Annotated in this window: 53 protein-coding genes, 1 tRNA gene and 1 riboswitch (1 of these 55 only partly in view); of the genes, 34 read left to right on the forward strand and 20 right to left on the reverse strand. The window is 59.0% G+C overall.

The window, feature by feature from the left end; genetic code table 11:
• A partial coding sequence (locus AD930_RS03165) for an MFS transporter (RefSeq protein ID WP_061505092.1) occupies window positions 1-824 on the forward strand: 824 nt, incomplete at its 5' end.
• Window positions 825-830: 6 nt separating this feature from the next.
• On the opposite strand, the gene AD930_RS03170 is transcribed toward AD930_RS03165, so the two are convergent.
• Window positions 831-2,723, reverse strand: coding sequence for an ABC-F family ATP-binding cassette domain-containing protein (locus tag AD930_RS03170; protein ID WP_061505093.1), 1,893 nt, complete (start codon window positions 2,721-2,723; stop codon window positions 831-833).
• A gap of 133 nt (window positions 2,724-2,856) precedes the next feature.
• On the opposite strand from AD930_RS03170, the gene ndk reads away from it, so the two are divergent.
• Window positions 2,857-3,279: a nucleoside-diphosphate kinase gene (ndk, locus tag AD930_RS03175; RefSeq protein WP_043553592.1), complete on the forward strand. Its 423-nt coding sequence runs from the start codon at window positions 2,857-2,859 to the stop codon at window positions 3,277-3,279.
• 429 nt (window positions 3,280-3,708) lie between these two features.
• Window positions 3,709-5,265: a hopanoid C-3 methylase HpnR gene (hpnR, locus tag AD930_RS03180; protein ID WP_043553593.1), complete on the forward strand. Its 1,557-nt coding sequence runs from the start codon at window positions 3,709-3,711 to the stop codon at window positions 5,263-5,265.
• Window positions 5,266-5,320: 55 nt separating this feature from the next.
• Here the strand turns inward: hpnR and AD930_RS03185 are convergent, their stop codons facing one another.
• Window positions 5,321-5,986: a hypothetical protein gene (locus AD930_RS03185; protein ID WP_061505094.1), complete on the reverse strand. Its 666-nt coding sequence runs from the start codon at window positions 5,984-5,986 to the stop codon at window positions 5,321-5,323.
• Between the two features lie 203 nt (window positions 5,987-6,189).
• On the opposite strand from AD930_RS03185, the gene AD930_RS03190 reads away from it, so the two are divergent.
• Together AD930_RS03190 and AD930_RS03195 are read left to right on the forward strand one after the other, a co-directional pair.
• A complete protein-coding gene (locus AD930_RS03190) occupies window positions 6,190-6,402 on the forward strand; it encodes a heavy-metal-associated domain-containing protein (RefSeq protein WP_043553595.1) in 213 nt (70 codons plus the stop codon).
• A gap of 183 nt (window positions 6,403-6,585) precedes the next feature.
• A complete protein-coding gene (locus AD930_RS03195) occupies window positions 6,586-6,852 on the forward strand; it encodes a hypothetical protein (protein ID WP_043553703.1) in 267 nt (88 codons plus the stop codon).
• A gap of 9 nt (window positions 6,853-6,861) precedes the next feature.
• Here the strand turns inward: AD930_RS03195 and AD930_RS03200 are convergent, their stop codons facing one another.
• Window positions 6,862-7,425, reverse strand: a complete 564-nt coding sequence (locus AD930_RS03200; RefSeq protein WP_043553596.1) for an HNH endonuclease — start codon at window positions 7,423-7,425, stop codon at window positions 6,862-6,864.
• A gap of 217 nt (window positions 7,426-7,642) precedes the next feature.
• Here AD930_RS03200 and gluQRS point away from each other — a divergent pair, with 217 nt between their 5' ends.
• From gluQRS to AD930_RS03215, 3 genes are all read left to right on the forward strand, one after another.
• On the forward strand, window positions 7,643-8,527 hold the full coding sequence (gene gluQRS / locus AD930_RS03205; RefSeq protein ID WP_061505095.1) for a tRNA glutamyl-Q(34) synthetase GluQRS: 885 nt from the start codon (window positions 7,643-7,645) through the stop codon (window positions 8,525-8,527).
• A 195-nt stretch (window positions 8,528-8,722) separates the two neighbouring features.
• The gene (locus AD930_RS03210) at window positions 8,723-9,925 is read left to right on the forward strand and encodes a pyridoxal phosphate-dependent aminotransferase (RefSeq protein WP_061505096.1); all 1,203 of its coding nucleotides are present in this window, start codon (window positions 8,723-8,725) and stop codon (window positions 9,923-9,925) included.
• 4 nt (window positions 9,926-9,929) lie between these two features.
• Complete coding sequence (locus AD930_RS03215) at window positions 9,930-11,135, forward strand: pyridoxal phosphate-dependent aminotransferase (RefSeq protein WP_061505097.1); 1,206 nt, start codon at window positions 9,930-9,932, stop codon at window positions 11,133-11,135.
• 18 nt (window positions 11,136-11,153) lie between these two features.
• On the opposite strand, the gene AD930_RS03220 is transcribed toward AD930_RS03215, so the two are convergent.
• On the reverse strand, window positions 11,154-11,711 hold the full coding sequence (locus AD930_RS03220; protein ID WP_197056292.1) for a helix-turn-helix domain-containing protein: 558 nt from the start codon (window positions 11,709-11,711) through the stop codon (window positions 11,154-11,156).
• Between the two features lie 26 nt (window positions 11,712-11,737).
• Between AD930_RS03220 and AD930_RS03225 the strand changes: the two genes are divergently transcribed.
• On the forward strand, window positions 11,738-12,652 hold the full coding sequence (locus tag AD930_RS03225) for a DMT family transporter (protein WP_061505098.1): 915 nt from the start codon (window positions 11,738-11,740) through the stop codon (window positions 12,650-12,652).
• A 4-nt stretch (window positions 12,653-12,656) separates the two neighbouring features.
• On the opposite strand, the gene AD930_RS03230 is transcribed toward AD930_RS03225, so the two are convergent.
• On the reverse strand, window positions 12,657-13,703 hold the full coding sequence (locus AD930_RS03230; RefSeq protein WP_061505099.1) for an ABC transporter substrate-binding protein: 1,047 nt from the start codon (window positions 13,701-13,703) through the stop codon (window positions 12,657-12,659).
• A gap of 121 nt (window positions 13,704-13,824) precedes the next feature.
• Between AD930_RS03230 and AD930_RS03235 the strand changes: the two genes are divergently transcribed.
• A tRNA-Asn gene (locus AD930_RS03235) sits at window positions 13,825-13,900 on the forward strand.
• 276 nt (window positions 13,901-14,176) lie between these two features.
• Here the strand turns inward: AD930_RS03235 and AD930_RS03240 are convergent.
• The 3 genes from AD930_RS03240 to AD930_RS03250 form a co-directional block, all read right to left on the reverse strand.
• The gene (locus AD930_RS03240; RefSeq protein ID WP_043553602.1) at window positions 14,177-14,527 is read right to left on the reverse strand and encodes a RidA family protein; all 351 of its coding nucleotides are present in this window, start codon (window positions 14,525-14,527) and stop codon (window positions 14,177-14,179) included.
• Between the two features lie 30 nt (window positions 14,528-14,557).
• The gene (panC, locus tag AD930_RS03245) at window positions 14,558-15,397 is read right to left on the reverse strand and encodes a pantoate--beta-alanine ligase (RefSeq protein WP_061505100.1); all 840 of its coding nucleotides are present in this window, start codon (window positions 15,395-15,397) and stop codon (window positions 14,558-14,560) included.
• 96 nt (window positions 15,398-15,493) lie between these two features.
• Entirely contained in the window at window positions 15,494-16,549 is a 1,056-nt protein-coding gene (locus tag AD930_RS03250) for an aldo/keto reductase (RefSeq protein WP_061505125.1), read from the reverse strand.
• Window positions 16,550-16,670: 121 nt separating this feature from the next.
• A riboswitch (cobalamin riboswitch) is annotated at window positions 16,671-16,914 on the forward strand.
• Window positions 16,915-17,041: 127 nt separating this feature from the next.
• Between AD930_RS03250 and cobG the strand changes: the two genes are divergently transcribed.
• The 4 genes from cobG to cobJ are packed head-to-tail and all read left to right on the forward strand — an operon-like array spanning window position 17,042 to window position 20,385.
• Entirely contained in the window at window positions 17,042-18,274 is a 1,233-nt protein-coding gene (gene cobG, locus AD930_RS03255) for a precorrin-3B synthase (protein ID WP_061505101.1), read from the forward strand.
• A 1-nt stretch (window position 18,275) separates the two neighbouring features.
• Window positions 18,276-18,905, forward strand: coding sequence for a precorrin-8X methylmutase (locus AD930_RS03260; protein ID WP_061505102.1), 630 nt, complete (start codon window positions 18,276-18,278; stop codon window positions 18,903-18,905).
• Window positions 18,905-19,630, forward strand: coding sequence for a precorrin-2 C(20)-methyltransferase (locus tag AD930_RS03265; RefSeq protein ID WP_061505103.1), 726 nt, complete (start codon window positions 18,905-18,907; stop codon window positions 19,628-19,630). Before AD930_RS03260 ends, AD930_RS03265 begins: the two co-directional genes overlap by 1 nt.
• Entirely contained in the window at window positions 19,627-20,385 is a 759-nt protein-coding gene (gene cobJ, locus AD930_RS03270; protein ID WP_061505104.1) for a precorrin-3B C(17)-methyltransferase, read from the forward strand. The genes AD930_RS03265 and cobJ overlap by 4 nt, the downstream gene beginning before the upstream one ends.
• Here the strand turns inward: cobJ and AD930_RS03275 are convergent.
• On the reverse strand, window positions 20,355-21,161 hold the full coding sequence (locus AD930_RS03275; protein ID WP_061505105.1) for a cobalt-precorrin-6A reductase: 807 nt from the start codon (window positions 21,159-21,161) through the stop codon (window positions 20,355-20,357). The two genes, cobJ and AD930_RS03275, sit on opposite strands and share 31 nt — an antisense overlap.
• A 126-nt stretch (window positions 21,162-21,287) precedes the next feature.
• Here AD930_RS03275 and AD930_RS03280 point away from each other — a divergent pair, with 126 nt between their 5' ends.
• The 3 genes from AD930_RS03280 to cobM are packed head-to-tail and all read left to right on the forward strand — an operon-like array spanning window position 21,288 to window position 23,637.
• Window positions 21,288-22,511, forward strand: a complete 1,224-nt coding sequence (locus AD930_RS03280; protein ID WP_061505106.1) for a bifunctional cobalt-precorrin-7 (C(5))-methyltransferase/cobalt-precorrin-6B (C(15))-methyltransferase — start codon at window positions 21,288-21,290, stop codon at window positions 22,509-22,511.
• Window positions 22,508-22,888, forward strand: a complete 381-nt coding sequence (locus AD930_RS03285) for a cobalamin biosynthesis protein (protein ID WP_061505107.1) — start codon at window positions 22,508-22,510, stop codon at window positions 22,886-22,888. Before AD930_RS03280 ends, AD930_RS03285 begins: the two co-directional genes overlap by 4 nt.
• On the forward strand, window positions 22,885-23,637 hold the full coding sequence (gene cobM, locus AD930_RS03290) for a precorrin-4 C(11)-methyltransferase (protein ID WP_061505108.1): 753 nt from the start codon (window positions 22,885-22,887) through the stop codon (window positions 23,635-23,637). The genes AD930_RS03285 and cobM overlap by 4 nt, the downstream gene beginning before the upstream one ends.
• Window position 23,638: 1 nt before the next feature.
• Here the strand turns inward: cobM and AD930_RS03295 are convergent, their stop codons facing one another.
• Window positions 23,639-24,733 (reverse strand): cobalt-precorrin-5B (C(1))-methyltransferase, encoded by a 1,095-nt coding sequence (locus AD930_RS03295; protein ID WP_061505126.1) that lies wholly within the window; start codon window positions 24,731-24,733, stop codon window positions 23,639-23,641.
• A 91-nt stretch (window positions 24,734-24,824) separates the two neighbouring features.
• Between AD930_RS03295 and dnaE the strand changes: the two genes are divergently transcribed.
• The 9 genes from dnaE to parC all read left to right on the forward strand — a co-directional run bounded on the left by dnaE (window position 24,825) and on the right by parC (window position 37,387).
• A complete protein-coding gene (dnaE, locus tag AD930_RS03300; protein ID WP_061505109.1) occupies window positions 24,825-28,244 on the forward strand; it encodes a DNA polymerase III subunit alpha in 3,420 nt (1,139 codons plus the stop codon).
• 13 nt (window positions 28,245-28,257) lie between these two features.
• Window positions 28,258-29,673: an anthranilate synthase component I family protein gene (locus tag AD930_RS03305; protein ID WP_061505110.1), complete on the forward strand. Its 1,416-nt coding sequence runs from the start codon at window positions 28,258-28,260 to the stop codon at window positions 29,671-29,673.
• Window positions 29,670-30,494 (forward strand): aminotransferase class IV, encoded by an 825-nt coding sequence (locus tag AD930_RS03310; protein WP_061505111.1) that lies wholly within the window; start codon window positions 29,670-29,672, stop codon window positions 30,492-30,494. The genes AD930_RS03305 and AD930_RS03310 overlap by 4 nt, the downstream gene beginning before the upstream one ends.
• Before the next feature lie 113 nt (window positions 30,495-30,607).
• On the forward strand, window positions 30,608-30,979 hold the full coding sequence (locus tag AD930_RS03315) for a hypothetical protein (RefSeq protein ID WP_052404069.1): 372 nt from the start codon (window positions 30,608-30,610) through the stop codon (window positions 30,977-30,979).
• Between the two features lie 196 nt (window positions 30,980-31,175).
• Entirely contained in the window at window positions 31,176-32,279 is a 1,104-nt protein-coding gene (locus tag AD930_RS03320) for an aromatic ring-hydroxylating dioxygenase subunit alpha (RefSeq protein WP_061505112.1), read from the forward strand.
• A 163-nt stretch (window positions 32,280-32,442) separates the two neighbouring features.
• Window positions 32,443-33,252: a 30S ribosomal protein S2 gene (rpsB, locus tag AD930_RS03325; protein WP_043553616.1), complete on the forward strand. Its 810-nt coding sequence runs from the start codon at window positions 32,443-32,445 to the stop codon at window positions 33,250-33,252.
• Between the two features lie 128 nt (window positions 33,253-33,380).
• Window positions 33,381-34,286: a translation elongation factor Ts gene (gene tsf / locus AD930_RS03330; RefSeq protein WP_043553617.1), complete on the forward strand. Its 906-nt coding sequence runs from the start codon at window positions 33,381-33,383 to the stop codon at window positions 34,284-34,286.
• Window positions 34,287-34,304: 18 nt separating this feature from the next.
• Window positions 34,305-35,105, forward strand: coding sequence for a DNA repair protein RecO (gene recO / locus AD930_RS03335; protein ID WP_061505113.1), 801 nt, complete (start codon window positions 34,305-34,307; stop codon window positions 35,103-35,105).
• A 68-nt stretch (window positions 35,106-35,173) separates the two neighbouring features.
• Window positions 35,174-37,387 carry a DNA topoisomerase IV subunit A gene (gene parC / locus AD930_RS03340; RefSeq protein WP_061505127.1) on the forward strand — a complete coding sequence of 738 codons (2,214 nt, stop codon included), beginning with the start codon at window positions 35,174-35,176 and terminating at the stop codon, window positions 37,385-37,387.
• Window positions 37,388-37,743: 356 nt separating this feature from the next.
• On the opposite strand, the gene AD930_RS03345 is transcribed toward parC, so the two are convergent.
• The 3 genes from AD930_RS03345 to AD930_RS03355 all read right to left on the reverse strand — a co-directional run bounded on the left by AD930_RS03345 (window position 37,744) and on the right by AD930_RS03355 (window position 41,259).
• Window positions 37,744-38,496, reverse strand: a complete 753-nt coding sequence (locus tag AD930_RS03345) for an arginyltransferase (protein WP_061491112.1) — start codon at window positions 38,494-38,496, stop codon at window positions 37,744-37,746.
• Between the two features lie 158 nt (window positions 38,497-38,654).
• On the reverse strand, window positions 38,655-39,659 hold the full coding sequence (hemB, locus tag AD930_RS03350; RefSeq protein ID WP_061505128.1) for a porphobilinogen synthase: 1,005 nt from the start codon (window positions 39,657-39,659) through the stop codon (window positions 38,655-38,657).
• Between the two features lie 142 nt (window positions 39,660-39,801).
• Entirely contained in the window at window positions 39,802-41,259 is a 1,458-nt protein-coding gene (locus AD930_RS03355) for an amino acid permease (RefSeq protein ID WP_061502090.1), read from the reverse strand.
• 180 nt (window positions 41,260-41,439) lie between these two features.
• Between AD930_RS03355 and glyA the strand changes: the two genes are divergently transcribed.
• A complete protein-coding gene (glyA, locus tag AD930_RS03360) occupies window positions 41,440-42,729 on the forward strand; it encodes a serine hydroxymethyltransferase (protein ID WP_061505114.1) in 1,290 nt (429 codons plus the stop codon).
• 47 nt (window positions 42,730-42,776) lie between these two features.
• Here the strand turns inward: glyA and AD930_RS03365 are convergent, their stop codons facing one another.
• The 4 genes from AD930_RS03365 to AD930_RS03380 all read right to left on the reverse strand — a co-directional run bounded on the left by AD930_RS03365 (window position 42,777) and on the right by AD930_RS03380 (window position 48,103).
• Window positions 42,777-43,817: a M14 family metallopeptidase gene (locus AD930_RS03365; RefSeq protein ID WP_061505115.1), complete on the reverse strand. Its 1,041-nt coding sequence runs from the start codon at window positions 43,815-43,817 to the stop codon at window positions 42,777-42,779.
• Between the two features lie 123 nt (window positions 43,818-43,940).
• Window positions 43,941-44,918 (reverse strand): glycosyltransferase, encoded by a 978-nt coding sequence (locus AD930_RS03370; RefSeq protein ID WP_082781674.1) that lies wholly within the window; start codon window positions 44,916-44,918, stop codon window positions 43,941-43,943.
• An 8-nt stretch (window positions 44,919-44,926) separates the two neighbouring features.
• Entirely contained in the window at window positions 44,927-46,819 is a 1,893-nt protein-coding gene (locus AD930_RS03375) for a DUF4422 domain-containing protein (protein ID WP_061505117.1), read from the reverse strand.
• A 54-nt stretch (window positions 46,820-46,873) separates the two neighbouring features.
• The gene (locus AD930_RS03380) at window positions 46,874-48,103 is read right to left on the reverse strand and encodes a DEAD/DEAH box helicase (RefSeq protein ID WP_061505118.1); all 1,230 of its coding nucleotides are present in this window, start codon (window positions 48,101-48,103) and stop codon (window positions 46,874-46,876) included.
• A 54-nt stretch (window positions 48,104-48,157) separates the two neighbouring features.
• Here AD930_RS03380 and AD930_RS03385 point away from each other — a divergent pair, with 54 nt between their 5' ends.
• The 3 genes from AD930_RS03385 to AD930_RS03395 all read left to right on the forward strand — a co-directional run bounded on the left by AD930_RS03385 (window position 48,158) and on the right by AD930_RS03395 (window position 49,956).
• Window positions 48,158-49,168, forward strand: a complete 1,011-nt coding sequence (locus AD930_RS03385) for a mitochondrial fission ELM1 family protein (protein WP_061505119.1) — start codon at window positions 48,158-48,160, stop codon at window positions 49,166-49,168.
• 85 nt (window positions 49,169-49,253) lie between these two features.
• Window positions 49,254-49,508 (forward strand): hypothetical protein, encoded by a 255-nt coding sequence (locus tag AD930_RS03390; protein ID WP_208598560.1) that lies wholly within the window; start codon window positions 49,254-49,256, stop codon window positions 49,506-49,508.
• 91 nt (window positions 49,509-49,599) lie between these two features.
• Window positions 49,600-49,956 (forward strand): zinc ribbon domain-containing protein YjdM, encoded by a 357-nt coding sequence (locus AD930_RS03395; RefSeq protein ID WP_061505130.1) that lies wholly within the window; start codon window positions 49,600-49,602, stop codon window positions 49,954-49,956.
• A 95-nt stretch (window positions 49,957-50,051) separates the two neighbouring features.
• Here AD930_RS03395 and AD930_RS03400 read toward each other — a convergent pair whose 3' ends face one another.
• Window positions 50,052-50,246, reverse strand: coding sequence for a hypothetical protein (locus AD930_RS03400; RefSeq protein WP_043553631.1), 195 nt, complete (start codon window positions 50,244-50,246; stop codon window positions 50,052-50,054).
• 36 nt (window positions 50,247-50,282) lie between these two features.
• The gene (gene serB, locus AD930_RS03405; protein ID WP_061505131.1) at window positions 50,283-51,176 is read right to left on the reverse strand and encodes a phosphoserine phosphatase SerB; all 894 of its coding nucleotides are present in this window, start codon (window positions 51,174-51,176) and stop codon (window positions 50,283-50,285) included.
• Between the two features lie 30 nt (window positions 51,177-51,206).
• Here serB and miaA point away from each other — a divergent pair, with 30 nt between their 5' ends.
• From miaA to ilvC, 4 genes are all read left to right on the forward strand, one after another.
• Window positions 51,207-52,208: a tRNA (adenosine(37)-N6)-dimethylallyltransferase MiaA gene (miaA, locus tag AD930_RS03410; protein ID WP_061505120.1), complete on the forward strand. Its 1,002-nt coding sequence runs from the start codon at window positions 51,207-51,209 to the stop codon at window positions 52,206-52,208.
• A 38-nt stretch (window positions 52,209-52,246) separates the two neighbouring features.
• Entirely contained in the window at window positions 52,247-54,061 is a 1,815-nt protein-coding gene (gene ilvB / locus AD930_RS03415) for a biosynthetic-type acetolactate synthase large subunit (protein ID WP_244150480.1), read from the forward strand.
• Window positions 54,062-54,131: 70 nt separating this feature from the next.
• Window positions 54,132-54,650, forward strand: coding sequence for an acetolactate synthase small subunit (gene ilvN, locus AD930_RS03420; RefSeq protein ID WP_043553636.1), 519 nt, complete (start codon window positions 54,132-54,134; stop codon window positions 54,648-54,650).
• Window positions 54,651-54,706: 56 nt separating this feature from the next.
• On the forward strand, window positions 54,707-55,726 hold the full coding sequence (gene ilvC, locus AD930_RS03425) for a ketol-acid reductoisomerase (RefSeq protein WP_043553718.1): 1,020 nt from the start codon (window positions 54,707-54,709) through the stop codon (window positions 55,724-55,726).
• Between the two features lie 72 nt (window positions 55,727-55,798).
• On the opposite strand, the gene AD930_RS03430 is transcribed toward ilvC, so the two are convergent.
• A protein-coding gene (locus tag AD930_RS03430; protein WP_061505122.1) for a hypothetical protein crosses the window boundary here: on the reverse strand, window positions 55,799-55,965 show its 3' end. The gene runs 1,114 nt beyond the window's last position; 167 of the gene's 1,281 nt are visible here — the last part of the coding sequence; the start codon falls outside the window, past its right edge; the stop codon is at window positions 55,799-55,801.

The raw sequence follows: 55,965 nt of genomic DNA on the forward strand, positions 1-55,965 counted from the left end.
CGGCGGGGCTGGTTGAGCGTGGCTATCGGGGGCGGGCTGTGGGGCGCGTTTTTGCGGGCATGACCATTGCCAATATCCTCGGCGCGCCCTTTGCCAGTTATGCGGGGACTTATTTTGGCTGGCGGCTGTCTTATCTGCTCATCGGGCTGATCAGCGCGATCTGCTGCGCCATGATTCACGCTTTTGTTCCGTATGATCCACCCAACCGGGCACGTTCGGCTCTGGGTGAACTCGCAGCCTTTACCCGCAAGCAGGTATGGTTTGTTATTGGCACAGTGGCTGTGGGCTGTGGCGGGATGTTCTGCGTCTACACCTATTTCTCCCTGACTTTGCAGGAGGTGACGCATGTGCCGGTCTGGGCTGTGCCGCTGTTCCAGTCCCTGTGGGGAATAGGCATGTTTGTCGGGGCGTGGGTTGGCGGCATTGTCATGGACAAGAACCTGAAATGGGCCACCATGGGCGCGTTTATCTGGAATGCCGCGGCTCTGGGCCTGTTTGCTCTGGTAGCATCCAATATTCCGCTGACAGCCCTTGCCGTCTTCATGCTCGGTGGCGGGATCGCACTTTCTCCCGCTATGCAGATGCGCCTGATGGATGTGGCCGCCGACGCCCAGACATTGGCGGCCTCCATGAATCACGCGGCCTTTAATATGGCCAACGCATTAGGCGCCTGGCTGGGCGGTCTTGTGCTGGTGGCGGGCTATGGGGACGCTGCAACCGGCTGGGCGGGGATGATCCTGTCCTGCGTCGGGCTTGTCCTGTTCCTGCTCTCTCTTTGGAGTGAGAAGCGGGACGCAGGGAAAGAGGCTGCGAGGGCAGGCTAAAAGGGATTAGTCTTCCGCAGCCGCACTTTCGATTTCGGCCTCGGCTTCCAGCCAGCGTTCTTCCAGTTCCGCCTGTTCCTTACCAATGGCGGCGAGGCGTGTGTTCAGGCGCGTGACCTCATCCGCTTTGCCGTCTGTATAGAGAGCCGGGTCGGCCAGAGTGGTTTCAATTTTCGTGCGTTCTGTCGCCAGCTTGGCCAGTTTGGCTTCTGCATCCCGGATAATCTTGCGGAGGGGAGCCTGCGCCTTGCGGGCTTCGGCGCGTTCCCGCCGGTCATCCTTGCGGCTGGCCTGTGCGGAGGTGTCTTGCTTGGTGCTGCGGTTGGACGCACGGTTCTGCTCAATCAGCCAGCGGCGATAATCCGCCATATCGCCGTCAAACGGCGTCACCTTACCGTCGGCCACCAGCCACAACCGGTCGGCTACCATCTCCACCAGATGCGGGTCATGGCTGATGAGCAGAACGGCACCTTCAAACTCTGAGAGGGCGCGGACCAGCGCATCACGCGCGTCCAGATCCAGATGGTTGGTTGGTTCATCCAGAATCAGCAGTTGCGGGGCATCACGCGTGGCAAGGGCCAGCAGCAGGCGAGCCTTTTCACCCCCGGAGAGGTCTTTGACTGGCGTTTCCGCTCGGTCCGCATCCAGACCAAACCGCGCCAGTTGCGCCCGCACCACAGGGGGGAGGGCTTTAGGGAGCGCGCGTTCCATGTGGTCGATCGGGGTTTGGTGCAGCACCAGCTCTTCCGCCTGATGCTGAGCAAAATAGCCGATTTTCAACCGCGAGTTGCGTTCGACCGAGCCGGACATGGGTTCCAGACGCCCGGCAATCAGCTTGGCGAGGGTGGATTTCCCGTTCCCGTTCGCGCCCAGCAGGGCAATCCGGTCTTCCATATCCAGCCGGAAGGACAGGTTGGAGAGAATGGGCGTGGTGCCATACCCAATGGTGACGCGATTGGCCGTGAACATGGGCGGGGCCAGTTGTTCCGGCTCCGGGAAGGCGAAGCGGGTCGGGGCGTCTTCCACCACGCTTTCAATTACCGGCAGTTTTTCCAGCGCCTTCACGCGGGCCTGCGCCTGCCGGGCTTTGGTGGCTTTGGCGCGGAAACGGTCCACAAAGGACTGCATATGGGCGCGCTGGGCAGCGATTCGCTCGGCAGCACGCGCTTGCTGCAGTGCCTGCTCGGTGCGGATTCGGACAAAATTTTCATAGCCGCCGGGCGTCAGGCTGAGCTTGCCCTTATCCAGATGGGCAATGGCATCCACGCACGAATCCAGTAGCCCGCGGTCATGACTGACAATCAGGGCCGCACCGGAAAAACGGGTTAGCCAGCCTTCCAGCCAGAGGGTTGCTTCCAGATCCAGATGGTTGGTCGGTTCATCCAGCAGGAGTAGGTCGGGCTCTAAAAACAGGGCCGTGGCGAGGGAGACACGCATCCGCCAGCCGCCCGAAAAGTCCGACACCGGGCGGCGCTGGGCCTCTGCACTAAATCCAAGCCCCGCCAGCACGGAGCCTGCCCGGGCTGGGGCGCTATCGGCCTGAATGGCGCGCAGACGCTCATGAATTTCCGCAATGCGCACCGCATCTGTGGCGGTGTCGGCCTCGGTCAAAAGGGCGGTGCGCTCAGTATCGCCTGCCAGAACTGTGTCCAGCAGTGAGGCGCCGTCGGCGGGAGCTTCCTGTTTCACACGCGCCATGCGGGCGCGGGAGGAGAGGCGGATCTCCCCGCCATCGGGCGCAAGATCCCCCGCAATGGCGGCCAGCAGGGTGGACTTTCCGGCCCCGTTCCGCCCCACAAGCCCGACCTTGCGGCCGGGTTCTATGGAGAGGTCTGCGTGGTCCAGAAGGGTGCGGCCAGCAATGCGGAGAGTAAGATCGGAAATGACAAGAAGGCTCAACGGGGGTCTCGTTCTGGCTGGAATCTTATTTTGATCTGGTGAAGTACCTACCAGCCTGCGCGAATATGCTCTAGAGGAGCAGGCTGAAAGGCCGCGTTATTGTGCGGCCCGATTATGAATGAGGAGACCGCACATGGCGACAGAACGTACTCTTTCCATCATCAAACCCGACGCCACCCGTCGTAACCTGACCGGCAAGATCAATGCCGTGTTTGAAGACGCTGGCCTGAAGATTGTGGCGCAGAAGCGCGTGCAGCTGACCCCGGCTCAGGCCGGTGCGTTCTACGCTGTGCACAAAGAACGCCCGTTCTACAACGATCTGGTGTCCTTCATGATCTCCGGCCCGGTCGTTCTGCAGGTTCTGGAAGGCGAAAACGCCGTTGCCAAGAACCGCGACGTCATGGGTGCAACGGACCCGAAGAAAGCTGAAGCACACACCATCCGTGCTCAGTTTGCTGAAAGCATTGAAGCCAACTCCGTGCACGGTTCCGACAGTGCCGAGAACGCTGCCAATGAAATCCGCTTCTTCTTCGCGGAAACCGAAATCCTTCCCTGAGAAGGTCTTTCATGTAAGGAGCGCGCTTTTTGCCTGAGGGCATAAGCGCGCTGGCATGAGACACTCTGGCCCGGACCGGAACCCACAGCGCGTTACAGCGTTCTGGGGGCTGGACGGGCCAGATGTGTATGGGGCCTGTGCAAACCATGACATCTGCGTAAAGCACATAAAAGTTATGAGCAGACCGGATAGCCCGAAAAGGCAGGTTATGCGGAAACTGCAATGATAAGAAAATAACTCTATAACAATGAGTTATGGATTATTTTTCCCTTGAAAGTATGCCGAAAGACATCTGCTCCCTGCATGGGTGGTGGGTTGTGAGCACCAAGGTTGTAGCCGGCTGATCCTTTATGATCGGACACTCAAAAATTCTGACAAACCGGTAGAGGCCATGCCTTTTTGTGGCCGCCCGTATAGGAAAGGAATGTCATGAAAGTCCTGGCGGTTCATCCCAGCGCCCTCATGTATACCAAGGTTTTTCTCCGGCTGGAGCCGCTCGGGCTGGAGCTGGTGGCAGGCGCTGCGCGAGATGCCGGGCATGATGTGCAGATTATTGATCTGCAGGTTGAAACCCATAAGGATTACTGGGAGCTTCTCGAAAGCTTTAAGCCCGATGTTGTCTGCTTCTCCGGCAACTATCTGGCCAATGTACCGGAAATTATCGACCTCTGCCGCGCCACACGGGTGCGCTACCCCGATATTTTCCAGTTTATTGGCGGCCATTCCGTCTCCTTTATTGCGCGGGATGTGCTGGCTCTGTCCGAAGGGGCGGTGAACTGCATTCTCAAAGGCGAAGGCGATGCGTCTATCGGCCTGCTGCTGCGTGCGCTGGAAGATGGGAAAGATCTGCTGACCGTCCCCGGTGTTGTCACCATGACGGGTGAAGGTCCGTCACCCGTGTTTGTGGAATCGCTCAATGATATCCGCCCGGCGCGTGACCTGCTGCGGCACCGCAACAAGTATTTTATTGGCACGCTCGACCCGGCAGCTTCCATCGAATTCGCCCGTGGCTGCCCGTGGGATTGCACCTTCTGCTCGGCATGGACGTTCTATGGCCGCTCCTACCGCACCGCCAGCCCGACCGTAATTGCGGACGAGTTGGAGGAGATCAAGGAGCCCGGGATCTTCATTGTGGATGATGTGGCCTTTGTGCATGAAGAGCACGGCATGGCCATTGCCAATGAAATCAAGAAGCGTGGCATCAAGAAAGAATACTATCTGGAAACGCGGGCTGATGTGCTGCTGCGCAACAAGGAAGTGTTCAAGGTCTGGAGTGAAATTGGCCTCTCCTACATCTTCATCGGCATGGAAGCGGTGGATGAGGAAGGGCTGAAGCAGTTCCGTAAGCGTGTCTCGCTGGACAAGAACTTTGAAGCGCTGGATTACGCGCGCTCTCTGGGCCTGATTGTCGCCATTAATATTATTGCCGACCCCGACTGGGATCGCGGCCGGTTTGAGGCTGTGAGGCAGTGGTGTCTGGAAATTCCGGAAATCGTCAATATTTCCGTCACGACGCCGTATCCGGGCACGGAAATCTGGCACAAGGAAGCGCGCCGCCTGACGACGCGCGATTATCGCCTGTTTGATATTCAGCATGCAGTGCTGCCCACCAAACTGCCGCTGCCGGAATTTTATGAAGAACTGGTGAAAACCCAGCAGGTGCTCAACACCAAGCATATGGGTTGGGAAGCGCTGAAGGATACCGCCGGGATTGCAGGCCGCCTGTTGATGAAGGGGCAGACGAACTTCGTGAAAATGCTGTGGAAGTTCAATTCTGTCTTCAACCCCAAACTTCAGCTGGCCGACCATATGCGCAAGGCCCGCTATCTGATGCCCATTCAGCCTGACGTGGTGGATTCTGTGGACCGGAAAGATCTGTATGTGCATGGTCCGGGCGGCCGTAAGACGCGTGCGCTGGATGATGCAACAGAGCAGTTTGTTGATAAGACCCGCATGACTGAGGATGCTTGCGCCGCAGATAGCTGATATCTAAAGCCTGAACCTGCTTTGTGGGTTCAGGCTTTTTTTATGGGGCGGAAGTTTAGGACGCGTCTGGCATGGCCGGCGGCGGGAAGCAGAAGGCTCCGGCTGTGTAGCTTTCAATCACCGCGCTGATGGGCGTGCCATCCTGCCGGGACAGCACGGCATGATGCCGGAACAGGACAGGCGGAAAAGCCAAAGGCTGGCCTGAGCCTGCGGGCAGGGGGCTAAGTTCCCACCCCAACGGCAGCGGAGACCACACGCGCTCGGCCTGCACAAGGCGGCGCGTAAAGGCCAGAGGGGCTGTGACGCGCCCGAAGGGGGTCTCTGTGGTATCCAGCTCTCTGTTCATCTCATCCGTCAGGCGGCTGGGGAGATACCAGTTTTCTGCATCCGAGAGGGTGAGATTTCCACACATCAGCCGGACATGTCTGTAACGCAGGGTGTCTGGCGCGGCCTCTGCGGGCAGGCGGAGGGCCTCACGAAGAGCAGCCGGGCAAGGGCGCGGGGGTGTTTGCTGGCAGATGGCCCGCACTGTGGGGGTGGGAGACAGATGATGCCGGATGCTCCAGTCTTCCAGCGTCCGGGTGGCGCTGGCAGCACTGAGGAGCGAAGCGTCCAGTTCGTTCAGTAAGGCTGTCAGCATCAGGCGATGCACAGGTGTATCCCGCCAGAACGGTTCCGGCTGAGGGGGTAACGCGGCAGAAAGAGAGGGCATATCCGGCATGGGGTGCATCTTACTCTGCGCAGGATGCTCTGCCGAGGGGGCGGCAGCAAAAGACCGCTTCTGAGTTCATATCCCGCCAGAACGCGACGAGCCGTGTTTTGCCAGAGTAGGGCTTTTGGCACGGGTGGGGGATGGGCTAGAATGCACTCTGTTCTGGCGGAACGCGGCCAGAAGGGCAGATTTCAACAAGGGATAGCGCGACAATGGCAACCACAGAAACAAGCTTTATGGTGGAAGGCATGACTAGTGATGGCTGTGTGTCCGCTATAAAACGGGCTCTGGCTGCTGTGGATGGGGTGCAAAGCACGGACGTTAATCTTGCCACGGGCGAGGTAAAAATTGTGTATGATCCCGCACGGGCTGGTACGTCCTCCTTGCAGAACGCTATTCTTGGGGCGGGTTTCGACGTCGGGTAAAGCAAAATCGGCTCTGTCATGCGGTCCGCACGGGGGCGATTTGCCAAGCCGTATACTAGGCGCACAACGCAAGGCATGGCAGGGTAGGCAGCCCTATCCGGCGTTTGGATGCCGGCGCAGAGTGGCGAGGAAAAGGTCAGCGTGGTTGTGAGACGGAACAAGAAGACAATCGGCTTTGGAATTATGCTCACCGGCCTGACGCTGCTGGGCGGATGTTCTTCTGAAATAGGCCGTAAGCCTTTGCTGGATACGGATGTGTCCTGCCTGAGAAATCAGATGAAAGGGCCGATGTTCCTCAGTTTCCCGCTGGCGGCCAATACGTGCCAGCGCATGAGCAACCATAACTTCATTCTGGGTGAAAAAGACGCGCACCCGCTGCCGCTGAATCTGAAAGATGCGCCGGACCTGCAAAAGCAGGCGGATGAATACGGTTACAGCTACACCAAATAAGGGCGCCGCTTAGCTGTCCAGCTCTGTGTCCCAATACAAATAATCACGCCAGCTTTCATGCAGGTAATTGGGCGGGAAAGCCCGGCCATTATCCTGCAACTGCCATGAGGTGGGGCGCACCGGGCGCTGCCGGGGCAGCATGTTGATGCTGTGGGGCAGGTGCGGGCCTTTGCGCAGGTTACAGATGCCGCAGGCCGTTACGACATTTTCCCACGTGGTGCGGCCGCCTTTGCAACGCGGAATGACGTGGTCAAACGTCAGGTCCTGCGTGGGGTGCTTGTCCCCGCAATACTGGCAGGAAAAATTGTCACGCAGGAAAACATTAAAACGGGTGAAGGCCGGTTTGCGGGCAGAGGGCACATAGTCCTTCAGCGCAATCACGCTGGGGAGGCGGAAGGTCTGGTGGGGGGAATGCACTTCTGCATCATACTCACTCAGCACTGAAACCCGGTCGAGGCACACAGCTTTGATGGTATCCTGCCAGGACCATAAGGAGAGTGGAAAGTAGGAGAGCGGACGAAAATCCGCATTCAACACCAGAGCAGGGAAATTTATCGTACTGCCGTCAGCCAAGACGCGCCTCCTTGGTGCAGGTGAGGGCGCAACTTCCAAAAGCTGGCGTAAAAACTCGTAACAGAACGCCGTCAGAAGTGCGTCGTCGAGATTAGTGCTGCGGTGAGTATTGCAGATAGATTGGTTTCCCGCAAGAAATGGCCTAAGTATTTAACAAAACAGTATTATTATCATTTTGTGAGAGTTTTATGCGTGCTGTTTTCCTCAGGTGTGCCTCATGACGGAGTCCTCATGGGTGACCCGTTTTGCTCCCAGCCCCACCGGCTTTTTGCACCTTGGGCATGTGGCGTCTGCTCTGGCTGGCTGGACTCATAAAGGCCCGCAGGGCATCTGGCTGGTGCGGATGGAGGATATTGATCCGCAACGCTGCCGGGAGAGTTACGCTATCGCCTTGGTGGAAGATCTGGAGTGGCTCGGTTTACGGTCCGCCCGGCCTGTTTTGCGCCAGTCCGCCAATATGGCCGCCTATCGTGCAACGCTGGAGCATCTTGACCAGATGGGCGTGCTGTATCCGTGTTTCTGCACCCGGTCTGATATTGCACGGGAGTCTGCGGGCATGATGTCCGCCCCGCACGCTGCCCCCGATGGCAGCCTGCGCTACCCCGGCACCTGCCGCCATCTGTCGCCGGAGGCACGGGCCGCTGCTCTGGCGGAGGGAAAGCCGCATGTGTTGCGGCTGGATATGGCGCGGGCGCTGGAGTTGGTCAGGACGCAGGCCCCCACCGCCTGGCCGCTGACTTATACAGACCTTGAGCGTGGCACTGTTAGCTGCCAGCCGGAGCTGTTTGGGGATGTGGTGCTGGCGAGACGGGACGTGCCCGCCTCGTATCATCTGTGTGTCACGCATGATGATGCCGCACAGGGCGTCACGTTGGTGACGCGCGGGGAGGATCTGCGGCCAGCGACGGATCTGCATCGCTTGATACAGGCGCTTATGGGGTGGCCCGCACCGGCCTATCTGTTTCATCCGTTGTTGTGCGATGCGGAGGGGCGGCGTCTTTCCAAGCGGGAGGGGGCAAAAGCAGTTCGCACCATGCGGGAGGCTGGGATGACTCCGGAAGATGTGCGGCGGGCTGCTGGCTATCCCGGCGTTTTTGGGTGAGCAGTCTGAGATTTTAGTCAGTCATTTTTAAATGATTTTTCATAAAATTTGACGACAGACGCGGTTTCGCCGGTTCCGCCGGAGGCAGAAGCGCATTAGTGTATCGGCCCTTGCCGGTTTTTTATCTCCATCAGGCTCTGTTCCGGCAGCACAAGGCGGGGCCGATGGCATAATGTGTCAGGAAGTGTTGGGATTATGAGCATTGTTGCTGACCGTCTGAACAGGATCAGCCCGAGCCAGACGATTGTTATTTCGACCAAAGCGCGTGAGCTTAAGGCGCAGGGGCGAAATATCATTAGCCTTTCGGCCGGTGAGCCGGATTTCCGCACGCCTGACAATATTGCCCGCGCCGCCATGAAGGCGATTGAAGACGGCCAGACCCGCTACACCGATGTGGCGGGCACGCCCGTGCTGCGCAAAGCCGTGGCGGAACGCTTCCGGCTGGATAGCGGTCTGGATTACACGCCGGAAGAAATCATTGTCTCCACCGGCGGTAAGCAGGTGATTTACAATGCCATGATGGCGTCGCTCAATCCGGGCGATGAAGCCATTATCCCCGCTCCGTGCTGGGTGTCTTATCCGGATATCGTGACGCTGGCCGAAGGCGTGCCGGTCATTGTGCCGTGCCGCCGGGAAAATGGGTTCAAGCTGACAGCCGAAGAGCTGGAAGCTGCCATTACACCGCGTACCAAATGGGTTTTTCTGAACTCTCCCTGCAACCCCACAGGCGCTGCTTATTCTGCGGAAGATCTGCGCCCGCTGTGTGACGTGCTGCTGCGCCATCCGCATGTGTGGATCTTTACGGATGATATTTACGCCAAACTCACCTATGACGGCTTCCGTCCGGCTACGTTTGTGGAAGTGGAGCCGCTGCTGCGCTCCCGGACCGTGACCATGAATGGTGTTTCCAAAGCCTATGCCATGACAGGCTGGCGCATTGGCTTCTCCGGTGCGCCGGTGGAACTGACCAAAGCGATGAACAAGCTTCAGGGCCAGTCCACTTCCAATACCTGCTCCATCGCGCAGGCAGCGGCTGTTGAAGCGCTGACCGGCCCGCAGGACTTTATTGGCGAGATGGTCAAAACCTATCAGGCGCGGCGCGATCTGGTTGTCGATATGCTGAACGAGGCCGAGGGCCTTGAGTGTGACAAGCCGGAAGGCGCGTTTTACGTGTTCCCGTCCGTCAAAAAATGCCTCGGCAAAACCTCCCCCGGTGGCCGCAAGCTGGAAACGGATGAGGACTTTGTCACGGCCCTTCTGGAAGAAGAAGGTGTTGCCGCTGTGCATGGCTCGGCCTTCATGTATCCGGATTACATGCGGATTTCCTACGCCACGGATACGGAAAGCCTGCGTGAAGCCTGCACCCGTATTCAGCGCTTCTGCAAAGGGTTGATTTAAGACTATGGCACGCTCTTTCGCCCGTCGGCTGGAGGGGCTGCCTGCTCCTGCCACCATTGAAATGGCACGTCGTGCCCGTGCGCTGCGGGCGGAAGGCAAGCCGGTTATCTCTCTGGCGCTGGGGGAGCCTGATTTCCCCACGCCCCCGGCTGTGGTGGAAGCTGCCCATGCGGCGGCTCTGGCAGGGCAGACCAAATATCCGCCGGTTGACGGCACACCTGCCCTGAAAGCCGCTATTGCCCGCAAATTTGTGCGGGAAAACGGGCTGGAGTACGCGCCGGATGAGATCATGGTCTCCAATGGCGGCAAGCAGGTGATTTTCAACGCCTTTATGGCGACGCTGAACCCCGGTGATGAAGTGGTTGTGCCTGCGCCCTATTGGGTCAGCTATCCGCTAATTGCCCGCATGTTTGGCGGCGTGCCGGTGACGGTGCTGTGCCGTGAGGAGGATGGCTTCAAGCTGAAAGCCGAGGCTCTTGCCGCGGCCCTCACGCCTAAGTCCCGCTGGCTTGTGCTGAACTTCCCCAATAATCCCACCGGGGCGGTGATGACGGCGCAGGAGCTTGAGGCGATTGCCGAAATCGTCCGTCAGTATCCTGATCTTTGGGTTCTGTCAGACGAGATTTACGAACATCTGGTGTTCGACGGCGTGCGTTCAGCCTCACTGGCGGCTGTGGCACCCGACCTGAAGGACCGCATCATTACGCTGAACGGTGTGTCCAAAGCCTATGCCATGACAGGCTGGCGCGTGGGCTTTGCTGGTGGGCCAAAAGACCTGATTGCCGCCATGCGGGGTGTGCAGGGCAATGCCACGTCCGGCATTTGCACCATTGCGCAGGCTGCTGCGGCTGCTGCGTTGGACGGTCCGGCGGATCTGGTGCAGGAAATGGCCACAACTTACGGTCGCCGTAGGCAGATGGTGGTGGATGCCCTGCGTCGCATTCCCGGTCTGACCTGTGCCATGCCGGAGGGCGCATTTTATGCGTATCCGGGTGTGGCAGGGTGTCTTGGGCGGACCAGCGCGGGCGGTGCCCGGCTGGAAACTGACCATGATTTCGCGCTGGCGTTGCTGGAAGAAGAGTATGTTGCGGCTGTGCCGGGGAGTGCCTTTGGGCAGTCGCCCTATCTGCGCCTGTCCTGTGCCACAAGCGATGCCGATTTGATGGAAGCCTGCCAGCGTTTGGAGCGCTTTGTCAGCAATCTGCGCTGAACAGGTTCGGTAGTTTCTTCAGGAAGAAACCGTGCGCAGGAAGCGCACGGCTTTCTTGCCCGCGTTCAAGTAGGTATAATTCTGAGCGCTGTTGTAAATTGTAAAATCGTTAGCATTCACCAGCTGAGTCTCTGTATCGAACTCGATAGTTAGTGTGCCTTCCAGCACAAAAATCATTTCATGCCAGCCTTCCGGGTCGGGTTCCGCCACGTAGCGCTCCCCCGGCGCGAGCGACCACAGCCAGAGCTGCGTATCCTGCCGGGCGGGAGCAGCTCCAAGCAAGGTCGCTTTGCTGGCGGGTGTTTTGCCGCGCCACATCACTTCCTCAATACGGCGTAATTCGCGGTCCGGGTTGCTGACTAGCTTGAGAAAGGTTGTGTCCAGCGCTTCTGCCAGACGGTCCAGACTGCCCAGACTGATATTGGCGGTCCCGGCTTCCAGACTCACAATCATGCGGCGGCTGATGCCGGATGCATTGGCCAGAGCTTCCTGACTGAGGCCCGCATCTTTGCGCAGGCGACGCAGATTTGTCCCCACATATTTTAAAACATCAGATCGTGGGGGTTGATTGTGCATTATAGTGCCCATATACGCTGCTAACTATGATCAAGACTCCACCCGCCTCTGGCTCTCACGTCAAGTTCCTGTCGAAACAGGAGATCATACTTGTCCTGATCACCATGCTGTGGGGGGCAACGTTCCTGATCATCCACCATACCATGGAACATACTGGCCCGCTGTTTTTTGTGGGCGTACGGTTTCTGACGGCTGGCCTGATGTCTTTGCTGCTGTTCCGCAAATCTCTGGCCGGGATGACACGGTATGAGCTGAAGGCCGGGTGTATCATCGGGGTTGGCGTCTTTCTGGGCTACACGTTCCAGACGCTGGGCCTGAAAACCATTTCCAGCAGTCAGTCCGCCTTTATCACCGCTTTGTACGTGCCGATGGTGCCGTTTTTGCAGTGGGCTGTGCTGAAACGCAGACCGCATATGATGAGCTGGGTCGGCGTTCTGATCGCCTTCATCGGTCTGATCTGCCTCACCGGGCCGGATGCCGCTAGTGGCCTGAGCTTTAGCCCCGGTGAGGTTGCGACGCTACTCGGTGCTGTCTCCATAGCGGGTGAAATCATTCTGATCAGCCGCTACGCGCTGCGCGTGGATAGCCGCCGCGTCACCATTGTGCAGTTGCTGGTGGCGGGAATTCTGGCGCTCGCCTTTATGCCGGTGGCCGGGGAACATATCCCGGCTTTCTCATGGGTGTGGGTGGCGTCCGGCGTGGGGCTGGGGGTGATGAGTGCGGTCATCCAGTTCGCCATGAACTGGGCGCAGAAAACCATTTCCGCCACGCGGGCGACGGTTATTTACGCAGGGGAGCCGGTTTGGGCCGGGCTTGTAGGGCGTCTTGCCGGGGAGCGTCTGCCGCCGCTGGCCATAGCGGGGGCAGGGCTGATTGTGCTGGGTGTTCTGGCGAGTGAAATCCGGCTACCGCGCCGCAAAAAAGACCCTGAGCTGACCTGATAAATCAGCCATTTAGCACATTGCGGGTCGAGCGCCGGGCAATGGCAGAGGCGGCTTCTGTATCAGGGAGCTGCCCGATGAGCTGTAATTCATCACAATACTGGGCCATCTGGTCGCGCAGCGCATGGCCCGTCACGGGGCTGATGGCAGGCTGATGATGCAACATGGCACGCATGGCGTCGGTGCTGAAATCTGAGGAGTCATCGGCCACCAGTATGGCGGCTTCATCCCGGTGCTGGTTGGCCCATTTTGCTGCATCACGCAGAGCCAGAGTTAAAGCGGTTGCTGCATCCGGGTCCGTATCCAGTGCGGTTTTTGAGGCCCCGAGGATCAGGCTGGTGCGGTCTGCATAATGGCCTGTATTGCTGCCAACCAGCTCAGAAAACAGGTCGGCATGGCTGTTCAGCAGTTGCCAGGCCAGCGGGTCATGCGCCACGACGGCATCAATGGTGTGGGCGCGGGCGGAATCAACCATCTGGTCTGCTGGCATATCGGTCCAGGTAATGCCGCCCATGGCGTTAATGCCCTTGCGGCGCATCATGATGGCAAAGAAAAATTTATCCGCAGCATTTTTATCCGGCATGGCGACCGTGCGGCCCACAAGCTGGTCCAGCCGGGTAATGTTTGCCCCCCGCCGCACCAGCAGCCGGAACGTGCCGGGCTGAATGCCTAATATGAGGCTGGCTGGCAGACCGCCATACAAACGTGGGAGCCAGGTTAAAGCCGGAGCAACGGCATAGTCTCCCGTGCCTGCGGCCAGCGCATCCAGCGCTTCATTCCCGTTTTGCGGGCTGAAGACGCTCTCGACATCCAGACTGTAGCGGGCAAAAAAACCTTTTTGATACGCCACCGCCAGCACCGGGGCGGTATCCGAGTGCGGCCAGATGAGCCTCAGCTTGCGATACTGGCCATCCGGTTGCTTGCGGGGTGGCCGGTTATGCGCGTGGTGTTCAAACGCTCCCACGGCTCCCGCAATGGCCAGCCCGGCGAGGCTGGTCAGAACAATTCGGCGGCGGAAGGCCGGGTCGGAGGAAGGTCCTTGTGCGCTCATGCTTCTTTCTTACCACGCGGGGTTTTCAGCGTCGTCTGCTCATAAAAACATGCAACACAAAAAAAATGAAAAAAGGGGGTTTACGGCCCCCCCGGATCACGGTTATACGATACCTCGCTGGTCCCGAATAGCTCAGTTGGTAGAGCAAGCGACTGTTAATCGCTGGGTCGTAGGTTCGAGTCCTACTTCGGGAGCCAGCCTTTCTCCTTAAAATTCAAAATAGATTTTCACGCTGTAAGCTGCGGCATTTTGCCATGCAGTTTGCGTCGATGGATCTGTTGTTCTGAGCCCAGCGTAACGCGCTCTGACTGACCGTTTCAGTCCCAGACTGCTACGCTCTTCATGCTTCCCAAAAAAATCTGCCCAACGCATCCGTCATGGCGAATCTGCTGTGTGCGGCGTTATGCGTTTATGAGACCAGAAAGGCTGCTCTTTTCCGTTTCACCGGGAAGAAAGCAGCCTTTTTGTCAGCCTCAGCGCAGAGCGGCGATGCCGGTTAGTTCCACGCGCCAGTCCGGGTTGGCGAGTTTGGCTTCCACCGTGGCGCGGGCCGGTTTGTTGTCACGGTCCAGCCAGGCATCCCATGCCCGGTTCATGCCTGCCATATCGCTCATATCCGCCAGAAAAATCTGCACGGAGAGCAGGCGGCTTTTATCAGTGCCGGCTTTGGCCAGAAGGGCATCAACCTGCCGCAGAATATCTGCCATCTGGCCTTCTGCATCCGCAGAGGCATCATCTGCGACCTGACCGGCCAGATGTACCAGTCCGTTGTAAATCACGGCACCCGTCAGGCGTTCTTCGGGGTCAAGGCGTGTAATAGTCATGGGGTTTTCCCTGTGTTGTGCAAAGTGGTTTCAGGCCACCGGCATATTATCAATCAGCCGGACATCGCCCAGACTGGCGGCAACAAAAAGCCGTGCACCGGCCTCGGCCTTTTCAACAGTGCCGAGTGATTTTTCAGAGCGAAGATCCAGATAATGCACGGTAAAACCAGCATCTTTGAGGGTCTGTGCGCAGTGCTTCAGAGCGGCGGCAACGGGCTGGCCGGCCTTTAGGGCGGCGAGGCAGTCTATCAGAGCCTTTGGCAGATGGCTGGCCTGGTCTCGCTGGGCCGGGGTAAGCCGTTTGTTGCGGGAGGAGAGGGCCAGATGATCCGCTTCCCGCACGGTGGGGACGGGCAGAATGGTGATGGGCAGGTCCAAATCCGTCACTACCCGGTGGATAATACAGAGCTGCTGGAAATCTTTTTCCCCAAAAGCTGCGATATTGGCTCGGGTTTGCATGAACAGCTTGGTAATAACTGTTGCAACACCATCAAAATGGCCGGGCCGGTCTCCGCCGCACAGCATCCGGTCAGGGCCGGAAACACTGATGCGGGTGCAAAAGCCGGGCGGGTAGATCTGCGTTTCATCCGGGGCGTAAAGAACGTCCACCACGCCAGTTTCTGCCAGAAGGGCTTCATCCGCTTCCAGACCGCGTGGGTAAAGCTGGAAATCATCCGGGTTGTTGAACTGGATCGGGTTGACGAAGATCGTCACAATCCGGCGGGTCGCTTTGCCGTCCAGTGCGCGCACCAGGGTCAGATGGCCTTCGTGCAAAGACCCCATGGTGGGCACCAGCCCGATTGTTTCACCCTCACGTTGCCACTGCGTGACAATTTCGGCCAGTTCGTGTCTGGTTCTCACAAGCTTCATGACGCATCCCGGTTTGCGATAAAAGGGAAGGACATCCGCCCGCACGGTTTGTGCACGAGAAAACCAAGGAGGGCGGCTGTCCGGCCTGCGCCCGTCTTACTGTGTTTTCAGGAACGGTTCCAGCAGCACCCGGTCCGCAGCGCTCAACCGGCTGGCGGCAGTGCTGGCCTGATGCCAGTAGGGGTAAAGCAGGGGCGGCAGACTGGCCTGATTGAGGCGATTCAACTGGTCTTCCGACAGCACCAGTTCGGCCGCTTTCAGGTTGTCTTTTAGCTGGTCTTCCGTGCGCGCCCCAATAATGACGGACGTAATGGCCGGGCGGTGCATGGTCCATGCCAGAGCGATCTGGGCGGCGGACACGCCATGCTCTTCGCCAACGGCAATCAGCACTTCGACGATATCGAACAGCTTTTCCTTGTCATGCACCGGCGGTTCACCAAAATCTTCAAGCTGGCGGCCCTGCGGGGTGGGCTTGTTACGACGATACTTGCCAGATAGCAGGCCACCTGCCAGTGGGCTCCAGACCTGCACCCCAAGGCCCTGATCAACAGCGGCGGGCAGTAGTTCATACTCAGCATCCCGTGCCTGCAGGGAGTAATAAATCTGCTGGGAAACAGGGGCGATCAGCCTGTTCCGTTCAGCGACGGAAAGGGTTTTCATTATCTGCCATGCGGAAAAATTGGAAACGCCCGCATAGCGGATTTTGCCCGCACGGGTCAGGGTATCCAGCGCTTCCAGCGTTTCATCCAGTGGGGTCAGGCCGTCCCATTCATGCAGATAGTACAGGTCAATATGGTCCCGGCCCAGACGCTTCAGGCTGGCTTCACACGCGGCAATCAGATGCAGGCGGGAAGAGCCTTCCCCATTCGGGCCGTCCTGCATGCGGAAGCGGGCCTTGGTGGTGACCAGAGTTTCCTGTGAGCGGCCTTTCAGGGCTTCGCCCAGAATGGTTTCAGACTCTCCGGAGGAATACACGTCTGCCGTATCAAACATGTTGATGCCCGCATCCAGACACAGGTCAATCAGGCGGCGCGCACCGGCTGTATCGGTATTGCCGGTTTTGGCAAAAGAGCCTTTGCCCCCGAATGTCATGGTGCCAAGGGTAAAGGCGGAAATACGCAGGCCGGACCGACCGAGCTGGCGATACTGCATCATTCTGTTCTCCGTGCATGTGGCGGGTAGGGTATGAGCCCCTTGAGAGCTGGCCGCACAGAGGCTTTGTTTCAAGAGTGCAGGGCTGCGTACACAGTGTTTTGACATCTCCCGGAGAGCCTGCTTAACAGAACGCGATGGTTCCCGCTTTGGGATGAAAAGGGAAGTACGGTGAGAACTCCGCTGTTTCTTGGCCGTCGCTGCCCCCGCAACTGTATGTGACATCAGGCTTGTTCCAGCACTCTGCTCCAGAGTGTTGTGCCACTGGAGACTTCTCCGGGAAGGTGTGGAACGAGCGAGAGCCCCCGGAAAACCGGTGGTTTTGTGTCATCAGCCAGGAGACCTGCCATCCGATTTCTGGAGTGTCATGCCTGGCGGGGTGTCCGGTGTGTGATGGTGCGTTGCAATGCGCGCTACTGTCTGGCTTGTCCGGGCGGCCTTGGAACTGCACCCCCATACCGCTTTGTGCGGTGTGTTGCCTGAAGGGTGTTCATGTCGGCCGCATTTTCTGCACCTGTGGTCAAAGGATGGTGTCCCGGTCTGTTTGCGCCCATGCAGGCGGCGGACGGGTGGCTGGTGCGCGTGCGTCCGCCTCTGGGCCGGATGACCGCAGTGCAGGCTCATCTGCTGGCAGATGTTGCGGAGCAGGACGGTAATGGGCAGATCAGCCTGACCAACCGGGGTAACGTGCAATTACGCGGCTTTACTCTGGAGGCCGCGCAGGCTTTCCCGCAGCGGATGATTGCGGCTGGTCTGGGGCAGCCTGACCCTGAAGCCGAACGACGCCTTGCTCTTCAGGTTTCCCCTCTGGCGGGGATAGATCCAGCTTGTGCCACAGAGACTGTGCTATGCGCTGAGGCTTTACGGAACGGTTTGATAGACCATCCGGAGCTTTCTGCTCTTCCCGATAAATTTGGTTTTTGCGTGGATGGCGGAGGATTTTTCCCGACAGGCTCTCTGCGCGCCGATATTATGCTTCAGGCTATGGAAAGTCCGGTCCCCACAGAGGCTGGCTGGCGTGTGGTGTGTGGGAGCAGCAGCTCCGCGCCGCAGATCGTGCAGGAGGCCGTGCAGGCAGCCCTTGCTCTGGCAGAGGCTTTTGTAAAACGTGGTGAAACGCAGCGTCCCCTTCGCGAGCCTTCTGTAGGGGAGCGCCTGTTTGCTGAAACAGGGCTGGAGTGCGTGTCTGCTACGGTGGCGGAGATGCATGGCATAAACCAGCCTACGCCAAGGGCCGGTCATCTGACAGGCTCCGCTTATGCTGCCGTAGCGCCGTTAGGGCGTCTCACGGCCGCAACGCTTCGTTCCTGCGCAGAGGTTGCGCAGGAAGGAGATGGGCTGTTGCGGATGACGCCATGGTCTGGGCTGGTTTTATCCGGACTGAAAAAAACTCCTGAAATTTCCGGAATGATCACGCAGTCTGATGATGCACGCCTGCGCGTTTATGCCTGTATTGGTGCGCCGGGATGTGCACAGTCTGCCGGAGACGTGGGGCGTGATGCGCTGGCCCTTGCGCCGTTCCTGCCCGACAAAGCGGATCTGCATGTGTCGGGTTGTCGGAAGGGCTGCGCACATCCCGGTGCCGCAACAGTCACGCTGGTGGCCCGGGGGGAGGGCTATGGCGTGGTGCAGCATGGCAAGGCTGGCGATGAGCCAATCCGTATTCTGCCAAAAACTGAAGATGTAAGAGCTTTTTTGCAGGCTCTGCCTAAAGGAGACGTTTAGAATGCAGGCTTATGACTATATTCGGGATGGAGCCGCTATTTATAAACGCTCCTTTGCGACCATTCGGGCAGAAGCGGACCTGAGCGGTTTTTCCCCTGAACAGGCGCAAATCGTCGTGCGGATCATTCATGCGTGCGGCATGGTGGATGTGGCGCAATCTGTGGCGATGACGGCAGATTTCGTCTCTTCAGCACGAGCATCCCTTAAAAAATCCTGTGCCATTTTGTGTGATTCCGAGATGGTTGCGCATGGCATTACGCGTGCTCGTCTGCCTGCGGAGAATGAGGTGGTGTGTACCTTGCGGGATGCCCGCACATCGGAACTGGCTAAAGAGATTGGCAATACGCGCTCCGCTGCCGCGCTGGATTTGTGGGGCGAGAAACTGACCGGGGCCGTGGTGGCAATCGGGAATGCCCCCACGGCGTTGTTTCACTTGCTTGAGCTTCTGGATGCTGGTGCACAGAAGCCCGCTGCCATTATCGGGTTGCCAGTTGGTTTTGTGGGCGCTGCGGAGTCAAAAGAGGCTCTTGCAAAAAGACACGATGTACCATGGCTGGTTGTGCACGGGCGGCTGGGAGGCAGCGCCATGGCCGCGGCGGCTGTGAATGCGCTGGCAAGCGAGACTGAGTGATGGCGCATGGCACGTTGCATGTGGTGGGTGTCGGGCCGGGCGACCCGGACCTGATGACTCTGCGGGCAGTGAAAATTCTGCAGGCGGCACCAGCTGTGGCGTATTTCTGTCGGCATGACACACAAGGTCATGCCCGGCGCATTGCGCAGGCGCATATTGCCCCCACCACGCAGGAAATCCGGCTGGCGTATCCGTTCACAACCGAAATTTCCGTTAAAGATCCCGCGTATCATACGGACATGAACGCGTTTTATGATCGCTGCGCGCAGGATCTAGCTGCCGTTCTGGAACAGGGGAAGGATGTGGCTCTGCTCTGCGAAGGGGATCCCTTTTTGTATGGTTCGGCCATGTATTTGTTTGACCGCTTGCGGAGCCGTTTTGAAACGCAGGTTGTGCCGGGTATTTCCGCCATGAGCGGATGCTGGTCACAGGCGGCGCGCCCCATGACGCATGGGGATGATGTGTTGTGCGTGCTGCCCGCGACCATGCCGGAGGAGGATCTGGCGCACTGGCTGGAAAAGGCCGATGCTGCTGTGGTGATGAAGATTGGCCGTAATATGCCAAAATTGCGTAAGGCGCTGACGCAGGCCGGGCGTTTGCCAGAAGCCGTTTATGTGGAACGCGGCACACAGCCGGAGGCACGATGTCTGCCTCTGGCAGAGCAGGAAGGGCCTGCACCCTATTTTTCACTGGCGTTGGTGCCAGGCAGGAAGGGTGTGCGATGATAGGGTCTGTCAGTATTATCGGACTGGGGCCTGGCAATGTGCTCCAGCGCACGCCGCAGGCTGATCAGGCGCTCAGCCGGGCGACGGATCTGGTTGGGTATGGGCCTTATGTGCAGCGGGTTGAAGCGCCTGCATCGGTTGTGCGGCACAGTTCGGATAACCGGGTGGAACTTGAGCGTGCACGTCATGCGTTGGAAATGGCCATGCAGGGGCGGCATGTTGCTGTTGTGTCCGGTGGGGATGCCGGGGTGTTCGGTATGGCCAGCGCTGTGTTTGAGGCCGTAGACCATGGGCCGCAGGAATGGCGCGGGCTTGAGATTACGGTTGTTCCCGGCGTCAGCGCAGTTCTGGCTGCAGCGGCACGGCTGGGAGCGCCGCTGGGTGGCGATTTTTGCGTGATGTCCCTTTCCGATAACCTTAAGCCATGGCCTGTTGTTTTGCGCAGGCTGGCTCTGGCTGCAGAGGCCGGGTTTGTGATTGCGCTCTATAATCCGCGGTCCAAAGCGCGCCCGACCCAGTTGGGCGAGGCTCTGGACCATTTGCGCGCGAGCCTGCCCGGATCAATCCCGGTTGCCTTTGCGCGCGCCATTGGTCGGGAGGATGAGGCGGTGCGCTTATCCACACTGGCGGAAGCGGACGCCACATGGGCGGATATGAGTACGCTGGTGTTGATTGGCTGCGTGGCCAGTCATCTGATCCCACGACCAGACGGAAGCGTGTGGTTTTATACGTCGCGCAAGGTTGAGGCGGTCTGATGCGTTTGCAGCCACGCCATAGCCTCTTTCGGCGTGTCTACCCTCGGGCAGGCAGGGTGTGGCGGCCGCTCAACCATAATCACCGGGCAATGCAGGGTGCGGGCTGCTTCCAGTTTTGGAAAGGTTGCTGTTCCGCCAGAATTTTTGGTGACCAGAATATCAATGTGATGCGCCTGCATCACCGCCAGTTCTGCCGCGTAATCAAACGGCCCACGCGCGGAGAGGTATGTGGTGTGCGGGGGCAGGCTGGTCGGGTCCGGTGCATCAATGGAGCGGAGCAGATAGGAGTGTTGCGGGGCAGCGCAGAACGGCGCGACTTCCTTGCGTCCGGTTGTCAGAAAAACGCGCAACGGGTGCCGCCCATAACCCGCCGGGTCAGCCAGCAGGCTGGCAGCTGCGGTCAGACTGGGCACACTGTGCCACTGATCTTCCGCTGTGGGATGCCACGCCGGGCGTTCCAGTCGCAGCAACGGAAGCGCCAGGTCGGCACACGCTTTAGCGGCATGCTGGCTCATGGTGGCGGCAAACGGGTGCGTGGCGTCAATCACAGCCTGAATGGCATGTTGACGCAGCCAGTTTTGCAGTCCCTCCACGCCTCCAAACCCGCCAATCCTCACAGCGATATTGGGCAGATGCGGGTTTTTGGTCACGCCAGCCAGAGAGAGGGTGGGGGCAAAAGCGGCCTGATGTTCCAGCAGACGACACAGGCCCGAGGCTTCCGTTGTGCCGCCCAGAATCAGCACTGGCAGCGGGGCAGAGGCGGCAGAAAAGGGCATGGCATGCTGTATCCTGATGGACCGTATGGGCTTCCCATAGCGAGGGGCGTGGGGTTTCTGCAAGTTGGATGTTCCGAGAGAGGATGAGCATGACCAAGGCAGCGCGGAACTGGGGAGAGAGATGTGATGTCTAATGTCTGGCTGACGCTGATCGGCATTGGTGAGGATGGTCTGGACGGCATGAGTCCTGCTGCCCGCACATTGCTCTCTCATGCATCGTATGTTGTGGGGGGTGCTCGGCATCTGGAACTGGCGGCGGAGGATATTCAGGGAGAAACGTTGGTCTGGCCGTCACCTTTTCAAAAAGGTGTAGAGGCTGTTCTTGCCCGCCGCGGCTCGCCGGTTGTGGTGCTGGCGTCTGGTGATCCGTTTTTCTATGGCGTTGGTGCAACGCTGGCCCGGCATGTGCCGCCTGAGGAAATGCTGTGTTTGTCCGCGCCCTCGTCCATGTCTCTGGCCTGTGCGCGTCTTGGCTGGGCCTTGCAGGACTGCCGGGTGGTATCTTTGTGCGGGCGGCCCATGCAGCGCATGAGACCGTTTTTGCAGCCCGGCGTGCGGCTGATTGTGCTGTGTGCGGATGAGCACTCTCCGGCTCAGGTTGCGGAATGGCTGACAGAGGCAGGCTTTGGGCGCACGCGGTGCCATGGGCTGGAAGCGCTCGGCGGCCCGAAGGAGCGGCGGTATGATTTTGAGGCGCGGGACGGCGTGCCCGTCTCTCCCGGCAGGCTGACTATTCTGGCGCTGGAGATTGTGCCGGACAGGCGGACGTGTAGCCTTTCCCTGACCTCGGGCCTGCCAGATTCCTGCTTTGAGCATGACGGGCAGATGACAAAACGCGAAATTCGTGCGGTGACGCTTTCGTCCCTCGCCCCGCGTGCCGGGGAATTGCTGTGGGATGTGGGGGGCGGCTCTGGCTCTGTGGGGATTGAGTGGATGCTGGCAGACCCGACCTGCCGCACCATCACGCTGGAACCCGTGCCAGAACGCGCTGCACGGATTGCCCGGAATGCCTTGAATCTGGGGGTGCCGGATTTGAAGGTTGTAGAAGTACGTGCGCCTCAGGGTTTTGAAAGTCTGGAGCGCCCGGATGCTATTTTTATTGGTGGGGGTGGAAGCCGGGCCGGTGTTCTGGAAGGTGCGTGGGCCGCGCTCAAGCCCGGAGGGCGGCTTGTGGTTAATGCCGTGGTGATGGAAACGGAAGTGCGGCTGATGCAGGCGGTGCGGGAATGGGGCGGCACACTGACCCGTCTGGCAGTGTCTCGCATGGAAGGGGTCGGGCAGATGCACGGTTTCCGTCCGGCCATGAGTGTGACGCAGTGGGTTGTCTGGAAACCGGAAGACCTTCCATGAGCGTGGCTGGAATGGGATGGAGCAAGTCCGCCAGCGCGCCCGAGGCAGCGGCCTTTGTGCGCCAGGTGGTGCAGGAAAATGGGGCAACCGTTTTGACATGTCTGGCAGTGCCGGGCTTTCGCCACGGTGACGAGCTGCCGGAGAAAGTGGCCAGCCTGCTTGGTGTCCCGTTGTTCTGGGTTTCGGATAACGCGTTGCGGGCTGTGCAGAATATTTGCCCCACAGTTTCAGAAAGAGCTTTGCAGGAAACAGGTTTTGCCTCTGTGGCGGAAGGCTGCGCATTGGCTGGCGCGGGACGGGGGGCGTGGTTGCGTGTGCCTCGGCAGGTGCATGCGGGCATAACCTGTGCGGTGGCGGAAGGAGAGGGAACGAGATGACTGTTTATTTTATTGGGGCTGGCCCGGGCGCTGTGGATTTGCTGACGTTGCGGGGGCGTGATCTGCTGGAGCGCTGCCCGGTGTGCCTGTATGCAGGCTCCATCGTGCCACCGGATATGCTGAAATTTTGTGCCGAGGGCGCGCGGCTGGTGGATACGGCTCCGCTCTCTCTGGATGAAATTGAAGCAGAATATGCCAAAGCGCATGCGGAAGGGTATGATGTGGCCCGTCTGCATTCAGGCGATTTGTCCATTTACAGTGCTGTTGCGGAACAGACCCGTCGGCTCGACCGGTTGGGGATTCCGTGGAGCATGGTGCCGGGTGTGCCCGCCTTTGCGGCTGCGGCCTCTGTGCTGGGGCGGGAATTGACCATGCCGGGTGTGGCCCAGAGTGTGGTGCTGACGCGTATGACAGGCCGTGCCTCTGCGATGCCGGAGCGTGAAACACTGGCGGCGTTTGCGGCTACAGGTGCGACTCTGGCTATTCATCTGGCCATTCATGCGCTGGAAAAAATCGTGCAGGACCTGACGCCTTTTTACGGGGCAGATTGTCCGGTCGCCATTGTGGCGCGGGCCACATGGCCGGACCAGCTCGTACTGCGTGGCACACTGAGCACGATTGAAACAGAACTGGCGCAAAACCCGGTGGAACGTACCGCTCTTGTGCTGGTGGGACCTGCTCTGGCGGAAAAAGACTTTCGGGAAAGCGCTTTATATGACCCGGATTATCGGCGGCGCTTTCGGAGTTAAGTCAGGTTTGGGGCAGGGAAGGGCCGGCCTGTCCGACACACTGGCCTGAACGGTCAAACACCATCACGTCCACCGCGCAGGGGGCTGGGGCGAGGGTTTGCAGAACCGTGCGCAGGGCGGACTGCGCGATGAGCGTGCCGAGCGGGACGTGTGCAGAGGTGGCGAGAAGAAAAGCCTCGGCCACAGTGGGGCTGGCGGCAATGGCGTCTGCTATGGGTGCAGGTGCGCCGCCTGTTGCGGCAAGGTGTGCGAGTGCTGCCATGTCGGCCTGTCCGCGTTTGGAGTGCAGGTCCAGCTTGCCCTGACCAAGTTTGGTCATTTTGGCAATGCCGCCTGCAATGGTCAGGCGGGGCACGGGGTGGCGGCGCAGGTATTTCAACATGCCGCCGACAAAATCACCCATTTCAATCAGCGCAGTATCGGGCAGATCATAGACTTTCTGCACAGCTTTTTCTGAAACATTGCCAGTAGAGCCTGCAATATGCATCAGGCCTTCTGCGCGGGCGACATCAATGCCGCGATGAATACTGTCGATCCACGCAGCGCAGGAAAACGGCACCACAATGCCAGTTGTGCCCAGAACAGAGAGGCCGCCGGTAATGCCAAGGCGGCTGTTGAGGGTGCGTTCCGCCAGTCTGGCTCCATCTTCAATGGAAAGCGTAATTTCCGCGTCTGGCAAAGTGCCGTTGTTGGCTTCGGTCAGGGCGGTGCGGATCATGGCACGGGGGATGGGATTGATGGCTGGCTCACCGGGGGGAATGGGCAGGCCTGGGCGTGTGACCATGCCAACGCCCGGCCCGGCCCGAAACTTCACGCCGGAACCCGGAGGCAGGCGGCGAACCGTGGCGCGGATAATGGCCCCGTGGGTGATGTCCGGATCATCCCCCGCATCTTTCACCACCTCGGCAAAGGGGTACCCGTGGTCCAGACCGGTGCGGCAGAGGGTAAAGGTGGGGCGCTGGCCACCGGGGAGCGTAATGGTCACACTGGCCGGAGGCTCGTGCCCCAGGAGCATCAGCCATGCGGCTTTTGCCGCGGCTGTTGCGCAGCTCCCGGTGGTCCAGCCCCGGCGCAGCTCTGTTCCCGTATGTTCCATAGGGCGGTTGTAAAGCATCCGGACGCGGGGCGGTATCCGGATAAGCATTTGTAAGGTGACGAAGGCCCCGCAGGATGTGATAGAAAGGCGCATGTCTTACGCCGATTTTGTTCATCTCCGTGTCCATTCCGCCTACTCCCTTAGTCAGGGGGCCATTCGTGTGCCGGAGATGGTCTCTCTGACCAAAGAGATGCGGATGCCCGCCGTGGCTATTACGGATTCGGGCAATCTGTTCGGGGCGCTGGAGTTCTCCCAATACACCAGCAAAAGCGGCATTCAGCCGATTATTGGCTGCCAGCTTGGCCTGCCGTCTCGTAACGACAAACCGGGCTCCCCGTCCGAGCCGATTGTCATGCTCGCGCAGAACGAGGTGGGGCTGGCCAACCTGCAATATCTGTCCTCCACTGGCTTTAGAGAGTCCGATCCTGCTGATCCGGTCATCAGCATGGAAGTGATGTGTGAGCGCTCGGAGGGACTGCTGCTGCTGACGGGCGGCACGCGCGGGCCGGTTTTCCAGATGCTGGCCGATGGGCAGAAGGATGAGGCGGAACGCTGGCTGGCGCAGGCGAAGGAAGCTTTTGGTGACCGTCTGATTGTCGAGCTGCATCGCCACAACCTGGCGGTCGAAAAGGCGGTGGAACCGGGTGTGCTCGCGTTGGCGAATGAGTTCGGGCTGCCGCTGGTGGCGACTAATGAATGTTTTTTCCCGCGCCTGGAAATGTACGAGGCGCATGATGCGTTGATCTGTATCGCGCAGGGCCGCACCATGGCGGAGCGGGACCGCTGGCGAGTGACGCCGGAACATTGGTTCAAACCGCCGGAAATGATGCGCGCTCTGTTTGCTGATCTGCCGGACGCCTGTGACAACACGCTGGAAATCGCTCGACGCTGCGCGATTAAAGTGGAAACCCGCAAGCCGCTGCTGCCAGTTTGTCCAAAAGTGCGTGAAGGGGCGACGGAAGACGAAACTCTGCGCGCTATGGCATGGGAAGGGCTGGAAAAACGCCTTTCCGGCATGACCATGGATGAGGAAACCCGGCAGAAATATAAAGACCGGCTAACGTTTGAGCTGGATATTATCTCCCGCATGGGGTTCCCCGGTTACTTCATGATCGTTGCGGACTTTATCCAGTGGGGGAAGGCGCATGATATTCCGGTGGGGCCGGGGCGTGGGTCGGGCGCAGGTTCTCTGGCTGCATGGGCGCTGACCATTACGGATATCGACCCTATCCCCTTCAACCTGCTGTTCGAACGGTTTCTAAACCCCGAACGTGTCTCCATGCCTGACTTTGATATTGATTTCTGTCAGGACCGGCGAGACGAGGTGATTGCCTATGTGCGCCGGGAATACGGGCCAGACCGTGTGGCGCAGATTATCACCTTTGGTAAGTTGCAGGCACGTGCTGCGGTGCGTGACGTGGGGCGTGTGCTGGGTCTGCCGTACGGCATGGTCAACCGGGTGGCGGAGCTTATCCCAAATAACCCGGCCAAACCGACCACGCTTAAGGAAGCCATTGCCGGAGAGCCGAAACTTCAGGAAATGCGCGACAATGATGAAGCGTTGCGCCGCCTGCTGGAAATTGGCCAGCAGATTGAAGGGCTGTTCCGCCATGCCAGTACCCACGCCGCCGGTGTGGTGATTGGCGACAGGCCTCTGGTCGAGTTGGTGCCGCTTTACCGAGACCCAAAAAGCGACATGCTTGTCACGCAGTACAACATGAAATTTGTTGAGCAGGCGGGGCTGGTTAAGTTCGACTTTCTAGGTCTGACAACGCTGACCATTTTGCAAAGGGGCGTTGGCTTCCTCAAGAAAATGGGGATTGAGGTTGATCTCAGCCGTATTCCGCTGAATGACCCCGCCACCTACGATATGCTCAGCAATGGCGATACGGCCGGCGTCTTCCAGTTTGAAGGTGCCGGGATGCGTGATGTTCTCAAACAGATGCGTCCCACCCGGCTGGAAGATCTGATTGCGGCTGTGGCGCTGTATCGTCCCGGCCCGATGGCGAATATTCCTGATTATTGCCGCAGAAAACACGGGGAAGCGTGGGAGCCGCCGCACGAGGAGCTCCGCGATATTCTTGAAGAGACCTATGGCATCATGGTCTATCAGGAACAGGTGATGCAGATTGCCCAGAAGATGGCGGGCTACAGCCTTGGCGGCGCAGACTTGCTACGCCGTGCCATGGGTAAGAAAATCCGTGCGGAAATGGATACTCAGCGTGAGATCTTCACGGAAGGGGCCGTCAAACGCGGGATTGATCGGGATAAAGCCGTTGAGGTGTTTGACCTCATGGCGAAATTTGCTGACTATGGCTTCAATAAATCCCATGCAGCCGCTTACGCACTGGTTTCGTATCAGACAGCGTGGATGAAGGCCAACCATCCGGTGGCGTTCCTTGCGGGCTGTATGTCTCTGGCACGGGAACGGACGGAAAAGCTGGCGGCTCTGCGGCAGGAAGCCGAGCGGATGGGCATCAAGGTTCTGCCGCCGGATGTGAATAAATCCGAAGCGGATTTCTCGGTTGAGACCCTGCCCGACGGCACGCACGGTATTCGTTATGCTCTGGCAGCCGTCAAAAAGGTTGGGTTCAGTGCGATGGAAGCCCTTGTGGCGACGCGCGGAAACAAGCCGTTCAAGGATCTGGCAGATTTTGCCATGCGGATTGACCCCAAGCAGATCAACCGCATGCAGATGGAAAATCTGGCAAAAGCCGGGGCGTTTGAATGTCTGGATAAAAACCGGGCGCTGGCGTTTAACTCGGCAGATACCATTTTGCGACGGGCGCAAAGTCAGGCGCAGGAGGCGGCCTCTGGCCAGATTGGCCTGTTTGGCGGTGGTGGGCATGTGGAACCGCTGCGTCTTGCAAAATGTCAGGACTGGCCGGAGTTTGAGCGTCTGGCCATGGAAGCGGAAGCGATTGGCTTCCACATGACGGCCCATCCGCTGGATTCCTACGGCACCGTGCTGCGTCGGCTGGATGTAACGCGCTGTTCCGGCCTGCTTTCCGCAGCGGAAGCCGGGGTGGGGCGCGTGCGCATTGCTGGTTGTGTGGTGGACCGTAAGGAACGCCCCACCCGCACAGGGAACAAAATGGCATGGGTCCGGCTTTCAGACTCCTCCGGTGGCTGTGAAGTGACCGTGTTTTCTGAAGTTTTGACCCGTGTGCGCGAAAGTCTTACGGCAGGCACTGCTGTTTTGGTGACGGCGGACCTTAAGCTGGAAGGCGAGGCGATGCGCATTACCGCCACAGATATTGTCGAGCTTGAGCAGGCTGCGGCGCAGGCAAAAAGTGAGTTGCGGATCTGGGTGGAGCAGGAAGGGGCGTTGCCGCGTCTGAATGAAATTCTGACGGAGCAGAAAGGCGGTTCCAGCAGGATTGTCCTGCTGCCGGGCGTTGCAGAAACCTGTGATGTGGAAATCCGTTTGCGCGGTGGGTATCGGGTTACACCCCTACTGGGCCAAAGGCTGAAAATGCTGGAAGGCATTTCCCGCGTAGAGCAGGTCTGAGGTTGCAAACAGTATGGTCACGGCACGGGTCTGGGTAGAGGAACTGGCCTGGCGTGAGCCAGAGACTGTGTTTGCCGCATGGGGGGACGCGCCGTGGTGTGCGTTTCTGGATAGTGGTGGGCCGGTAGAGGATCGTAGTCGCTGGCAGGTTTTCTGCCGAACGCCGCGTCAGATTCTTGTGGCGCAGGATGGGCAGATTTTTCGGGATGCCGAACGGCCTGTTCCTTTTAAGGTCGATGCGCTGTTTGACCGGTTGCGGAGTATCATGCCGTCTGCTGTTGTCCGCGCAGATGGGCCGGAGGGGATGCCAGAACTGCCATTTTCCGGTGGCTGGGTCGGGTTTGCCGGATATGGCCTCGGGCAGCATCTGGAACATATTGCCCCCGGTCACTCTGCGCAGGATGAGCCGGACTGGGCTTCCGGCTTTTACGATCATGCCTTTGTGTGGGACCGTCTTTCAAAGCGTGCGTTTGTCACGGGCGTTGTGTTGGACGGGGATCAGGATATCGCTGGGTGCCAGTCGGTTACGGCGCATGTCGCTGCATGGGAGGCTGTGCCCGAGGGCTTGGTTGCTTTTCCGGATGTGCCTCGGGTGCGGTTTCGTCTCGATCAGTCCCGCGCCTCGTATTGCCGGGTCATAGAGCGCGCTAAAGCGTATATTGCGGCCGGAGATATTTTTCAGGTCAATATCACGGGCCGTTATTCTTCTTCGTTTCCAAAAGAATTTTCAAATACGGCGCTGTATCTGGCTCTGCGTGAGAAAGCTCCGGCCCCGTTTGGCGCGTATTTGTCCTGCGGGGCTGGATATGCGTTGCACTCCACATCCCCAGAGCGGTTTTTGCAGTGTGATGCGCAGGGCGTTGTGACATCGCGGCCCATCAAGGGCACCGCCCCGCGCGGGCAAACGCCGGAAGAGGATGAAGCTTTTTCTGCCGCTTTGAACGCGGATGACAAGGAGCGGGCTGAAAACCTGATGATTGTGGACCTCATGCGGCATGATATTGGCCGTGTGGCGCAGGTTGGGAGCATGAGTGTACCGGAATTTCTTAAGGTCGAACGCTTTGCCCATGTGCATCATCTGGTGTCCGAAGTGCGTGGGGAACTGGAGGCGGGGCGGGATGTGTTTGATCTGCTACGCGCCACCCTGCCACCCGGTTCTGTAACGGGTGCACCAAAGCATCGGGCGATGGAAATTATTGAAGAACTCGAAGCCTCTCCGCGTGGGGCTTATTGCGGGAGTGTGCTTTGTATCGGGGTGGATGGTCGTCTGGAAAGTTCCGTGATTATTCGGACCCTTGTCCGGAAAGCGGACTCTCTGACGCTGGCCTCAGGTGGTGGGATTACTATTCTTTCCGATGCTCAAAAGGAATATGAAGAAATGCGCCTGAAACTGGCTCCTTTCCGGGCACTTTTTGGAGATGAGGCATGAGTTTGGTGTGGCTGAACGGGCATCTCTGTGAGTCTGCTCAGGCGCATGTTAGTCTGGCGGACCGGGGGCTGACGCTCGGGGACGGCCTGTTTGAAACGCTACGTGTGCAAAATGGGCGTGTGTGCCATCTGGATTTGCATATGCAGCGTTTGCAGCATGGCGGAGCAGTGCTGGGGCTAGCGGTTCCCAGTGCTGCGATGGTAGCGCAGGCAGCGCAGGCTCTTTTGCAGGCAGCGGGCGTGCAAAATGGCTCTGCGCGTCTGACAGTGACACGAGGCGTGGCCCCGAGAGGGCTTTTGCCGCCACAGCAAGGCGAACCCACTGTTTTTATGACGGTTACGGCAGGGGAGGCAAAAGTTTCATCCGTCTCTCTTATGACAAGCCAGACCATCCGGCGTGATGAGCAATCCCCTTTAAATTGTCTGAAAAGCCTCAATTACCTGCCCAATATTCTGGCGCGGCAGGAAGCTGCGCGGGCTGGGTGTGATGAAGCCCTGTTGCTGAACGTGCGGGGAAGGGTGGCGGAAACAACCATCAGCACGGTGGTGATTCAGGAGGGGAATGCGTTTTTTACGCCGTCGGTCGGGGAAGGGGCATTGCCGGGAGTTGCGCGGGCTGTGCTTTTACAGACGGGGCTGTTGCGAGAAGAGCCTCTTTCTCTGGCGCGACTAAAGGCCGCAGACGGACTCTATCTGATTAATAGTCTGAGTATGCGGCAGGTGACGGCGTTTGATGGCGTATCTGTCCGGCAGTGCCCGGCAGGTCTGAGCAGGCTGTGTGCTGCGCTGGACATATCGCTGCCCGCGAGTGAGGGAGTGTGAGGCTGCTTTTCCGTTCTGGCTGGTGTGCTCTGTAAATAAGGAAAGGCAACCTTTCCGGAAAGGTCCCGTTAGGGACATGAGTGCGTATCACATCTTGAACGGGAGGATATCCCATGTCTTCAAAACTGTATTCCATGACTCTGGCTGTTTCCATGCTGATGGCCCCCACACTTGCGCTGGCACAGACAACGCAGAGTGATTCGGTTTCCGGCACGCCAACCGCAAATTCTGCGGCGTCTCAGGTTGGTAAAGTGCCGCCTGCAGCAAAGGATGAGAACGGTAAGCGGGTCGAGCCGTCTCATAAACTCTGGAACAATCCCCGCACCGAGGCTGAACAGCCGGGAACACAGCCGCCCTCCAATGGTGGCAACGGTCAGGACGCGACCACAAACCCTGGCACTACGACTCCCGGCCCTAAAACCGAAAAGTCTGACCAGCAGACCAAACCCCGCAAGCACTACCCGCTGCCGCATTCGCCTAAATAAAAAACGTTCCGGAGCCCTTTGTTTCCCAACGGAGCAGAGGGCTCTTTCTTTATAATGCGCTTACCCCCTGCTAATCTGGCATGCAGAGGTGGGGCTTGTCTGATCCCGGGGGAAAGACCAATCCTAGACGGCATGACCCGGTGAGGTGGTGCCGTTTTTTTTGTGCATTCGCCTCTGGTAATGTGAGAGGTGATCCATGCAGGAAGAAGCAGTCAAAGAAAAACCGGCTGAACAGGTCTCTGCCCCGGAGTATGATCTGCGGCAGATCGATTGTGATCCGAATTTCTGGTACCCCATTGCGTGGTCGCACAAGGTGCGTCCGGGCAAGGCTTTTCCTGCACGTTATGCAGGCCACCCCATTGCCCTGATCCGCCCGGAAAACGGGCCGGTCTATGCGCTGGAAGACCGCTGTGCGCATCGGCAGGTGCCGTTGAGCAAGGGCACGGTCGAGGGGGATTGCATTAAATGCTGCTATCATGGCTGGGCGTTTGACCGCGCGGGTCAGTGCGTCACGGTGCCTTACCTGAATAAGGAAGGGGTGGGGCGGCCTGTTAAGTCTTATCCCTGCCGGGAAAAAAGCGGCCTGATTTTTGTGTTTCCTGGAGATCCGGCTTTGGCGGAGAGTGTGCCGGTGCCTGATATCGCGCAGGTTGAAAATCCGGAATTCAAGACCCGCCGTTTCCACCCGCGTCTGAAATGCCACTACACCTTCATGCATGAAAACCTGATGGACATGAACCATCAGTTCCTGCACCGGCGGCAGATGGGCTCCATTACGGCCCGCTTTATGGGGCAGGACAAGGGCGAGAACTTTCAGGAAGCCCGCTACAGCTTTGCCCGTAAGGGCGGCAATCAGCCGCTGGCCGAAGCCCTGATTTTTGGCAAGCACCGTGAGATTGAAGGGCAGGAACAGCCGGTGGAGGAAATTGTCTCCATCCGCACCACCTACCCGTACCAGACTCTGCAAATTCATGACAAAGATGGTGATCTGGTGATGGACCTGTGGGTGGCCTATGTGCCGCTTGGGTCTGACCAGCTTGGCACCCAGACGTTTGGCCTGCTCTCCGTCAAGAAGCCCAAATGGGGCTTTCTGCTGGATATGGCCTGGCCGGTTCTGGGGATCTTCACGCACCGTATCTTTGAAGAAGACCGTGAAGTTGTGGAGATGGAACAGAAGGCCTGGCGGGAGCTTGGGGGCGACCACAACATTGAAGTCTTCCCCATTGTGAAGGCTCTGCGGGCGCTGCTGGCGCGTAAAGGCGTGCCCAACGCAAACGCCAAACCCATCAAAGAGGGCTGATAACCCGCATTTTTGCCTTGCAAGGGCCAGCGAAAACCGCCATATCGGCATCGCTTGGCCCAGGCCGGGACTACGCACGCGAAGCCATACACCTTCTGGTGCCCTGAATAGTAAAGGGGCCGTGCTTCGCGGAGGATTAACCAGATAAGGTAGGATACGCCCCATGGCGATGCCAGATTTCACACTCCGCCAGCTGCTTGAAGCTGGTGTTCACTTCGGTCACCACACCCGCCGCTGGAACCCGCGGATGGAGCCATACCTCTTCGGTGTGCGTAACCAGGTCCACATCATCGACCTTCAGCAGACCGTTGGCCTGCTTGACCGCGCTCTGCAGGCAATCCGTAACACTGTTGCCGGTGGTGGCCGCGTTCTGTTTGTTGGCACCAAGCGCGCCGCTGCAGAACCGATTGCTGAAGCTGCAAAGCGCTGCGGTCAGTATTACGTCAACCACCGCTGGCTGGGTGGCATGCTGACGAACTGGAAGACCATTACGGGTTCCATCAAGCGTCTGCGCCAGATTGAAGAAACGCTGGACGGCGGCACGTCTGGTCTGACCAAGAAAGAAATTCTTGAGCTGACCCGCGCACGTGACAAGCTCGAACGTTCCCTTGGCGGGATCAAGGAAATGGGCGGTCTGCCCGATATCCTGTTCATCATCGACACCAACAAGGAAAAGCTGGCTGTTGAAGAAGCCAACAAGCTGGGCATTCCGGTTGTGGCGATTCTGGACAGCAACTCCGACCCCAAGGGTGTGACCTTCCCGGTTCCGGGTAACGATGACGCCATCCGCGCCATCTCCCTGTATTGCGACCTGGTCTCCTCTTCCGTTCTGGACGGGATCTCCGCTGAACTGGGCGCTTCTGGCCAGGATTTCGGTGCTGCTGAAGAACTGCCGGTTGACCCGGCTCTGGAAGCAGAAGTTCCGGCTGCAGCGCCTGAAGCTGCTGCTGCTCCGGCACCTGCTGCAAACTAAAGTTTTGCTGGCCGGCCCGCGCATGATCTGCCGGGCCGGTTTTTCAGATACGACAGATGCCTGCATACAGGCATGACAGCCCTGTGCGCGCCCTCAGGGGCGCGTTCCGGTTTTTAAGGAGATGAACTATGGCGGCCATTACCGCTGCACTGGTCAAAGAACTGCGCGAAAAAACGGGCGCAGGCATGATGGACTGCAAAAAGGCTCTCAACGAGTCCAATGGTGAAATTGAAGGCGCCATTGACTGGCTGCGCACCAAGGGCCTTGCTGCTGCTGCTAAGAAATCTGGTCGTGTTGCCGCTGAAGGTCTGGTTGCTGTTGCATCCGAAGACAAGAAAGCAGCCATGGTTGAAGTGAACGCCGAGACGGACTTTGTGGCCCGTAACGAAGCGTTCCAGAGCTTTGTTGAATCTGTTGCTCAGGTTGCTCTGAAGGTCGGTGACGATCTGGAAGCCATCAAAGCTGCAACGCTGGCCACAGGCCGCACGGTTGCTGACGAACTGACGCACCTGATCGCCACCATTGGTGAGAACATGTCCCTGCGTCGCGCTCGCGTGTTCACGGTGCCGTCTGGCGTTGTGGCAACGTATGTGCACGGTGCACTGCGCCCGGGTGTTGGCAAGATTGGTGTTCTGGCTGCTCTGGAAGCTCCGTCTGCTTCTGACGCCATCACCCAGCTGGGCCGCCAGATTGGCATGCATGTTGCTGCAACGCGTCCGTCCGCTCTGGATGTGACCAGCCTTGATCAGGCTGAAGTTGAGCGTGAACGCGCTGTGCTGATCGACCAGGCGAAAGACTCCGGCAAGCCGGAAGCCATCATCGAAAAGATGGTCGAAGGTCGTATCCGCAAGTTCTATGAAGAAGTTGTTCTTCTGGAGCAGGTGTGGGTGCATGACGGTGAAAGCCGCGTGAAGAAGGTTCTGGAAAAAGCTGGCGTGACGCTGGTTGGCTTTGACCGCTTCCAGCTGGGCGAAGGCATTGAAAAAGAAGCCGACGACTTTGCTGCAGAAGTGGCCAAGGTTTCCGGCGTCTAAGTCGGGCGTTTCTGCACGATGATGCAACAGGGCGGGACTTCCCTCGACAGGGAGGCTCCCGCCCTTGTGCTTTCTGCGGCCTTGCTGGGCGAAAATAATGCCCGTGTGCATGTGCTGACAGAAGAAAACGGGCTGGTGCGCGGTGTGGTCTATGGGGCCAGATCCCGCGCAGGCAGCGCGTTATGGCAGCCGGGGAATCTGGTTAAAACCCGTTTTCAGGCTCGCTCTGCCGGCGGTATCGTCCGGCTTTCTGGTGAATTATTGTATGGCTGCGGCTTCCGGCTGCTGGATGCGCCTCTTACGCTGGCCATGGTCCAGTCCGTCTGTGTGCTGGCCGATGCCGCTTTGCCGGAGGGTGAGGCGTGCCCAGTGCTGTTTGCCAAAACTGTAAAACTTCTCAGCTTTCTGGGGTTTGATCCCGCCGTGTCCGAGCGGGAAGGGCTGCCGGATGTAGTGCGCTGGGAATGCGCGCTGCTGACGGAACTTGGCTTTGGGCTTGATTTTTCCGCCTGCGCCGTCACCGGAGCGACAACAGGGCTCGCCTATGTTTCCCCCAAAACAGGAAAAGCGGTGTCTGAAGACGGCGCGGGGGAATGGAAAGATAGGCTTTTGCCGCTGCCATCCTTCCTGCTGGCTGAGGAGGAAACCGGCACACCGGAGGACTGGCTGGCCGGGCTACGGCTGACGGGCCATTTTCTGGCGCGAGACGCCTTCGGGCAGCGGCATCGCCCCCTGCCTGCGGCGCGGGAGCGGCTGGTGGACCGTGTGGCACGCCTTGCCGGTCAGCCGAATGACGTGCCTGAAGAAGAAGGAGACTAGAACAAAACGCGTCACAGCGTTATGTCTCAGGCTGTATGAGAGCCGGCATTGGGTCTGGGGAGCAGGAAATGAGCGAGACATTTGAAGGCCATATTGAGGATACCAAGCTGGCGGATGCGCTCAGTGAACGGTATCTGGCCTATGCGCTGTCCACCATCATGTCGCGCTCGCTGCCTGACGTGCGGGATGGCCTCAAGCCGGTGCATCGTCGGCTGGTTTACGCTATGCATCAGCTCAAGCTGGACCCGTCCTCCGGTTTTAAGAAATGCGCCCGTGTGGTGGGTGACGTTATTGGTAAATTCCATCCGCATGGGGATGCCTCGGTTTATGAGGCGCTGGTGCGTCTGGCACAGGAATTTGCCGCCCGTTATCCACTGGTGGAAGGGCAGGGGAACTTTGGGTCCATTGACGGCGATAACGCCGCCGCCATGCGATATACCGAAGCGCGCCTGACGGAAGTCGCCAAGGCTCTGCTGGACGGTATTGAAGATGATGCCGTCGATTTCCGCCCGACCTATGATGGTGAAGAACAGGAGCCGGTTGTGCTGCCTGCGGCTTTCCCGAACCTGCTGGCCAATGGTGCCGCCGGGATTGCCGTGGGGATGGCCACCAGCATCCCGCCGCATAATGCCGCCGAAGTCTGTGCGGCTGCCGCACTCCTTGCCCGTAAGCCAGACAGCACCACGGCTGAACTGCTGGCGCTGATGCCGGGGCCGGACTTCCCGACCGGTGGTCTGATTGTTGAAGATTCGGATGCTATTCTGAAAGCCTATGAAACAGGCCGGGGTGGCTTCCGCATGCGGGCGCGGTGGGAAGTTGAGCAGGGCCGCTTTGGCACCTGGCAGATTATTGTCACCGAAATTCCGTATCAGGTGCAGAAATCCCGCCTGATTGAGCAGATTGCAGATCTTCTGGAACAGAAAAAGCTGCCTCTGCTGGGCGACATTCGGGATGAAAGTACGGATGAAATCCGTCTGGTTCTGGAGCCCAAAACGCGCGGCATTGAGCCGGAAGTGCTGATGGAAACCCTCTTCCGGGCGACCACGCTGGAAAGCCGCTTCCCCCTGAACATGAACGTGCTGAGTGCGGACCGCGCACCGGGTGTTATGGGCCTGAAAGACGTTCTGCGGGCCTGGCTGGACCATCGCCATGTGGTGCTGGAACGCCGCAGCCGCCACCGTCTGGCAGCCGTTCTGCGGCGGCTGGAAATTCTGGATGGTTTTCTGGCGGTTTATCTCAACCTGGATGAAGTCATCCGTATTATCCGGGAAGAGGATGACGCCAAGGCCAGCCTGATTGCCACGTTCTCGCTGACCGATCTGCAGGCCGAGTCTGTGCTCAATATGCGCCTGCGGAGCCTGCGCCGGCTGGAAGAACTGGAAATCCGCAAGGAGCATGACGCGCTCTCAGCCGAGAAGGCCGAGCTGGAAACGCTGCTGGCTGACGAGAAGAAACGCTGGTCCCGCATTGGGCGGGAGCTTGAGGGTATGGTCAAGAAGTTCGGGCAAGGGCAGCTGGGTAAACGCCGCAGCACGCTCCAGTCCGCTCCGGCCCCCATTGATATCTCCGTAGTGGAAACGGTGGAGCGTGAGCCTCTGACCCTCATCCTGTCTCAGAAAGGCTGGGTGCGGGCTATAAAAGGTCATGCTGTTGATCTGGAAAATCAGAAGTTCAAGGAAGGCGACGGCCTGCGGCTTGCTGTGCCATGCCAGAGCACAGATAAATTGTGCTTCTTCGGCACAGATGGGCGCGCCTTTACCGTGAAAGGCGCGGATCTGCCGCGCGGGCGAGGTGATGGCCAGCCGGTGCGTCTGCTGTTTGACCTCTCGAACGATGAAGACGTGATTGCCGTGTTCCCGGTGCAGGCTGGTACGCGTCGCCTTGTCGCCTCCAGTGCCGGGCGCGGCATGCTGGTGGATGAAGAGAGCATGGTGGCGGAAAAGCGTTCAGGCCGTCAGGTGCTCAACCTGAAGGGCGAGGAAAGTGCACAGCTCTGCGTGCCAGCGGAAGGTGATCAGGTTGCCGTGCTGGGCAGCAACCGGCGCTTCCTGATTTTCCCGCTGGAGCAGTTGCCGGTTATGGGCCGCGGTCTGGGTGTTGGCTTGCAGAAATATGGCAAAGCCAGTGAGACCCTGAAGAACGCGGTAGTCTTTAAAGCTGAGGCCGGCCTGTTGTGGCCCGGCAATGTGCGCCTGCGTCCGTTCGCGGACCTTCAGACGTGGGTAGGGAAACGTGCTGCGGTGGGTAAGGAAGCCCCGTCATGGGCGCTCAAGAAAGCCTGAACTGCTCTTTGAGAGGTGAATGATCCGCGCGGGTGTTGCGGAGACGAGTGTGTGGTGTCGCATTGCGGGCACCATGACCGGCCTGCGCGTATCATTGGGGGATTAAAGCCTTACTAGAGGGTTGGGCTTTGATGGCTTTGCAGAGTGATTGCTTGTGCTAGCCTGAGCCTGAGCCTGAGCCTGAGCCTGAGCCTGAGCCGAAAATTCTGTGCTTGGGGACGGTTTCAAAAGCTGCCTGTTTGGGCACAAAGAGGCTCTGCTAACCCATATCCAGTCTGATTAAATCTGAGTTTTTGAAGAAATGGCGTATGAGGCAGGCGTCTTTAGATTTGCCTCGTCTATGCCGGTGGCGGCAATCAGGGGATATCCTGCGTTTGTGCTTGCTGCGTCTCAGCATCCAGCGTGTGCCAGACGCCGTGGGTCAGGATTTCGGCGGGTTGGAAGCGGGATTTGTAGGACATCTTCCGGCTTTTCTGAATCCAGTAGCCCAGATACAGGTAGGGCAGGCCAAGACGGGCGGTTTCTTCAATGAGGAACAACACGGCCAGACTGCCGAGTGAGCGGCGGGGCAGGTCCGGGTTATAGAAGCTGTAAACAGCGGACAGCCCATCTTCCAGCCGGTCAATCAGGCTGACAATCATCAGCTCACCCGCATCAGTCCGAAATTCAAACAGCATGGTTTCCACGGGCGTGTCTTCCACCATGCTGCGATAGTCTTCCCCCGTCATGGTGGCCATGTCGCCGTCTGTATGACGTGCTGTCTGATAGCGGCGGAAGAGGGCGTATTGTTCCGGCGTGGTGATGGGCGGGAGGCGTTTGGCATGCAGATCGGCATTGTGGCGCAGGGTGCGCCGCTGCGTGCGGTCTGGTTCAAAGCGCTGCACGGGAATGCGGATAGGCGTGCAGGCCGAGCAGGTGGCGCACACAGGCGCATAAGCCAGTGTATGGCTACGCCGGAACCCGGCGCGGGAGAGGCGGTTATGCAGGGCGTCCGCATTGGGGACGGCGAGATCCGCAATGACCTTTCGCTCCATCTGTCCCGGCAGATAGGGGCAGGGCTGGGGCGCTGTTGTGTAGAAAAACTGCGATTGCCGCAGTGTGGAAACCATACGTCATGTCCGGAAAAAGGAGTGGCAGGCTGTTAAAATAAACAACCTGCCAGACTGTAACAGGAACGCCGCCCGCAACGCACTGGCTTTCCGGCTCAAAGAGGTTTCACAGAAAGGCGATGCGGGCGGAAGCCGAAGCACGGGGCTTCGGCTGCTGTTCAGACGCCGTATGTCTGTTTGATGCGTTCTGCAGCTTCCACCGCAAAATACGTCAGCACGCCATGCGCGCCAGCGCGGCGGAAGGCCAGCAGGCTTTCCATCACGGCGCGCTCATGGTCCAGCCAGCCGTTCTGGATGGCGGCCATCAGCATCGCATACTCACCGGAGACCTGATAAGCGAAGGTCGGCACGGCAAACGTGTCCCGCACGCGGCGGATCACGTCCAGATACGGCAGGCCCGGCTTGACCATGACCATGTCCGCGCCCTCGGCAATATCCATCTCTACTTCACGCAGAGCTTCATCGCTGTTGGCGGGGTCCATCTGGTAGGTCTTTTTATCGCCTTTCAGCAGGTCGCCGGAGCCCAGAGCATCACGGAACGGGCCGTAGAAGGCGCTGGCATATTTGGCGGCGTAGGACATGATGCGGGTATCAACAAACCCGTTCTTGTCCAGCTCCGTGCGGAAGCTGCCAATGCGTCCGTCCATCATGTCAGACGGAGCGAGGATATCCACCCCTGCCGCAGCCTGATTGACAGCCTGCTGGGCGAGAATGGTGACGGAGTCATCATTCACCACATAGCCATCGCGGATAATGCCGTCATGACCATGGCTGGTGTAGGGGTCCAGCGCCACATCGCCAATCAGGCCGACATTGGGGAATTCTTTTTTCAGAAGGCGCGCTGCCCGGCACATCAGGTTGTCCGGGTTCAGGGCTTCGGAGCCTGTTTCATTCCGGGCTTCAGCCGGCGTGATGGGGAACAGGGCCAGAGCGGGAATGCCCAGCTTGGCGGCAGATTCAACATGCGCGGCCAGCCGGTCCAGCGTGACGCGTTGTACGCCGGGCATGGAGGCCACATCTGTCACGGAGTTGGTACCCTCCATGAAGAAAATCGGCCAGATCAGATTGTTGATGCCCAGAGAGGATTCAGCGACCAGTCTGCGCGTGAAATCATCAAACCGGTTACGGCGAGGGCGGGCCTGAGGGAAGCGACCAGCCAGCATGGGCGGGATCTCCATTGCGTGTCGGGCGGGCCTGATGGGCCGGGCAATGCGAGGCCAGATCAGGGAGAAACCCGACGGGGGTGAACAGCGGGAAGCGAGTATGCGCCGCTTCCCGCGTTATGCAACCCCATGCGCGCGGGGGTCAGGACCGCGCGAGAACGCTGCGATAGCGCCCGTAACCCAAATAGATGGCCATGCCGATGGCCAGCCAGACGATCAGCCGGATCCATGTCAGCTTGTCGAGTGAGACCATGACGGCGGAGCAGCTGAGAATACCCAGAACCGGAATAATGTCCCCACCCGGCACGCGGAAGGCGCGGGGGGCATCCGGGGACTTGCGGCGCAGCACCATCACGCCCGCACAGACCAGCACAAAGGCCAGCAGGGTGCCGATGGACGTCATATGCCCAAGGTCAGAAATGGGCAGGAAGGCGCTGAGCAGGCATGTGATGATCATGAAGAAGATGTTGGACAGCCAGGGCGTCTGGAACTTCGGATGTGTGCGGCTGAACATCGGCGGCAGCAGACCGTCCCGTGACATAGCAAAAAACACCCGGCTCTGGCCCAGAAGCATGCCCATGAGCACTGAGGTGAAGCCGCAGATAATGCCGATTTTTACTGCCAGTTGCAGCCAGTGGTAAGGCGTGCGGTTGATGGCGGTGGCAACGGGTGCAGCATCGCCCAGCATGTCCTTGTAATTGACCAGACCCGTCATGACGAAGGAGAAGGCAATATAGGCCAGTGAGCAGACCAGCAGGCTGCCCAGAATGCCGATGGGCATATCTCGTGCCGGGTTTTTGGTTTCCTGCGCTGTGGTGGAAACCGCATCAAAGCCCACATAGGCAAAGAAGATGGTGCCCGCGGCGCGCATGATGCCGGACCAGCCATAATGGCCGAACGTGCCGTCATTCGGCGGGATGAAGGGGTGGTAGTTGGCCGGGTGGATGTAGGAAATGCCAAAGCCGATAAAGGCGGCAATCACCAGCAGCTTGATGACGACGATGACGGCATTGACCTTGGCAGACTGAGAGATGCCCCGGATGAGGATCATGGACACCAGCCCGATGATGAAGACGGCGGGCAGGTTCATCAGCCCGACGGTCAGGCTGCCGTCTGGCATCTGCACGGTCTCAAACGGGGAGGCGGTCAGGCGTGGAGGGAGCACAAGGCCCCACGAATCCAGCAACGAGACCACATAGCGTGACCAGCTGACCGCTACCGTAGCGGCCCCGACTGCGTATTCCAGAACCAGATCCCAGCCGATGATCCATGCCATCAGCTCACCCAGCGTGACGTAAGCGTAGGTATAGGCGCTGCCTGCAATGGGGATCATGCTGGCGAGTTCACTGTAGCACAGCCCGGCGAATCCGCAGGCGATGGCCGCAATCAGGAATGAGAGGATAACGGCCGGTCCGGCATTTTCTGAAGCAGCAATGCCGGTCAGAGAGAAAAGGCCAGCGCCAATGGTAGCCCCCACGCCAAGGGCAACAAGGCTGCCCGGACCAAGAACACGCTTGAGACCTTGCGAGGATTCCAGCTTATCCAAAGGCATGCAGCGCGTAATGAATGACGCTGCGGAAGATGCAGGCCTTTGCGTCATAGACTTTTCTCTCCTGTCTCGACCGTGAAGAAAACCACGTATAGAGCAATTGGTGGTCTTCGTCCCATAGAGAGGCTAGAGTATCTCTCTTAGCAAGATGTGTTTTAAACGTAACGAACGGCCCGGCACTTACAGGACAGTGCACGGGCCGGTTGAACGAGATGAAATGAGGAGCTCCTGATGAGCCAGACGGATCTGGATCGTTTTTTTCATGCGCCGGTTACAAAGACGGATCCGGATGTTGCAGCAGCGCTCGCCAGTGAGCTGAAGCGGCAGCAGGACGGCATTGAACTGATTGCCAGCGAAAACATGGTGTCCGAAGCCGTGTTGCAGGCTCAGGGCAGCGTACTGACCAACAAATATGCGGAGGGCTATCCCGGCCGCCGTTATTATGGCGGGTGCTCCGAGGTCGATAAGATCGAAGTGCTGGCCATTGAGCGTGTTAAAACCCTGTTTGGCGCAGGCTTTGCCAACGTGCAGCCGCACTCTGGCGCTAATGCCAATCAGGCCGCCTTCATGGCGCTGTCCAAGCCGGGTGATACCATTCTGGGCATGAGCCTGGCTGCTGGTGGCCACCTGACGCACGGTGCTGCTCCCAACTATTCCGGCAAGTGGTTCAACGCTGTCCAGTATGGCGTGCGCAAAGACGACGGCTTGCTGGACTACGAGGAAATGGAGCGTCTGGCTCGTGAGAATAAGCCGACCCTGATTGTGGCTGGTGGGTCTGCTTATCCGCGCATCATCGACTTCGCCCGCTTCCGTCGTGTTGCGGATGAAGTTGGCGCGTTCCTGATGGTCGATATGGCGCACTTTGCTGGTCTGGTGGCTGCTGGCCTGTATCCGAACCCGCTTGAGCATGCGCATGTGGTGACATCCACCACGCATAAAACTCTGCGTGGCCCGCGTGGCGGTCTGATCCTGACCAACGATGAAGCGCTGGCCAAGAAGATCAACTCCGCTGTCTTCCCCGGTCTGCAGGGTGGTCCGCTGATGCATGTGATTGCCGGTAAGGCCGTTGCATTTGGTGAAGCGCTTGAGCCGGAATTCAAGGAATACCAGAAAGCCGTCCAGAAAAACGCCAATGTTCTGGCCGAAGTTCTGGTGGAGCGTGGGTTTGACATTGTGACGGGTGGCACGGATTCGCACCTGCTGCTGGTTGATCTGCGGCCCAAGAAAGTGACCGGTAAAGCTGCCGAGCACGCTCTGGAACGCGCAGGCATTACCGCCAACAAGAACGCCATCCCGTTTGACCCGGAAAAGCCTGCCATCACCTCCGGTGTGCGTCTGGGCAGCCCGGCTGCAACGGCACGTGGCTTCCGTGAAGCGGAATTCCGCCAGATTGGTGAAATGATTGACGAAGTGCTGACCGCTCTCGCCGCCTCCGGCGGGGAAGGTGATGCCGCAGTTGAAAACGCCGTGCATGAGCGCGTGCGTGAACTCTGCGCCCGCTTCCCGATTTATAACCGCTAAATTCTGGAATTCTGAGGCGGGGGTTTCGGCCCCGGCCTCAGGGCTCTTCAGGTGTAGCGGGCCAGCCGCACAGCGGTATGCCCGCGCATCGGCCTGAGGTTTGGCATGACCAGCAGGCAGTTATCATAAGGGGTTCTGATTTCTTCAGACCCGTCAAATGCCAGTAAAGTTCCTGCTTTTTTAATAATGTCGCCACTGCGAAACGTTTTGACAAATACAAAACGGGGCGTGAGGGCCTGCACGTTGTCTGTCACCGTCACCTGCCGGACTTTCTGGCGGCTGGCCGTGCTGTTGGTGCTGCCATCGGGCGAGACGGTGCCCATCTGTTCCAGAAAAGTCTGGCAGACGCTCAGGGCCAGTGTGGCGGCTGCGGGCTGCCAGTGCTGCCCGGCTTCCAGCAGGCAGGCCTTGGCGGTTGTGCGGTTGGAGGCAAAACGCACGTAATCAATCAGCCGGGGGCCATCTTCATGCCCGCTATCCTGCACCACCAGCGGCGGAGGGGTTTGAAAAGCCGAAAGGGCTGAGGCTAGCTCACGACTTTTTTCTGTCATGTTGCTCAAAAAAAGAGGGTCGGCAGGCCAGAGCATGGAGTGCAGATCCAGCAGGGCATCAACCGTGTTGAGGATTGGCACCACGGCGCGCACGCGGTCCATCTCATGCGATGTATGCGCAGAGGCGATGAGGTCTGGCTGCCAGAGTCGGTTCATGTCCTCATCAACAAAGCGGGACAGGGTCGGGCGGCATGGATCGAACCGCGCGAAGGCAGCCAGATTGAGAAAGATCAGAGTCAGTCGGCCCCGTTCCGGTCGTACGGCGTGGGTCAGCAGATGATCCAGTGCCCAGCCCCCGGCATATTCATTGCCGTGCATGAGCGCTGTTATCGCAACGTGCGGGCCGGGGCGGGTGGCTTCAAAATGATAAGCGCCGGGAACGCCACAATTCCCGTTCTGCCATTGGCTGAGGTCCGGCGGGGGGAGGGCAATGTCAAAATGCGGCAGGGGGAGCTGCGGTGGGGGCAGTGTTTCTGAGAGGGTACGAAGACGGATGCGTCCCTGTTGCGTGCTCTGCCGGCGGGACGCACAACTCATGACGAAACCCAGCCTGTTATGCAGCCGAAAATCAGGAGGGCGTTTTCGCCAGATGAGGGGGTAAGACACAGCATGGCGGAGGAAGTATTATCCCCCTTGGCTCATGCTGCAATCCCATCTGTCTCAGGACTCGCCGGCAAGGGTCACAATGTTGGTATGTGCGCGGGTGGTGTCATTGCGCAAACCATCTTGCAGGCCAGCCAGTATCAGGCGGCCGATATGCGGGGTGGTGCGGTTTTTACAGTAAAGTTTCAGCGTGCTGAGCAGCAGCAGCGGGGCAAACGGCAGGAACAGCCATCCGGCAATTTTCTTGTAAAAAAGAATTCGGTTTCTGACGATGTAGTAAATTTTCCACCGGTTGCGGGCAAAGCTGACGGTAGTTTTGCAGTCATGAGAAAACCGGATGCTCGGCACAAACAAAATTTTCAGGCCCAGACACCGTAATTTCCACGCATAGAGGGTGTCATCCGCGTAGATAAAGAGGTCTTTCTGCGGCAATCCCAGCGGACCACGCACCAGAGCAGCCCGCACAAAAAAGCCGACAAAGGATGCATAATCGACTGGCAGAGGTTTGGTCTGCTGGTAGGCGGCAGGATCGATAGCAAAGGTGCGTCTGCGGCTTTTCAGAAGGCGGCAAAACTTCCGGATGCTGGCAAACGGGTTGAGGCCGGGGCGATTCATGTCACACACGGTCCCGTTGGGGAAATAGACCGCAGCGGCTACCCCGCCCACCGTGGGCGGTAAGGGCAGGGACTGAAAAATTCTGAGTGCGTCAGGCTGCGGCCAGGCATCATCATCAAAACAGACAAGCCAGTCACAGTCTGTATGGCGGGCGGCATAGTCCATGCCACGAGCAAACCCGCCCGCACCACCGCTGTTTACGGTTTCATGCACGCAATGCAGGCGTGGGTCCGTCTGGGTTTCCAGCCAGTCCCGCGTGCCATCCTGACTGGCGTTATTGACCACCACCACGGCTGAAAAATTCTGTGCGAGCGTGTGCTCCAGAACTGTTTTCAGCATAGGTAGCCGGTTGCAGGTGACAATGACGGCTGTCACTTTGCATAAATTTTGTCCGGCTGATGGTGCAGGTTGAGGAGGCATATCGGGCCTTACAACGCTTGCTTGATGCGTGACGCAACCCCGGACAAAGGTCTGCGCAGCGGGCGCGGCAGCAGATGCCAGCCACGCGTCAGCACCCGGCGCAGCAGGCTGTGCCGGAAGGGGGCGGGTTCATCCCCCGGGGCTGTGCCGCCATTGAAAATAGCTTCATACCAGAAGGTTTTCCGCAGGAAGAACCAGTAGAAAAAGCTCAGCGGGGCGTTGCGGTTGTTCCAGGGTTTGGCTTCATACCCGGCATAATGCACAATTTTCGGGTCTTTAAGGTCTTCCAGAACCTTGGCGCGCCAGTCGGCATTCAGGTGCGGGAAGATCTCACGAATGCTGTTTACACAGTTCCATGACGTATCCAGCATTTTGACTTTGCCGATCAGATATTTGTTCAGAATATCCTGATCAAGGAACCAGTAGCGCCGGTTGCTCAGATCCCTGATGGCGGCATTGGAAATATTGGCAGCACGGAAGGCATCAAGGTCAAACAGGATGACGCCCGCCTGAAAATAGGCATCGCCCCGGCCTTGCAGCCCCAGATATTCGCTCAGATAGCGGCTGGCCGGGAGTGCACCGGTTTCTTCCATGGAGCGGATGCCTGCGTTCACGAAATTCTTCATGATCAGGTCCGGTGTAGCCGCAATCACGGCGCCATCCAGCTGCGTGTCCCACAGGCGGCACAGATCGGCCAGAACAATGGTGTCGCAATCAATATAGAGGGCGCGCGGATGGTGCTGGAGTAGTTGCCCCAGTGAGAGCCGGTAGAACGTGGCCGGTGAGAAATGCATATGCGTGCTGATGCCGCGATACATATGCTGGCAGTCCAGAAAGGTCAGGCTGCCTTTACTGGCGGGCAGGTCGATATGGAATTGCCGCTGCAGAAGGTTGCGCTTGAGGGGCGGAATGCCGCCATCCAGCACAACCAGCTCCAGAAAATGGTCCCGGTTGAAGGACGCTTTGATGGATTCCAGCAACGCGGCCAGATGCGGAACAAAATTTTCATCCGCAGCCGTGACAATGGTAACGGCGTTCGCCGCCGGAGCGAGCGGGCTTTTGGGGAGGATGACCTCTTTGCCGGTTTTTGTATTTTCAAAAAAGCAGCGTGCGCGTTCAATCACACCCTCTTTGGGCACATGGGGGGAGGCCATGAACACATTGAACAGCCGCTCGCCCAGATAGCCATAAATCCGGCGCGCCTGTGCGGAGTAATTGGTCAGGTCGGCCCTGTTTTCCACTTCTGAGAGAATGGCGAACAGCCACGCACAATAGGTGTCAAACAGGTCCCGCCGGAAGACGAAGACATTCGTGAAGTAGCCCTCATCCGCCGCCATGACCGTATCAAACGCGGGCAGATCATCCGGGTAGAGGTCGGCAATGACGGCGCGGGTCAGGGCCAGATCATGCGCGAAGTGGTAATCGGCCTCCACATAATGCTGGTAGAATGACGTAAAGCCGACATTCCGCACGGACCACTTCTCCGGGAGAATGGCGCAGGCGTTGGGTATGTTTTCAATCGTCTTGCGGACCGTGGCGGCGTTCAGGCCCATCTGCTTCAGCGTCTGGGGCGTCATGTCCTGCAGGGTAATGCAGCCATACTGGTCGGGTTTGAGGCCTGTGCACGCAAAATCCAGAAACCGCCGATAATGCATGAAGCCGATCCATGCGGCGTCCGGGTCATTCTTCCAGGCCCAGTACAGGGCTGTCAGTTCACAATATTCCCGGTTTTTGCTGGAAATCGTGTCGCCCGTGTCATCCCCCCGGATGGGCAGATGTGTATTGGCCAGCGCCCGGCCCACCTGAATGGGGCGAAACACGTCATCTTCAAACGTAAAGCCCGCAGCATGATGGCAGACATAAATATGAACCGGGCCTAAGCCAGTCTGACGTGTGCTCATCGGGCGCTCTTTGTGCAAATCATGAGACTATGGTCCACTGTTTTGTGCCTGCGTTCAAGTGCCGGATGTGCGGCGAGGGGCGGGTTTCCCTCCGCGTGGTGTTTTGGGTGCCTGCTTAGGCTCTGGTGCGTCCGGCAGAGCCTGTTCCTGCGAGAGAATACGCAGGCGGACGGACGCGCCCAGTTCAATCTGCCGTAGCTTGGTGCGCTCGGCAGCCGCACAAAGCGTCAGCGCGGAGCCGGTCTGGCCAGCCCGGCCTGTACGGCCAATGCGATGCAGGTAGGCTTCCGGCTGGTCTGGTGGATCATAATTCACCACGTTTTTCACGGAGGGCAGGTCCAGCCCGCGTGCGGCAATATCGGTTGCCACCAGTACCAGAATTTTGCCTCCCGCAAAGCTGGCCACCGTTGCGTTGCGCTGGGCCTGAGAGAGGTCAGCATGCAGGGGCGCGGCCTGAACGCGGGCTTTTTTGAGCGTTGCGGCCAGCTGATCCGCTTCAGCTTTGGTTTTGACGAAAACAATCGCCCGGTTGGTGCGGTCGCGCATGAAGAACTGCCGCAGGAAGCCGGTTTTCTGCGCAGGCTCTATAAAGAGTGCGCCCTGACGAATGGGGCCTCGCTTTTCTGCCGCCCGGGTAATGTGGATTTCTTCTGGCCGCCGCAGGAGTTGCTGCACAGTCTGTTTAAGAGCTGCTGGCAGCGTTGCGGAGAAAAACAGCGTCTGCCGGACAGGCGGCAGCTGGCTGACAATGGCCGCACTTTCTTCAAAAAACTCAGGGGAGAACAGGCGGTCCCCTTCATCCATCACCACGCGGGTGCAGGAGGCAAGCATGATTTCCCCACCATCCGCAAAATCCAGCAGGCGGCCGGGAGTGGCAATCAGCACACGCGGGCCGTCATGCAGCAGGCGCTCGGCCTGATGGGCTCTGTCAGCACCGCCATAAAGCGGCACGACGGCAACGGTGCCTGCTTTCTGGCGGGAGTTGTCGGCTTTCTGGCCCAGACAGGTGCGGAACACACGGGCTGTCTGCAAGGCCAGCTCACGCGTGGGCACCAGCACCAGCACATCCTGCGCGCGTTTGCTTTCCAGCAGCTGCTGCAGCATGGGCAGCGCATAGGCTGCTGTTTTGCCCGTGCCGGTGGGGGCAATGGCCAGAATATCTTTCTGGGCAAGGGCTGCGGGAATGGCGGCTTGCTGGATAGGCGTTGGCTCTTCCATGCCTGCTTGTGCGGCCCATGTGCACAAAGACGGCAGAAGGCCCATTGCCTCAAAGCTGTTGGACATGCTGTGTGGTATCCGTCCTGACCGGGTTTGAAACGAAAAAAGCAGGGGAGCCTGATGGCTGAAGACGTATATGCCGGAAAGGTGCCGGGTTCAAACCCTGTCTCTGCTCTGGTGGTGGGAGAAGATTTTGCCGGGATGCGCTCTCAGGCTCTGGGGCTGGCAAGCCGGGCAGGGTGGGAGAGTTGCTTTCAGGCCGTCAGCCCCGGTCGTCTGGCGCGTCTGATGCTTGCCGGCCCGCAGGTTCTGGCGCGTCCTTTTTTGCGCACAGCTTCAGGCACCCCGTTTGAGGCCATGCCGGAGCTGGCACAGGCGAATGTGGTGATCAGCATTGGTGGCAAAGGGGGCGCGATTGGTGCGGCTTTGCGTGCGCCGGGGCGGCCTGTGGTGCAGGTGCAAAATCCGCGTCAGTCTCTGGAGCGGTTTGATCTGATTGTGGCCTGTGAGCATGACGAAATTTCCGGCCCCAATGTGCTGCTGGGCCGCACGGCGTTGCATGGCCTGACACCGAAGGTTCTGGCGCAGGCGCGGCAGGAGTGGATGCCGCGTTTTGCTGCTCTGCCACGCCCGCTGATTGCCGGACTGGTGGGCGGCTCCAACGGGCGGTTTAAGTTTGGTGTGCCGGAAGCCCATAAGCTGGGGGCGCTGCTGGCGCAGGCTGTAAGGCAGCAGGGCGGAAGTCTGATTGTTACCCCCTCCCGCCGGACAGACCCGGACGCCCTGCGGGTGCTAACGGACCTGGTGGAAGGTGCAGGCGGCACGGTCTGGAATGGTGAGGGAGACAATCCTTATCGGGGACTGGTGGCCTGTGCGGACAGCCTTGTGGTGACCATGGATAGTGTCTCTATGGTGTCCGAAGCCGTGGCGGGGCCGGCCAGCGTGTTTGTGTTTCCCCTGCCGGGCCGCTCCCGGCGGATTACCTGCTTCCTGCAAGGGCTGGAAGCAGCCGGGCGCATCCGCATGCTGGATGCTGATGTACCCGCGCAAGGTCTGACGGCATGGGCTGTCACGCCGCTGGATGATACGCCGGAGCTGGTCGCAGAAATGCATCGGCGACTGGGTTTTTAGGGGCAGCGTTTCCCAGATCGGTCAGTGACTTCCCGGCGGCAGGCGCTTAAGAGAAACACACAAAGCAGAACCAAAAGGAAAAGCCATGAACAAGCAGCAACCGGGTGGCGTGGTGTTCAGAACCCTTGTGCAGATTAATGCCGGGCGGTCTTTTCTGGCCAATCTGGGCGGGTTTGCCTGCGTCGTCCTGATGCTGGGGCTGGCCAATATTTTCTGCCGCAGCATTTTGCACACGGATCTGCTGTTTGAACTACGGCTGCTGATTGTGGCTGTTGCTCTGTATTTCTTTGTCCCGCCGCTCGCACTCTGGCTGTGGACAGGCCGCACGTCAGACAAATAGTAACAGGCTGAGCCGTGCGTCCAAGGGCCGTCAGGGGTAGGAGAGGCGCGGGATCCGTGCTTTAGGACACTCCATAACAACGAGGTTGATGATGGATAGTGACGTTAAGTGCCCCAAATGCGGTTCCGCCTATGCGTATCAGGATGGCGCATTGTGGATCTGCCCGGAATGCGGGCACGAATGGAGCCAGCAGGATCAGGCCGCCGAGGCTGATGGCGCAGAAGGCTCAACGGAAATCCGCGATGCCAACGGCAATGTTCTGGCGGATGGGGATACTGTGACCGTGATCAAGGATCTGAAGGTCAAAGGGTCTTCACTGGTGGTCAAAGGCGGCACGAAGGTTAAGGGCATCCGTCTGGCAGATGGCGGAGACGGGCATGACATTGCCTGCAAGATCCCAAGCATCGGGGCCATGAACCTGAAATCTGAGTTCGTGAAGAAATCCTGACCTTACGGCAGGGAAACCGGCCTGTTGCGTCAAGATAAAAAAGCGGCCCGAATGCCAGCACAGAATTTTCTGGCTGCGTGTTCAGGGCCGTTTTTTTAAACCCAGATTGTGCCGAGCAGAATAAGCGTCCCGACAATCAGGGCGGCCACATGGCGCATGACGTGCTCGGGAGAGTCTGGCGGCAAAACCAGATAATACTGAAAGCAGTAGATCAGCAGGCCGCAGCCCACGATCACCAGAATGGTGCGGGCAATGGGGAAGGAAGAAAAATCACGCGGGTCAAGCTGCATGGTGTGGTCTCCTCCCTCCGGGCCTAAGTCTTTGCCTTATGTGCCTGAAAAAGCCGAGACAGGGTAGCCTTGTACGAACAGGGCTGTTCTGAGTGATGTCTGGTTGATCTGCGCTGCAACCGCTTTGCGCACAACCGGCTTGGCATGGAAGGCCAGCCCCAGACCGGCCTTTTTCAGCATCGGCAGATCGTTCGCCCCATCCCCAATTGCCAGTGTTTCCACCTGCGGGATGCCATGCTCAGCGGCCAGACGTTCCAGCAGAGCCAGCTTGGTATCCGGCCCCAGAATGGGGTGCCCGGTTTCACCCGTCAGAAGGCCCTGTGCCTCATCTACAATCAGCGTGTTGGCGTGGTCTTCATCAAAGCCGCACAGACCAGCCACGCGGGAGGTGAAGAAAGTGAACCCGCCCGACACAAGGGCGGTATGGGCCCCGTGCACGTGCATGGTCTGCACCATTTCTTTAGCGCCCTCGTTCAGGGTGACATCTTTCCACGCCTTTTCCAGCAGGGCTGATGGAAAGCCTTTCAGCAGAGCCACGCGTTCGCGCAGGGCAGTGGCAAAATCCAGCTCACCATTCATGGAGCGAGTGGTAATGGCGGCAATTTTCTCACCAATGCCCGCATGGGCTGCCAGATCATCCAGCGTTTCATTCGCCACGATGGTGCTGTCCATGTCCGACACCAGCAGGCGTTTGCGTCGGCTGGCCTGATGTGTCAGGACCGCATCAATCGCCCGGCCTTCCAGTGCAGCATGCAGGGCAGGCAGGCGCTCCGCTGCTGTGGCGGGGCAGGGGATATCAACCGCTTCTTCGGGTGAGAGAACGGTGATGTCCCGTGCGCCATCCAGAGCATCCCGCGCGAGGGCGATGGTGGCGTTATCAAGGGTGGTGGCGTCGCGTTGTGCGACAAGTGTCAGAACAAAGCTCATCATTTCAGATCGGTGTGTGACAGGAATGCCCGCATGAAGCAAGCGGAAGACCAGACAACCCAACCCCCGGCCCTGATCATTGCCGGACCGACCTGTTCGGGCAAATCTGCTCTCGCACTTGCGGTGGCGAAGGAACTGGGCGGCACCATTATCAATGCGGATTCCATGCAGGTGTACAAGGATCTGCATGTGCTAACCGCCCGCCCGAGTGCGGCGGATGAGCAGGCTGTGCCGCATCGCCTTTATGGTGTTTTGCCCGCAGCGGAAAAAGGCAGCGTGGCCTGGTGGCGCACGCAGGCGCTTGCCGCCATGGAAGAGGCATGGGCTGCGGGCCGCCTGCCCATTCTGTGCGGTGGCACCGGAATGTACATGCGCGCTTTGACTGATGGGCTGGCGGAAATTCCCGATTGTGGGGAAGCCGCCCGGACGGAAGCCCGCACACTGGTGGCGGAAGAAGGTGCCCCCGCTCTGCATGCCCGGCTGGCGGAGGTTGATCCTGAAATGGCAGCCCGCTTGCAGCCGGTTGATTCGCAGCGTGTCTCCCGTGCGTGGGAAGTGTGGCGGGGCACGGGTCGGAGTCTGGCATGGTGGCAGGCTCAGCCGGGGCTGCCGCCTGCGCCGTGTCGGTTTGTTGCCCTGCGCCTGTTGCCACCCCGGCCAGAACTGCGGGCGAGAATCGCTCTGCGGTTTGAAGCCATGATGCAGCATGGCGCGGTGGAAGAAGTGCGTTCTTTATTATTACAAAAACTGGACCCAGCCCTGCCAGCCATGCGGGCGCATGGCGTGCCGGAGCTTGCGGCCATGTTGCGCGGGGAGATGCCCGAGGAGGAAGCAGCGCGCCTCGCGACCCTTGCAACGGGCCGTTACACGCGGCGTCAGGCCACGTGGTTTGCGCATCATGACCTGACAAAACCCGGTCTGACGTATGATCTTGATACGTGCATAGCTGGGTTTGAGAAATTTTCGGAAAGAAAACGATGCGAAATTATTTCTTTTATTCTTTCTGGGATTGACGGTTGCCAATGGGTTCCCTAAAGATGCGGCCCAGCCCCTCCATGGGAGAACAGGATAAGATGACACCGCAAACCGCCTCTTCAGCACCCGATGCACAGAAACCGCAGACCCTTCCGGGCGCGGAAGTGCTTATGCGCGCGCTAGATGAGCAGGGTGTGGAGGTTATTTTCGGCTATCCCGGCGGCGCAGTGCTGCCGATTTATGATGCCCTGTTCAAACAGAACCGTATTCGCCACGTGCTGGTGCGGCATGAGCAGGCTGCCGTGCACGCAGCGGAAGCCTATGCCCGCTCCACCGGCAAGGTGGGCGTTGTGCTGGTGACGAGCGGCCCCGGCGCCACCAATGCGGTGACCGGCCTGCTGGACGCCCTGATGGACTCCATTCCGCTGGTCTGCCTCTCCGGGCAGGTGCCGTCTTCCCTGATCGGGAATGATGCGTTTCAGGAAGCCGACACCACGGGCATTACCCGCCCGGTGACGAAATACAATTATCTGGTGCGCCGGCCGGAAGATCTGGCTCCTGCGGTGCATGAGGCGTTTACGATTGCCCGCTCTGGCCGCCCCGGTCCGGTGCTGATTGATCTGCCCAAGAACATCACGGTGGGTGATGCCCCGTATCTTGCCGCCAGCCAGACGCCGATGCGCGTTGCCAAAGGTACGGCTGAGCCGGACCGCGAGGCCGTAAAGCGTGCCGTTGCCGCCATGAAAAAGGCGCGTCGTCCGCTGTTTTATACGGGCGGCGGCGTGATCAACGCTGGCCCGAAGGCCTGTGAGAACCTGCGCAAGCTGGTGAAGCTGACGGGGTTCCCCATCACCTCCACACTGATGGGCTTTGGGGCCTATCCGGGGAACGATAAGCAGTATCTGGGCATGCTGGGCATGCACGGCATGTACGAGGCCAATCTGGCCACTCATGGCTGTGATGTGCTGATTGCTCTGGGCAGCCGGTTTGATGACCGCGTGACGGGCCGGGTGGATGCGTTCTCCCCGGATTCCTTCAAGATCCATGCCGATATTGATGCCTCCCAGATCAACAAGATCATCCCTGTAGATCAGCCGATTGTGGGCGATGCCGGGCGGATTATCGAAATGATGATCGAAGAGTGGGAAAAAGAACCCGCTTACGCGCATCAGGCCGATCTCGCCGCATGGTGGGAGCAGATTGAAGCATGGCGCGCGCTGGACTGCCTGCGGTTCTCGCAGGATCAGGCCCCGGATGCCGTCATCAAGCCGCAGCAGGCTATCCGCCGGATTTATGAACTGGCGCGTGAGACGGGCCGGGATACGTATGTCTCCACCGAAGTTGGCCAGCATCAGATGTGGGCAGCCCAGTTCTTCCGGTTTGATGACCCGAACCGCTGGCTGACGTCCGGTGGTCTCGGCACCATGGGCTATGGCCTGCCCGCAGCCGTTGGCGCGCAGATTGCGCACCCGGAAGCTCTGGTGCTGGATATTGCCGGTGAGGCTTCTACCCTGATGAACATTCAGGAACTGGGCACCATCGCGCAGTATCGCCTGCCGGTTAAGCTGTTCATTATCAACAACCACTATATGGGCATGGTGCGCCAGTGGCAGGAACTGCTGCACGGGTCTCGCTATTCCGAAAGCTATAGTGATGCCCTGCCGGACTTTGTGAAGCTGGCGGAAAGCTTCCATGCCAAAGGCCTGCGGGCCACACGGATGGAAGAGCTGGATGACACCATTCGTGCGGCTCTGAACCACGATGGCCCGGTGGTTGTGGATCTGTGCGTGACGGAAGGGGAAAACTGCTTCCCCATGATCCCGTCCGGTGCGGCGCATAATGAAATGATCCTTGGTCCGGACCAGGAAGAACGCGGGGCGAAGGTCACGCGTGAGGGCATGATGCTCGTCTGATTGCTCCTCTTTCCTTCTTTGCCGTGTGCAGCGCACGGCTTGTTCTGGCGTGTTTTCAGGAAATTTTTCAATGCAGCAGGAAGCTCCCGGCTCTGCGGTCATCTCTCTTCTGGTCGATAATGAAAGCGGGGCACTCGCCCGTATTGTCGGCCTGTTCTCCGGCCGCGGCTACAATATCCGCAGCCTGACGGTGGCTCCGGTGGACGAGCATGGCAAGCAGTCCCGCGTGAATATTGTGACCACCGGCTCTCTGGCCGATATCCGGCAGATCAAGGCACAGGTGGAGCGGCTGGTGCCGGTCTCCCGCGTGGCGGATCTGACGGCGGATGGCCCGCACGTTGCGCGTGAGATGGCGATGATCAAAGTCGTCTCCTCTGGCGAACCCCGTACCGAAGCACTGCGCATTGCGCAGGCGTTCCGGGCGCGGGCGGTGGATACAACGGCCTCGTCCTTCGTGTTCGAGCTGACGGGGTCTACCGACAAACTTGACAGTTTCATCGAGCTGATGCGTCCGCTTGGGCTAGTTGAGGTCTCCCGTACCGGAGTCGCCGCAATCTGCCGCGGCCCCCAGACGATTCAGTCCCTCTGAAGGTGAAAGAGCAGAGTGTTCGCGCTCTGACAGAATAAGGAAGAAACGATATGACAATGCGTGTGTATTACGACCGCGATTCTGACGTGAATCTGATTAAATCCAAAAAAGTTGCTGTTATCGGTTACGGCAGTCAGGGCCACGCCCACGCCAACAACATGAAAGACAGCGGCGTTAAGGATATCGTGATCGGCCTGCGTGAAGGCTCTTCCGCGATTGAAAAAGCACAGCAGGCTGGCTTTACGGTTATGACGCCGGACAAAGCCGCTGCATGGGCTGACGTTGTGATGGTGCTGACGCCGGATGAAGGGCAAGGCGCTCTTTATAAGGAGTCTCTGGAAAAGAACCTGAAGCAGGGTGCCGCTCTGGCATTTGCTCATGGTCTGGCCATCCACTTCCGCATCATTGAAGCCCGCCCGGATCTGGACGTGTTCCTGATCGCTCCGAAAGGCCCCGGCCACACGGTGCGTTCTGAATACCAGCGTGGCGGCGGCGTGCCCTGCCTCGTGGCAATTGCTCAGGACAAGTCAGGTTCCGCTCTGGACATCGCTCTGTCCTACGCATCTGCTATTGGCGGTGGCCGTGCAGGCGTGATCGAAACCAGCTTCAAGGAAGAAGTTGAAACCGATCTGTTTGGTGAGCAGGCTGTTCTGTGTGGTGGTCTGGTTGAGCTGATCCGCGCTGGCTTTGAAACGCTGGTTGAAGGCGGTTACGCCCCGGAAATGGCTTACTTCGAGTGCCTGCACGAAACGAAGCTGATTGTGGATCTGATTTATGAAGGCGGTATCGCCAACATGAACTACTCCATCTCCAACACGGCTGAGTATGGTGAATATGTGTCCGGCCCGCGCGTGATTACGCCGGAAACCAAGAAGGCCATGAAAGGCATTCTGACGGACATCCAGAACGGCACGTTTGTTCGTAACTTCATTCTGGAAAACCAGTCCGGCAACGTTGGCTTCAAGGCAACGCGTGCGCACAACGATGCCCACCAGATTGAAGCTGTTGGCGCAAAACTGCGTGGCATGATGCCGTGGATTGCAAAATCCCGTCTGGTCGACAAAACCAAGAACTAAGAAGACAACCAGCTTCTGGTTTGCTTCAAAAAAAGGGCCTGTCGGTTAATCCGGCAGGCCCTTTTTTATGCCTTAAGGCAGGCTGGGGCTGGTTTCTCCCAGAAAGATGCTGGCCTCATCCGGACGCCATTCCCCGGTATTTTCGTCCCGCCCTTGTAGCACAAGGCGCGGGGTTGCGGTGCCGCGCTGTTTAACGGCTTCTTGCAGGAACGGCTGCATGTCCGCAGTCTGTTTGCGAT

The organism is Acetobacter malorum (genome assembly GCF_001580615.1).
Lineage (GTDB): Bacteria > Pseudomonadota > Alphaproteobacteria > Acetobacterales > Acetobacteraceae > Acetobacter > Acetobacter malorum.

Coding starts and splice junctions, on each gene's coding strand:
- ndk (WP_043553592.1), top strand. CDS start 2,857: ATGGCGACAGAACGTACTCTTTCCATCATCAAACCCGACGCCACCCGT.
- hpnR (WP_043553593.1), top strand. CDS start 3,709: ATGAAAGTCCTGGCGGTTCATCCCAGCGCCCTCATGTATACCAAGGTT.
- AD930_RS03185 (WP_061505094.1), bottom strand. CDS start 5,986: ATGCCGGATATGCCCTCTCTTTCTGCCGCGTTACCCCCTCAGCCGGAA.
- AD930_RS03190 (WP_043553595.1), top strand. CDS start 6,190: ATGGCAACCACAGAAACAAGCTTTATGGTGGAAGGCATGACTAGTGAT.
- AD930_RS03195 (WP_043553703.1), top strand. CDS start 6,586: ATGCTCACCGGCCTGACGCTGCTGGGCGGATGTTCTTCTGAAATAGGC.
- gluQRS (WP_061505095.1), top strand. CDS start 7,643: ATGACGGAGTCCTCATGGGTGACCCGTTTTGCTCCCAGCCCCACCGGC.
- AD930_RS03210 (WP_061505096.1), top strand. CDS start 8,723: ATGAGCATTGTTGCTGACCGTCTGAACAGGATCAGCCCGAGCCAGACG.
- AD930_RS03215 (WP_061505097.1), top strand. CDS start 9,930: ATGGCACGCTCTTTCGCCCGTCGGCTGGAGGGGCTGCCTGCTCCTGCC.
- AD930_RS03220 (WP_197056292.1), bottom strand. CDS start 11,711: ATGCACAATCAACCCCCACGATCTGATGTTTTAAAATATGTGGGGACA.
- AD930_RS03225 (WP_061505098.1), top strand. CDS start 11,738: ATGATCAAGACTCCACCCGCCTCTGGCTCTCACGTCAAGTTCCTGTCG.
- AD930_RS03230 (WP_061505099.1), bottom strand. CDS start 13,703: ATGAGCGCACAAGGACCTTCCTCCGACCCGGCCTTCCGCCGCCGAATT.
- AD930_RS03240 (WP_043553602.1), bottom strand. CDS start 14,527: ATGACTATTACACGCCTTGACCCCGAAGAACGCCTGACGGGTGCCGTG.
- panC (WP_061505100.1), bottom strand. CDS start 15,397: ATGAAGCTTGTGAGAACCAGACACGAACTGGCCGAAATTGTCACGCAG.
- AD930_RS03250 (WP_061505125.1), bottom strand. CDS start 16,549: ATGCAGTATCGCCAGCTCGGTCGGTCCGGCCTGCGTATTTCCGCCTTT.
- cobG (WP_061505101.1), top strand. CDS start 17,042: ATGTCGGCCGCATTTTCTGCACCTGTGGTCAAAGGATGGTGTCCCGGT.
- AD930_RS03260 (WP_061505102.1), top strand. CDS start 18,276: ATGCAGGCTTATGACTATATTCGGGATGGAGCCGCTATTTATAAACGC.
- AD930_RS03265 (WP_061505103.1), top strand. CDS start 18,905: ATGGCGCATGGCACGTTGCATGTGGTGGGTGTCGGGCCGGGCGACCCG.
- cobJ (WP_061505104.1), top strand. CDS start 19,627: ATGATAGGGTCTGTCAGTATTATCGGACTGGGGCCTGGCAATGTGCTC.
- AD930_RS03275 (WP_061505105.1), bottom strand. CDS start 21,161: ATGCCCTTTTCTGCCGCCTCTGCCCCGCTGCCAGTGCTGATTCTGGGC.
- AD930_RS03280 (WP_061505106.1), top strand. CDS start 21,288: ATGTCTAATGTCTGGCTGACGCTGATCGGCATTGGTGAGGATGGTCTG.
- AD930_RS03285 (WP_061505107.1), top strand. CDS start 22,508: ATGAGCGTGGCTGGAATGGGATGGAGCAAGTCCGCCAGCGCGCCCGAG.
- cobM (WP_061505108.1), top strand. CDS start 22,885: ATGACTGTTTATTTTATTGGGGCTGGCCCGGGCGCTGTGGATTTGCTG.
- AD930_RS03295 (WP_061505126.1), bottom strand. CDS start 24,733: ATGGAACATACGGGAACAGAGCTGCGCCGGGGCTGGACCACCGGGAGC.
- dnaE (WP_061505109.1), top strand. CDS start 24,825: ATGTCTTACGCCGATTTTGTTCATCTCCGTGTCCATTCCGCCTACTCC.
- AD930_RS03305 (WP_061505110.1), top strand. CDS start 28,258: ATGGTCACGGCACGGGTCTGGGTAGAGGAACTGGCCTGGCGTGAGCCA.
- AD930_RS03310 (WP_061505111.1), top strand. CDS start 29,670: ATGAGTTTGGTGTGGCTGAACGGGCATCTCTGTGAGTCTGCTCAGGCG.
- AD930_RS03315 (WP_052404069.1), top strand. CDS start 30,608: ATGTCTTCAAAACTGTATTCCATGACTCTGGCTGTTTCCATGCTGATG.
- AD930_RS03320 (WP_061505112.1), top strand. CDS start 31,176: ATGCAGGAAGAAGCAGTCAAAGAAAAACCGGCTGAACAGGTCTCTGCC.
- rpsB (WP_043553616.1), top strand. CDS start 32,443: ATGGCGATGCCAGATTTCACACTCCGCCAGCTGCTTGAAGCTGGTGTT.
- tsf (WP_043553617.1), top strand. CDS start 33,381: ATGGCGGCCATTACCGCTGCACTGGTCAAAGAACTGCGCGAAAAAACG.
- recO (WP_061505113.1), top strand. CDS start 34,305: ATGATGCAACAGGGCGGGACTTCCCTCGACAGGGAGGCTCCCGCCCTT.
- parC (WP_061505127.1), top strand. CDS start 35,174: ATGAGCGAGACATTTGAAGGCCATATTGAGGATACCAAGCTGGCGGAT.
- AD930_RS03345 (WP_061491112.1), bottom strand. CDS start 38,496: ATGGTTTCCACACTGCGGCAATCGCAGTTTTTCTACACAACAGCGCCC.
- hemB (WP_061505128.1), bottom strand. CDS start 39,659: ATGCTGGCTGGTCGCTTCCCTCAGGCCCGCCCTCGCCGTAACCGGTTT.
- AD930_RS03355 (WP_061502090.1), bottom strand. CDS start 41,259: ATGACGCAAAGGCCTGCATCTTCCGCAGCGTCATTCATTACGCGCTGC.
- glyA (WP_061505114.1), top strand. CDS start 41,440: ATGAGCCAGACGGATCTGGATCGTTTTTTTCATGCGCCGGTTACAAAG.
- AD930_RS03365 (WP_061505115.1), bottom strand. CDS start 43,817: ATGAGTTGTGCGTCCCGCCGGCAGAGCACGCAACAGGGACGCATCCGT.
- AD930_RS03370 (WP_082781674.1), bottom strand. CDS start 44,918: ATGCCTCCTCAACCTGCACCATCAGCCGGACAAAATTTATGCAAAGTG.
- AD930_RS03375 (WP_061505117.1), bottom strand. CDS start 46,819: ATGAGCACACGTCAGACTGGCTTAGGCCCGGTTCATATTTATGTCTGC.
- AD930_RS03380 (WP_061505118.1), bottom strand. CDS start 48,103: ATGTCCAACAGCTTTGAGGCAATGGGCCTTCTGCCGTCTTTGTGCACA.
- AD930_RS03385 (WP_061505119.1), top strand. CDS start 48,158: ATGGCTGAAGACGTATATGCCGGAAAGGTGCCGGGTTCAAACCCTGTC.
- AD930_RS03390 (WP_208598560.1), top strand. CDS start 49,254: ATGAACAAGCAGCAACCGGGTGGCGTGGTGTTCAGAACCCTTGTGCAG.
- AD930_RS03395 (WP_061505130.1), top strand. CDS start 49,600: ATGGATAGTGACGTTAAGTGCCCCAAATGCGGTTCCGCCTATGCGTAT.
- AD930_RS03400 (WP_043553631.1), bottom strand. CDS start 50,246: ATGCAGCTTGACCCGCGTGATTTTTCTTCCTTCCCCATTGCCCGCACC.
- serB (WP_061505131.1), bottom strand. CDS start 51,176: ATGATGAGCTTTGTTCTGACACTTGTCGCACAACGCGACGCCACCACC.
- miaA (WP_061505120.1), top strand. CDS start 51,207: ATGAAGCAAGCGGAAGACCAGACAACCCAACCCCCGGCCCTGATCATT.
- ilvB (WP_244150480.1), top strand. CDS start 52,247: ATGACACCGCAAACCGCCTCTTCAGCACCCGATGCACAGAAACCGCAG.
- ilvN (WP_043553636.1), top strand. CDS start 54,132: ATGCAGCAGGAAGCTCCCGGCTCTGCGGTCATCTCTCTTCTGGTCGAT.
- ilvC (WP_043553718.1), top strand. CDS start 54,707: ATGCGTGTGTATTACGACCGCGATTCTGACGTGAATCTGATTAAATCC.